Origin of the sequence: Exiguobacterium sp. s70, from assembly GCF_018618315.1 — a bacterium.
In the GTDB taxonomy this organism is placed as follows: Bacteria; Bacillota; Bacilli; order Exiguobacteriales; family Exiguobacteriaceae; genus Exiguobacterium; species Exiguobacterium chiriqhucha.
Window position 1 is genome coordinate 1 of record NZ_JACSLV010000005.1, and the last position, 57,671, is coordinate 57,671.

The following is a 57,671-nucleotide window of genomic DNA, read 5'->3' on the forward strand; positions in this document are numbered from 1 at the left end:
GCGGCCACACCCGTTCCCATGCCGAACACGGAAGTTAAGCGCTTCAGCGCCGAAAGTAGTTGGGGGTCTCCCCCTGTGAGGATAGGACGTCGCCAGGCAAACGGTGGTTCTGGAGCATTCGCTCAAGGGCCGCCGCTTTTTTATTTATATCGTGATTCAAATGAAAGAGAGGAAGAACAGATGGCCAAAAAAATCAAAGTATACGTCGAGCCAAACGAGACAATCGATGACTGTTTAAATCGAATTGCTCAAATGGGGTATCGCCCGGTACGTAGGATTGAAAAGCCTGTCTTTGAACAAACGGGAACCAAAGACGAACCTGTACATTCCCATCAATCGATTTTGTTTGAGTGCGTTGCTCTCGAATCATAATGCCAAACCGTCACGAATGCGTGGCGGTTTTTTTGTATTTCAACAACCTAAAGACGAACGATAAATATTCAGACAATTAAATTGTTCGCAGTTTGTTGACATGTTTTGAATGAACAAGGTACGATAGGCGTGTGAGTTAATAACAAATTAAATAGTGCTCCATATAATCGCGAGGAAATGGCTCGCAAGTTTCTACCTGATCGCCGATTCTGATCAGACTATGGGGTATAGTCGACATTTTTTTGTCGTGGCCTATACCCTAAACTGGTTATTCGGTTTAGGGATTTCTTTATTTAAGGGGGACATTTGAATGAAGGCAACGGTAGGTGTGATCATGGGTAGCTCGTCTGATTGGGAAACGATGCGTCATGCTTGTGACATCCTGGAAGAGTTGAGTATTCCATATGAAAAACAAGTTGTCTCGGCACATCGTACGCCGGACTTAATGTTTGAATATGCTGAAGAGGCCCGTGCGAGAGGCATACAAGTCATCATTGCAGGCGCAGGAGGAGCAGCCCATTTACCGGGAATGGTCGCAGCGAAAACAACGCTTCCTGTCATCGGAGTGCCTGTTCAATCTAAAGCGTTAAATGGACTTGATTCCTTGCTCTCGATTGTTCAAATGCCTGCAGGAGTACCAGTAGCAACGGTCGCTATCGGACGTGCCGGTGCGACAAACGCGGCCCTACTCGCCGTTCAAATCCTCAGCCTGCAATTCCCCGCACTAGTTGAACGCCTAGATACGTATCGCCAAGCGAAGCGCGATATGGCACTTCAAGCGACGGAGGAACTGATCTAATGAGAATCGGCATTTTAGGTGGAGGTCAGTTAGGTCGAATGATGTCTCTCAGTGCGAGTGCTATGGGGTACGAAACGCTAAGCCTCGATCCAAACTCAAACGCGCCCGCCGCTCAGGTCGCACCAAGCATCGTCGCTGCATTCGACGACGTAACGGCAGCACGTGAACTTGCACATCGTTCAGACGTCATCACCTATGAATTTGAGAACATCGATACGGCGATGATTGAGGCCATTGCTGACAAATGTCCTCAAGGGATGGATGTCTTGAAGGCGACACAGCATCGAATCTTTGAAAAACAAATGATTGAAGGGGCAGGTCTTCAAGTCGCACCGTACGTTCCAGTCCGTTCCGTCCGTGATGTCATTCGAGCAAGAGACGTGTTAGGTTTTCCGTTCGTGATTAAGACGTGCCGTTTTGGTTATGACGGTAAAGGTCAAATCGTAATACGTTCAGAACAAGACGTACGCTCGTTCACAGATCAGTTCGAAGAGACGGAATATGTGGCCGAAGCTTGGCTTCCTTTTAAAAAAGAAATCTCTGTCATCGTGACGAGAGGGACGCACGAGACGACGACGTTCCCCATCAGCGAGAACATTCATCGAAACAATATTTTACATCTTTCGATTGTACCGGCACGAGTGGAGCCTGATATTTTAGAAGAGGCGCGTCATTTGGCCCTCCAACTCGCTGACCACATCGGATTGATCGGTACGCTTGCGGTTGAGTTGTTCATTATGGAAGACGGTTCATTGTACGTGAATGAACTTGCGCCACGCCCTCACAACTCAGGGCATTACACGATTGATGCCTGTGAGACATCACAGTTCGAGCAACACATTCGGGCAATCACCGGGATGAAGCTTGGACGAACGACGCTTTACACACCAATCGTCATGGTCAACCTGTTAGGCGAACATATGGACGAGCTGAACCCGCAAACGTTACCGTCGAATGTTAAACTACATTTGTATGGGAAAGAAGAAGCGAAGCAGGGGCGGAAAATGGGACATTTGAACGTGATTGCTGCTTCCGTCGAAGAAGCGCTTCAGACCATCGAACAATTGGCAATTTGGAAGGAGACCGTTTTATGATTTCACGTTATACCCGTCCTGAGATGGCGGCGATTTGGACAGACCAGAATAAATTTGAAGCATGGCTCCAAGTAGAGCTGTACGCCTGCGAGGCGTGGAGCGAACTTGGTATCATCCCGAAGGAAGATGTCGCCGTCTTATGGGACAAGGCATCGTTTGATGTCGAACGCATCCTTGAAATCGAGCAAGAGACACGTCATGACGTCATCGCATTCACCCGTGCCGTCTCAGAGACACTCGGTGAAGAGAAGAAGTGGGTGCATTACGGACTGACTTCGACAGACGTCGTCGATACGGCCTTATCGTACTTGATTAAGCAAGCGAACGATATTTTAGAAGCTGACATCGACCGTTTCATCGACATCCTCGCTGAAAAAGCTAGGGCACATAAGTATGACATCATGATGGGCCGTACACACGGTGTCCACGCAGAACCGACGACGTTCGGATTGAAGCTCGCCCTTTGGTACGAAGAGATGAAGCGCAACAAGAAACGGTTCATGGCAGCCCGTGAGACGATTGAATTCGGTAAGATGAGTGGTGCGGTCGGTACGTTCGCAAACATCGATCCGTTCATCGAATCGTATGTGTGTGACAAATTAGGGATTCAAGCAGCACCGATTTCGACGCAGACGTTACAACGTGACCGACACGCCGAATACATGTCCACGCTCGCATTGATTGCCACATCGATTGAGAAGATGGCGACAGAGATTCGCGGCCTTCAAAAGACAGAGACACGTGAGGTCGAAGAATTCTTCGCCAAAGGACAAAAAGGATCGTCAGCAATGCCGCATAAACGTAACCCGATCGGTTCAGAGAACATGACCGGCCTGGCCCGTGTCATTCGCGGTCATATGGTGACGGCATATGAGAACGTCCCACTCTGGCATGAACGTGACATCTCACACTCATCAGCAGAACGGATCATTCTTCCGGATGCGACGAGTCTCCTCAACTACATGTTGAACCGCTTTGGCAATATCGTGAAGAACTTGACGGTCTTCCCGGACAATATGCGCCGGAACATGGACCGGACGTTTGGCATTATCTTCTCCCAACGCATCTTGCTCGCGTTGATTGAAAAAGGATGGTCGCGCGAAGCCGCTTATGATGCCGTTCAACCGAAGGCGATGCAAGCGTGGGAAGAAGAGACGATGTTCCGCACCTTGATTGAACAAGACGCCGAGATGGGCGCACTCTTCACGAGTGACGAGCTCGACGACCTATTCGACCCGAGCCATCACGTGCGCCGTGTCGATGTCATTTTTGAACGCTGTGGTTTGTGATCGTTGAGGGGCTTCATGCCCCTCTCACTTTTAAGGGGGACGATACAGATGGAAGCAATCTACGAAGGTAAAGCGAAAGCGTTATTCGAGACTGAAGAACAGGGTGTGCTCCGCGTCTATTATAAAGACGACGCGACAGCATTTAACGGGGGGAAGAAAGAATCAATCGCCGGCAAAGGCGTGTTGAACAATGCCATCACGACGCGCTTGTTCGAACTCATGCACGATAACAAGATTCCGACGCATTTCATTAAGCGACTATCGGATCGCGAGCAGCTCGTGCGCCGTGTCGACATCATTCCGCTCGAGGTCGTCGTTCGCAACGTCGCCGCCGGAAGCCTTGCCAAACGACTAGGTTGGGAAGAAGGGACACCGCTCCTGTCACCAATCGTCGAGTTTTACTATAAAGATGACGCACTCGGAGATCCACTCTTAACGGAGGATCATATCCGTTTACTGCAAGTTGCCACACATAAAGAAGTCGAAACATTGCGACAACTTGGTCTGTGGGTCAACGATGTGTTGCTCGATTTCTTCAATGAACATGGCATCGATTTAATCGATTTCAAACTTGAGTTCGGTAAAGTCGATGGCACGATCATCCTTGCCGATGAAATCTCACCAGACACGTGCCGGCTTTGGGACGAAGAGACGAAACAAAAGCTCGATAAAGACGTTTTCCGCAGAGACCTTGGATCTCTGACAGACACATACAGCCAACTGTTAACACGCATAGGGGGAATGGACCGATGAAAAAAGTAAACGTGTACGTGACATTACGTGAAAGTGTACTGGATCCACAAGGCGTCGCCGTAAAAGGTGGGCTCGAACATCTCGGTTTTACAGGGGTAGAGTCGGTACGCATCGGGAAAGTCATCGAGCTTCAAGTGGCAGATGAGACGACCGAAGCGATGGTGCGTGACATGTGTGAGAAGTTGCTCGTCAACACGGTTATCGAGAACTATCGAATCGAGATGGGGGTACTCGCATGAAATTCGCTGTCATCGTCTTCCCCGGATCGAACTGTGACCTCGACATGTATCATGCCGTAAAAGATGTCCTCGGCGAAGAAGCGGACTATGTGTTCCATACGGAAACGTCGCTTGATGGGTACGACGGTGTGCTCCTACCAGGCGGTTTCTCATACGGGGACTACTTGCGCTGTGGTGCCATCGCCCAGTTCTCACCGATTATGAACGAAGTGAAACGATTCGCCGAAGAAGGGCGTCCAGTGCTCGGCGTCTGTAACGGATTCCAAGTGCTCGTCGAAGCGGGACTCCTACCGGGCGTATTGATGCGCAACCGTGATTTGAAGTTCATGTGCAAGACAGTCGAATTGAAAGTCGAAACGAACGAGACGATGTTCACGAACGATTATGAGCTCGGGGAGACGATTCAAGTCCCAATCGCGCACGGGGAAGGCAACTACTACTGTGACGAGGCGACACTCGAGACGCTCCGAGCGAACGGGCAAATCGCCTTCACGTATACCGACAATCCGAATGGATCGGTCGCGAATATCGCAGGAATCACGAACGTACAAGGTAACGTACTCGGAATGATGCCACACCCGGAACGAGCGGTCGAAGCACTCTTAGGCGGGGAAGATGGCAAACGATTATTCACTTCGATGGTGAAATGGGGGACTCGACATGCTACTTACAACTGAACCGACAGCAACACACATCCGTGAAGAGCGACTTTACGCCACGATGGGCTTGACCGATGAGGAATACGCGCTCGTCGTCTCACTACTCGGTCGTGAGCCGAATTATACAGAGATCGGGTTATTCTCGGTCATGTGGTCTGAACACTGTTCGTACAAAAACTCGAAGCCTGTCCTCCGGAAATTCCCGACTACTGGGAAACACGTCCTTCAAGGACCTGGGGAAGGTGCCGGCATCGTCGACATTGGCGATGGCCAGGCCGTCGCATTCAAAATCGAGAGCCATAACCATCCATCGGCGATTGAGCCGTACCAAGGTGCGGCGACAGGTGTCGGCGGGATTATCCGCGACATCTTCTCGATGGGCGCGCGACCGGTCGCACTCCTTAACTCGCTCCGCTTCGGAGATTTGAACGAATCACGTGTGAAACATCTTTTCGGCCACGTCGTCTCCGGCATCGCCGGTTACGGCAACTGTGTCGGCATCCCGACGGTCGGTGGGGAAGTCGCGTTCGACCCGGCCTATGCCGGCAACCCGCTCGTCAACGCGATGTGCGTCGGACTCATTCGCCATGAAGACATTCAAAAAGGGATTGCCGAAGGTGTCGGCAACTCGGTCATGTACGTCGGCGCAACGACAGGACGCGACGGCATTCACGGGGCGACGTTCGCCTCGGAAGAACTCGGTGAGGATGCGGACGAGAAACGCCCGGCCGTCCAAGTCGGGGACCCATTCATGGAGAAACTGTTGATTGAGGCGTGTTTGGAAGTCATTAAGCACCCAGCCCTCGTCGGGATCCAAGACATGGGAGCGGCTGGTCTCACGTCGTCTTCGGCCGAGATGGCATCGAAGGCAGGCATGGGTATCGAGATGAACCTCGACCTCGTCCCACAACGCGAGGCTGACATGACGCCTTACGAGATGATGTTGTCCGAGTCACAAGAGCGGATGCTTCTCGTCGTCAAGGCAGGGCATGAAGATGAAATCGAAGCAATCGTCACGAAGTGGGGACTTCATGCGATCAAAGTCGGTGTCGTCATCGAAGAAAAAGTGCTCCGTCTTCTCCATCAAGGGGAAGTCGCAGCCGAAGTACCGGTCGACGCGCTCGCAGAAGACGCACCGGTCTACCATAAGCCGTCGAAAGTACCGGCATATTATGAGACGTTCCAAGCGATGGCACCGGTCCAACCGGTCGTCACGGACGTACTCACGACATGGAAAGACGTGCTTGCCATGCCGACGATTGCCTCGAAACGTTGGGTGTATGAGCAATACGACCATATGGTCCAAACATCAACCGTCGTTGCACCAGGAAGTGATGCGGCCGTTATCCGGATTCGCGACACAGACAAAGCGCTCGCGATGACGACGGACTGCAACGCCAAATACGTGTACCTCGACCCGCGTGTCGGTGGTGCCATCGCGGTCGCAGAGGCAGCGCGCAACATCGTCGCCAGCGGCGCCACACCGCTCGCCCTCACGGACTGCTTGAACTTCGGTAGCCCGGACAAGCCAGAAGGGTTCTGGCAGCTCGACCAAGCCGTCGAAGGGATGGCCGAAGCGTGCCGTGCCCTCGACACACCGGTCATCGGCGGGAACGTTTCGCTTTACAATGAGTCGAACGGGACGGCGATTTATCCGACGCCGGTCGTCGGCATGGTCGGCTTGATCGACAAGCCAGAACATATCACGACGTCGTTCGCGAAAGAATCAGGCGACATCATCTTCCTGCTCGGAGAGACGAAACCTGAGTTCGGCGGTAGTGCGCTCCAAATGCTTCAAGACGGAGAAGTGAGCGGACAGGCGCCGACGCTTGACCTGGAGACGGAGAGCCGTCAGCAACAAGCGCTCCTCGCAGCAATCCGGGAAGGACTTGTCACGGCGGCCCACGACGTATCGGAAGGTGGACTCGCCGCAGCACTCCCTGAACTCGTGTTCGGCACGGGCTTCGGCGCAGACGTCACAGTCGACACAGATCTCGTGACGACACTTTTCAGCGAATCACAGTCACGGTTCCTCGTCACAGTCGCGCCACATCAGGCCGATGCGTTCGCGAAGTTGACGAAGGCGACACGCATCGGACAGGTGACAGACACGCCACAATTGACGGTGCGTGCGAGCGACCGCCTAATCGAAATGGACGTCACGGAACTTGAACGGGTATGGGAAGGAGCTATTCCATGTTATATGACATCCGAGGCATGAACGAGGAGTGCGGGGTATTCGGGGTATTTAATCACCACGAAGCGTCACACCTCGCCTACTACGGCCTCCACAGCCTGCAACACCGGGGACAAGAAGGGACAGGCATCGTCACGGCTGACGGCGAGCGCTTGCACGCCAAACGCGGGCTCGGCCTCGTCGCTGAAGTGTTCGACGAACCGTCGCTCGATGCATTGACCGGGCATCACGCTATCGGTCATGTCCGTTATTCGACGGCAGGCGGCAACACGCTCGAGAACGTCCAACCGCTCCACTTCAAGTCGCTCACGGGCGATTTGGCGATGGCGCACAACGGGAATCTCGTCAACGCCAACGAGTTGAAACATATGCTCGAAGCGGAAGGTGCGATTTTTCAGACGACATCTGACACGGAAGTCGTCGCCCACTTGATTAAGCGGAGCCGAGGCAACTCGATGAAAGAACGAATCGCGGATAGCTTGGCTCGTCTCGTCGGCGCGTTCGCCTTCCTCTTCTTGACGGAAGACGCGCTCTACGTCGGCGTCGATGTTCACGGATTACGTCCGCTCTCGCTCGGCCAGACCGAGGACGGAGCCTACGTGTTCGCTTCAGAGACATGTGCGTTCGACGTCGTGGGGGCGACGTACGTACGCGATGTCGAGCCAGGGGAACTCCTTATGATCACGCAAGACGGGATCGTGTCGGAGCGGTACAGCGAGGCCTCGGTCCGCGCGATGTGTTCAATGGAATACATCTACTTCTCGCGGCCGGACTCGATCATCGATGGCGTCAACGTGCATACGGCCCGTAAGGCGATGGGGAAAAAGATGTTCGACGAGGCACCGGTCGAAGCGGACGTCGTCACCGGCGTCCCTGATTCGAGTATCTCAGCGGCCATCGGTTACGCCGAGGCGAGCGGGATTCCGTACGAGATGGGACTCATCAAAAACCGATACGTCGGCCGGACGTTCATTCAACCGTCGCAAGAGTTACGGGAGCGCGGCGTCAAGATGAAACTGTCGGCGTTGCGAGGTGTCGTGAGCGGTAAGCGGGTCATCATGGTCGACGACTCAATCGTTCGCGGGACGACGAGCCGACGCATCGTCAAACTGCTCCGTGAAGCCGGGGCGACCGAAGTGCATGTGCGCATCACGTCACCACCGATCAAGCATCCGTGCTATTACGGCATCGATACATCATCAAAGGAAGAGTTGATTGCGGCCACCAAATCCATCGAAGAGATTAAAGAAGAGATTGGAGCCGATTCACTGGCGTTCCTCACATTGGATGGGACGGTCGAAGCAATCGACCGGCCGTTCGAAGGGAACTTGCGCGGGCAGTGCGCCGCTTGCTTCACCGGACTTTATCCAACTGAACTGGCGGAACTTGTAACAGAGACAAAAGCTTGAGGGGGACTGACGATGAGTTTAAGATATGAACAAGCGGGTGTGAATTTAGAGGCAGGCTATGAGGCAGTATCACGCATGAAGCGTCACGTTGCACGGACGATGCGTCCAGAAGTGATGACCGGGCTCGGTAGTTTTGGGGCGATGATTGACCTTGGCTCGATGCAGTTGAAACATCCGATTCTCGTCAGCGGAACGGATGGGGTCGGCACGAAACTCAAACTCGCGTTCGCGCTCGACCAACATGATACGATTGGAATTGACTGTGTGGCGATGTGTGTCAATGACTGTCTCGTCCACGGGGCCGAACCGCTTTATTTCTTAGACTATATCGCGACCGGAAAAGCGGAACCGGCCAAACTTGAGCGCATCGTCGCAGGAGTCGCCGAAGGCTGTGTCCAAGCGGGCTGTGCCCTCGTTGGAGGCGAGACAGCCGAGATGCCGGGGATGTATCCGGACGGCGAATATGACATCGCCGGATTCGCCGTCGGTGTCGTCGAGAAGGAAGCACTGATCGATGGACGGACGATTGAAGCGGGGGACATCGTCCTCGGACTCGCATCATCGGGTGTCCATTCAAACGGATTCTCGCTCGTCCGCCATATCGTCGAATCGCAAGGGCTCGCCTACACTGATGAGATCGCCATGCTCGACACGACGCTCGGGAACGCCCTTTTGTTGCCGACGCGCATCTATTCCGAGGCGGCGAAAGCGGCCATCGCGACGGGGCGTGTCCAAGGCATGGCCCATATCACGGGCGGCGGTTTTTACGAGAACGTGCCACGCATGCTGCCGGAAGGCCTCGGTGTCACATTCGACGCATCGAATTGGCCGAGCCTGCCCGTGTTCGACTGGCTCGAACAAGTCGGGCACGTCTCGAAACAAGAGATGTTCAACGTGTTCAATATGGGTATCGGCTTCATGATCGCAGTCCGTCCTGAAGATGTCGAAGCTGTCGAAGCTGCGCTCGAGCGCGCCGGAGAGACGTCGCATCGCATCGGGAAAGTCGATGCCAAACCGGGTGTCCGCATCATGGGGGTCGACCAGTGAAAAAGTTTGCCATCTTCGCCTCCGGGTCCGGTAGCAACGCCGAAGCGATTTGGCAAGCCATTGACCGAGGCGACTTGTCAGGGGAATGCGTCCTGCTCGTCACGGACAAACCAGAAGCGAAAGTACTCGAGCGGGCCGATCGGTTCAACATCCCGACCTTCTCGTTCGAACCGAAGACGTACGCCTCAAAAGCGGAATTCGAACAAGAAATACTCGTCCTACTACAGGCACTCGGCGCCGACTATATTGTCTTGGCCGGGTATATGCGGTTGATTGGGGACGTGCTGCTTACCGCGTATCCAAAGCAAATCATCAACATCCATCCGTCGCTCTTACCGGCGTTCCCTGGAAAAGACGCCATCGGTCAGGCGCTCGCGGCGAATGTGCCGACGAGCGGGGTCACGGTTCATTACGTAGATGCCGGGATGGACACGGGACCAATCATCGCCCAACAAGACGTCGCCATCGCAGGCTGTGATGCGGCCGAAGCGGCAAGACGCATCCAAGCGGTCGAGCATCAGCTCTATCCGCGCGTACTACAACAAGTGTTTATCCAACAGGAGGTTTTCAAGTGAGAGCATTACTGAGTGTGTCAGATAAAACAGGAATCGTCGAGCTCGCACAGGCGTTGCATGAAGCGGGCATCGAACTCATTTCGACAGGCGGGACGGAAGCAGCGCTCATCGCGGCCGGCCTTCCGGTAAAAAACATCTCAGCAGTGACGTCGTTCCCAGAGATGCTCGACGGACGCGTGAAGACGCTCCATCCGCTCGTTCACGGTGGCCTGCTCGGACGCCGCGATTTGGACTCGCACGTCGAACAGATGAGAGACCATGACATCGAGCCAATCGACTATGTCGTCGTCAACTTATACCCGTTCAAACAGACGATTGCGAAAGAGAATGCGACGTATGAAGAAGCGATTGAAAATATCGATATCGGTGGACCGAGCATGCTCCGTTCAGCCGCGAAAAACCATGCCAGCGTGACGGTCGTCGTTGATCCGGCCGACTACGGTCATGTGGCCGAAGCGGTTCGTGCCGGCGGGACGACGTTCGAAACACGTCAACGTCTTGCGACAAAAGCGTTCCGTCACACGGCGGCGTATGACGCCTTGATTGCCGACTATTTAGGGCAGCAGATCGGCGAGACGTTCCCGGAACAGCTCACGGTCACGTATGAGAAAGTACAAGACCTCCGTTACGGGGAAAACCCGCACCAGCAGGCAGCGTTTTATAAGACGCCGCTCTATCACGGGATGACGCTCGCGAACGCGAAGCAACTGCACGGCAAAGAACTCTCATATAACAATATCCAAGATACGAATGCGGCGCTCGAGGCGCTCAGCGAATTGACGGAGCCGGCAGCGGTCGTCGTCAAACATATGAACCCGTGCGGTGTCGCTGTCGGAGAAACAATCAGCCAGGCGTTCTCAAGAGCCCATGCGGCCGATCCGGTCTCGATTTTTGGGGGCATCGTCGCCTTGAACCGTGAAGTCGATGTGGAAACGGCAGAGGCGCTCCGCAACATCTTCCTAGAAATCATCATCGCGCCATCCTTTAGTGAGGCAGCACTTGACCGATTGAAAGAGAAAAAGAATCTTCGGTTATTGACGCTCGATATGGGCCAGATGACAGGGATGCGCTTGACAGCCGTCGCGGGCGGTCTCCTCGTACAAGATGGGGACGACGTCACACTCGATGATGCGTCATGCCAAATCGTGACGGACCGTCGTCCGACGGCGTCTGAATGGGAAGACTTGAAACTTGCGTGGCGTGTCGTTAAACACGTGAAATCAAACGCCATCGTCGTCGCCAAAGACGAGACGACAATCGGCATCGGTGCGGGACAGATGAACCGCGTCGGCGCGGCGAAAATCGCTTTCGAACAAGCAGGGGAACGTGCTCAAGGGGCCGCTCTCGGTAGCGATGCGTTCTTCCCGATGGGCGATACGGTCGAGGCTGCGGCTGCGGCCGGGATCACGGCCATCATTCAACCGGGCGGATCGATTCGTGACGAAGAGTCGATCGAAGCGGCGAACCGTCACGGCATCACGATGGTGTTCACGTCAGTTCGACACTTCAAACATTGAGAGGAGCGATAAGATGAACGTACTCGTCATTGGACGTGGCGGCCGTGAACACGCGCTCGCCTGGAAACTGGGACAAGACGGACATGAGGTGTTCGTCGCCCCGGGCAATCTCAATATGGATGGTGTGACGTGCGTGCCGATTGAAGAGACGGATGTCTCGGCCCTTGTTGGGTTTGCGAAGCGCGAAGGAATCGACTGGACGATTGTCGGCCCCGAATCGGCCCTGATGGCCGGTGTCGTCGATACGTTCCAAGCAGAAGGTCAACACATCTTCGGACCGACGAAAGCGGCAGCGCTCCTCGAGGGTAGTAAAGCCTTCGCCAAAGAAGTGATGCGCGAAGCAAATATCCCGACCGCAGGGTACGACACGTTCACCGACGCCGAGTCAGCGCTACGTCATATCGATCAGTCGGAAGCGCCGCTCGTTGTCAAAGCGGACGGGCTCGCTGCCGGGAAAGGCGTGACCGTCGCGTTCACACTCGAAGAGGCGCGAGAGGCGATTCACGACATCTTCGGCACCGATAAGTTCGGGAATCAGTCCCGTGTCGTCATCGAAGAGTTTTTAGACGGGGAAGAGTTCTCGCTCATGGCGTTCGTCTCAGGCGAGCACGTCATCCCGATGATCACGTCACAAGATCACAAGCGTGCGTTTGACGGCGACAAAGGGCCGAATACGGGTGGCATGGGCGCGTACAGTCCGATGCCTCATCTCGACGATGCCGTGTACGCGGAAGCGGTCAAGCGCGTGCTCTTCCCGCTCGCGCGGACGATGGTCGAACGTGGTACTCCGTTCGAAGGGTTCTTGTATGCAGGCTTGATCTTGACGGCGGATGGTCCGAAAGTAATCGAGTTCAACGCTCGGTTCGGCGATCCAGAGACTGAGGTCATTCTCCCGAACTTGGCATCGCCTCTCCTCGACGTCATCGAGGCGGTCGTGGACCAGAAACCGTATCCGATTGAATGGGTGGAAGGCTATACGATTGGAGTCGTCGTCGCGGCAGAAGGCTATCCTGATCGAGCGACGACCGGACAGGTACTATCAGGCTTCGGTGACTTACGAGACGATGTGCTCGTGTTCCATGCGGGCACGACCCGTGACGGGGCGGACATCGTCGGCAACGGGGGACGCTTGTTCGTGCTCACGTCGACAAAACCGACCTTGCTCGAAGCGAAATATGCCGTCTATACGGCACTCGAACAACTTGATTTGCCACAGACGTTCTACCGTCGAGACATCGGGGGACGGGCGTTGGCACGTATTTTTTAAAGGATGGGTCAACCCGTCCTTTTTTTCATGCGAAAAGAAGGGAATTCACACTTCCTGCTCTACAATAATGGAGTAGATTGAAGGAAGAAGGTGGTCGACGTGCGCATTCGGACGAAGCTCATGATTGCGGTGGCCGTGAATATAGTCGTGTTTGTCGGAGTCATCTTTTTTGGGATCCGCCCTTATTTTATCGAGAAGAGCATGGAACAAGATCGGCAGACGGTCGAGAGTCAAGTCGCGAGTGTGTCAGAGACGCTCGCCAATCGGAAGCATACGCTCGAGCGCACACTCGTCGATTGGGCCGTCTGGAATGACACGTACACGTTCGTTCAACGACGGAACGCCTCCTATGTCCAAAGTAACATTAGCGAGGAATCGCTTGAAAACTTGAGCGTCAACGCCATCGTCTATTTGGACCGGGACGGAGAAGCGTTCTACTCGTCGTTCCGTTCAGCGAGCACGACGTTGTCAAAAACCGATCAACAAACGCTCATCAAGGCGGTCACTTCTCGATTAAGCGATCAGGAAGATACGCAAAACGGCATCTATGCGAGTGATTTCGGTCCGACGCTGTACGTCAGTCACCCGATTTTACGAAGTGATAGTAGTGGTCCAAGTCAAGGTACGCTCGTCATGCTCGAGTTCGTCGACCCGGCATTTCTGGCGGACATGAGCACCCAGACGAAAATTCCATTGACGATTCAACCCGCGCGTCAAAATCAGACGGTCATCACGGATGGCGATGCGGGGACCGACGTCGTGATTCCGCTTGGCACCGTGTTTCAACAGTCCGATTTCGAAGTCAAATTCACCGTCGAACAAACACATTATGAAAATACGGTGGCGATGTTGCGACTCGGGATGATCGCCCTCGTCGTCCTTGGGCTCGGTCTCTTCGTTTCGTTGCTGTGGACGATTCACCGGGTCGTGATTCGACGTCTCATGGAAATCGTCAGTGAGTTGAAAGTGATCACGCTCGAACGGGATAGTCGGCTCCGGCTCAGTCGTGATGCGAACAGCCACGATGAGATTGAACAGATGGCGACGAGCATGAATGAAGTGCTCGCGGCACTCGAAGACACACGTGCCGAAGTGATTGACCGGGCGTTTCGTGACGCGTTGACATTGCTCCCGAACCGGCTCGCGCTTGAGGACTACTTCTCGAACGTACGCGGCAAACAAGACCAAATCGGGGTGCTCGGTTTGGACTTGGACGATTTCCGGCGCATCAACGACCAGTACGGACACCGGACAGGCGACGCCGTCCTGATTTATATCGCTTCCCGACTCAACTTTTATAAAGAAGACGGATTTGTCGCCCGAATCGGTGCCGATGAATTCATGTTCGTCCACCCAAGCTGGACGCTCGAACAATTGCAGCCGGTCGCCCGGCGTTTGATCAAAGACTTGAAAGATTGGGCCGAAGTCAACGGGGTGAAGGGGATGGCGGCGACAATCGGTATCGATGTGTTCACTTGTGCCGAATCGCACCATACGTACGAGATGATGATGGGACGGCTCGATGTCGTCATTCATGAGGCAAAACTGTCAGGAAAGAATCGAGTGCTCACGTTCCAAGAAATCGAGGATGGAAGCCACTACTTACAGACGCTCGAGATGGAGCGTGACTTGCGCCATGCGCTCGAACATGATGAATTCGAACTGTATTATCAACCGATCGTGTCGCCGCGACCGTTTGCCGTACGTGGCGTGGAGGCGCTCATTCGTTGGAACCATCCGACGAAAGGTCAAATCTCACCTGGACTCTTCATCCCTGTCGCCGAACAGCTCGGTCTCATCTCTGATTTGGGTCGTTGGGTGCTCGAACAAGCGGTCACAGAGATGAAAGACCACGTGGAACGACATCACTTGTTCCTTTCGATTAACGTGTCGAAGCGCCAAATCGCCGACGGATCGTTTTTAGCTTCATTAGAACGAGTGTTGATGAGTTCGAGGTTTGACCCTCACCGTCTCCATGTGGAAATCACCGAGAGCGAGGTCGGCGGCAATTTATATGAACTTCAGCAGTTCATTCAATCGCTCAAGGCCATCGGCGTCAAAATCTCGCTCGATGACTTCGGGGTCGGCACGTCGTCGCTGTCGTTTTTACAGTCGCTCCAACTCGACTTGATTAAAATCGACCAGAATTTCGTCAAAGGGATTCCGGAGAACACGTTCGACCGGGCGTTGCTCGAAGGGTTATATCAGACGTTCCACACGCTCGGGATCGATATCGTCACCGAAGGAGTCGAACGTCCGGAACAGCTTGCCTTCGTGCTCGAACATAGCAGCTCCCTCATTCAAGGCTATCATTACAGCAAGCCCGTTCCGCTCGCTCAACTCGAGCATTATTTGAAAAAGACGGTCACGATGTACGATTGGTGAAGGCGTCTCCCGCGGGAGACGTCTTTATTTGTGTGAATTTCATGTGAATTCCGTTACAATGGGCAACATAGCTTGCGAGCCTTTCAGAGAAAAGGTAAACTTGAATCAGATGAAAGAAAACGCTTACAAAATTATTTTCTAATAATAATGGCGAGGCGATTAAGGGAGGATTGGGTTCGATGCCACCAAAACGATCGGCGCGGGCACCGTGGTCTAAAGCGATGATTCGGTCACAATTAGAAGTCGTGAGCCAAGTCAGACCACCTTCGCTCGTATTGACGAATGCCACATACTTAAATATGTACGTGAAGCAGTGGAAACAAGCAAACATATGGATTGAGCATGACCGAATCGTCTATGTCGGGCCAGATGTACCGAAAGCCGCCGTCGAGACGGTGGATATGTCAGGGAAATACATCGTGCCGGGCTATATCGAGCCGCACGCGCATCCATTCCAACTATATAATCCGGCGACGCTGTCGAAGTATGCAGGTGAGCGGGGGACGACAACGCTCGTGAATGACAACATGCTTCTTTTTTTACAAAATAAGGAGCAAGCGTTTGCGCAACTGGAAGCGATGCAACAGCTTCCGACGAGCACGTACTGGTGGGCGCGTCTCGATACGCAGACCGAACTTGACCGTGATAGCGTTCTCGTCGACTCCGAGCGGATTCACGCTTGGTTCAATCACCCGGACGTCATCATGGCCGGAGAATTGACGGCCTGGCCACGGACGTTAAAAGGTGATGACGAGATGCTTCAGTGGATGCTCGATGCGGAGACGTGCGGTCTCCCGGTCGAAGGACACTTCCCAGGGGCTTCGGCGAAGACGTTGACGAAGATGGCGTTGATGGGTGTTCACAGCGACCATGAAGCGATGACGGCCGAAGAAGCGCTCTGCCGGCTCGAACACGGCTATACGACAACACTCCGTCACTCTTCCATTCGTCCTGACCTTCCGGGACTCATCCGTGGTCTGCTCGACGCCGGACTCGAGGCGTTCGATCATGTGATGGTCACGACAGACGGGTCGACGCCAGGATTTTATCAAGACGGGTTACAAGACGCGCTCGTGAAAATCATGATTGAGGCGGGTTTGCCTCCAATTGAAGCATACCGCATCGTCTCGTTGAACGTGGCGCGACACTTCGGGCTCGACCACGTCCTCGGTTCGATTGCGCCGGGACGCATCGCCCATCTCAATATTTTGGATGCGGTTGATGAGCCACGCCCGAGCGCTGTCATTGCCAAAGGGCAATGGATTTATCGGGACGGGACGTCCGAATTTCCGAACGAGCTCGTCGATGCGGCGCTTGCCTTGATGCCGTCGACGAACGTCGACATCGAACTGACGCCGAACGACTTATCGTTCAGCATGCCGGTCGGGCTCGACATGGTCAACTCGGTCATCATGAAGCTGTTCAAAATCACGCACGATACCGGACAAGATGAGCTGCCACGTGACGGGGACGAGTCGTTCCTCATGCTGCTCGATAAAGAAGGGAAATGGCGCCTCAATACGGTGCTGAAAGGATTCGCCAACGACTTCGGAGGCCTCGTCAGTTCGTATTCGATTAGCGGTGACTATTTGATTCTTGGGAAATGCAAACAAGACATGTTGACGGCTTTCGAGCGGATGAAGGAACTTGGCGGCGGCATCGTCCTTGTCGACCGCGGTGAGGTGATCGCGGAAATCCCGCTCCCGCTCTGTGGCATGACGTCGAAGGAGCCGGTCGAACGGTTGATTGTCCAAGAAGAAGGGTTGCGGGCCGAGCTACTCACCCGTGGGTACAAGTTCGAAGACCCGATTTATACGCTCTTGTTCTTGGCGTCGACGCACTTGCCATATGTGCGGGCCACACCGCTCGGGATTTACGAAGTGATGAAGAAACAAATACTATTTCCGGCGATTTTACGATGAACAGTTGAGTCCGAGCCGGTCGTGCTTTAGAATGATAAAGAAGTACGATGAGAGAGGATGCTTGCGGATGCAACTCGATAAATTACGAGGACGAGGGCTCGATCAGCTGTTTGAGGCGATTTTGAAGCTCGATACACTCGAAGATTGTTATCAACTATTTGAAGATTTAGCGACCGTGAACGAAGTACAGGCACTCGCCCAACGGCTTGAAGTAGCCCGTCAAATTCGTGAAGGTAGCACATATCATAAAATTGAAGAAGCGACAGGTGCTTCGACAGCCACCATCTCCCGCGTCAAGCGTTGCTTGAACTACGGGTCTGGCGGTTATGATCTTGCCCTTGAACGTCTAAAACAATCAGAAGGTGACTCGTAAGAGTCATCTTGTTTTTGATGGGAGAGGAGGGGCGAGATGCAAGACAAGTTTATGAAACGAAATTTACAGCTGTTCTTCCGGAATCTGACACCGGTCCAGACACTCGTGTTGATTTACAGCGCGGCGGTTGTGTTAGCTGTCATTCTGCTCGCCTTACCGATTGCGCGACAGCCGGGTGTCACGATCACATTCACCGATCTCGTCTTTTTTGCGGTCAGCTGTGTCAGCGTCACCGGCTTGACGCCAATCGTCGTGACGGATACGTTTTCGACGTTCGGGCTGTTCATCATCCTGTTCATCGTTCAAGTGAGCGGGGTCGGTCTGATCAGTTTGCATGTCATCATGTGGATTTTGCTCGGAAAGCGGATTGGCTTTCGTGAGCGTCAGCTGATTTTACGGGACCAGAACCAGACGTCGATGTCTGGAATCGTGAAGTATATTGCGGAAATTGTCATCACCGTTATCACGATTGAAGCGATTGGGGCAATCATGCTCGGAATCCATTACTTAAATTACTTTGATACGGCCAGAGAGGCGTTCCTGCAAGGGCTGTTCGGTTCGATCAGTGCGACGACGAACGCGGGGTTCGATATCACCGGCAGTTCGCTCGCGCCGTTCCGGGAAGACCCGTTCGTCATCTTTACGCAAATCGCGCTCATGACCGGTGGCGCCATCGGGTTCCCGGTCCTCGTCGAGATTCGCACCTATTTGACGAACCGGATTATACGGAAACGTGAGAATTTCCCGCGCCGCTTCTCGTTGTTCACGAAATTGACGGTATCCACGTTCTTCGGATTGATCGCGGTCGGGACCGTCGGCTTGTTTCTATTTGAATACAATAACGCGTTCAAAGGTTTACCGCTCTGGCTCGCGCTCTCGGATTCCTTGTTCCAGTCCGTGACGACGCGAAACGGGGGCTTGACGACGGTAGACGTCAACCTGTTCTCGGAAGGCAGTATGTTATTGTTATCGATTCTGATGTTCATCGGGGCGTCCCCGTCCTCGGTCGGCGGGGGGATTCGGACGACGACGTTCGCCGTCGCCGTACTCGGGGTCGTCGCGTTCATTCGCGGGGACTCGTCCATCAAAATTTTCGGGCGCGAGATTGTGCTCGAGGATATTTGGAAAGCGTTCGTCATCATCACGGTGTCACTCGCTGTCCTGCTCACGGGGGTCATGGTGCTCACCTTCTTTGAAGACGCATCGCTTACCCGCATCTTGTTCGAGGCGTGTTCGGCGTTCGGAACGACCGGCTTGTCGGTCGGTCTGTCGGCAGAGTTCAGTAACGTCGGAAAATGGGTACTCACGATTTTAATGTTCATCGGTCGAATCGGTGTCATCGCCTTCATCTTGATTTTGCAGCGGAGACAGCCGAAACGGATGTACAACTATCCGAAAGAATCAATCATCTTAGGCTAAGGAGCTCAGATCATGAAGGCTTTTTGGATCAACTTTGGTTACGTGTTCGCCGTCCCGGTCTTACCGTTCATCGCGGTCGTGAACGGAACAGCGCTCTGCTCGCCAGATTCACCGTTACTCGAGATTCCAGTGCTCGGCTTCTTTTTGGCCAATCCGCTCTGGTTCATCCCGGTTTACGGACTGTTCGCACTCGTCGTCGCCAAATGGATGACGGCCCGCGAACAAAAGACGCACGCCAGACGTGCTTGAGACTTGCCTCGGCAAGTCTTTTTTTGTTCAACAGATGCAAGCGACGGGAAAAATCGCTACACTAGAGAAGGTATCGAATGGGGGGGAAGCCGAATGGATTTTCAATCGTGGCGCCACGTCTTTAAACTTGATCCGAATAAACCGCTCGATGATTCGGCGCTCGCAGCGCTCATCCGTTCGGGCACGGACGCTTTCCTCATCGGTGGGACGGACGGGGTCGACGCGGAAAACACGTTCGCGCTCTATACTCGTCTCGAAGGATGCGGCATCCCGCTCGCGCTCGAGATGAGCCATCCCGAGCAAGTGATTCGAGGCTTCGACCACTATTTCATTCCGACCGTCTTGAACGCGGGCACCGTGGACTGGGTCATCGGTCATCAAACGAGAGCGTTCGAACGATACGGACACTTGTTTCATGCGGATGTGACCGGACAAGGGTATATCGTTTTGAATCCAGATGCGAAAGTGGCCCACGTGACCGAGGCGAAGACCGATTTGTCCATCGAGACAGCCATCGCCTATGCGGAAGCGGGACATCGCTTGTTCCACCTGCCTTCCTTGTATGTGGAGTATAGCGGCACGTTCGGATCGGTCGAGCTCGTCCAAGAAGTGCGGCTGGCCGTGCCGGATGCCCATCTGTTTTATGGGGGCGGTATCACCGGATACGAGTCGGCCCGGGTGATGGCTGAACACGTGAATACGATCGTCGTCGGCAATGTGATTTATGACAATTTCGAAGGAGCGCTTGCGACTGTCGCGGCACTCCGATAAAATAAGAACAAATGTTTGGATAGGGAAAGGAAACGATTATGTATAACTTGAGTGAAGAATTAGTCAAAGGCATGAACCCTCCGCAAGCGGAGGCGGTCAAATATACGGACGGCCCGTTGCTCATCATGGCCGGGGCAGGGTCTGGGAAAACACGTGTCTTGACGCATCGCGTCGCCTACTTGATGGCGTCGAAACAAATCGCGCCGTGGAACATTCTCGCCATTACGTTCACGAACAAAGCGGCTCGCGAGATGAAAGACCGGATCGCCCGCCTCGTCGGTGGCGTCGCGGACGATATTTGGATTTCGACGTTCCACTCGATGTGTGTTCGGATTTTACGGCGTGATATCGATCGCATCCGTTATGACCGGAACTTCTCGATTCTCGACTCGTCCGATCAGTTGACGGCCATCAAGCAAGTGCTTAAAGAGTTGAACCTTGACCCGAAAAAATATGAGCCGCGGACGCTCCTCGGTATGATCTCGAACCATAAGAACGAGCTACGCACGCCGCAAGACGCGGCCGCACTCGTCGGCAACAATCCGTACGAGAAAGTCATCTCGGACGTCTACACGGCGTATGAGAAGAAATTGAAGCAAAACAACGTGCTCGACTTTGACGACTTGATCATGAAGGCGATTCAGTTGTTCCAAGAAGCGCCGGACGTGCTCGCGTTTTATCAGAAGAAGTTCCAATACATCCACGTCGACGAGTATCAAGATACGAACCGGGCCCAATACACGCTCGTCAAGTTGCTCGCGCAGGCGCATGAGAACTTGTGTGTCGTCGGTGACTCGGATCAGTCGATTTATCGCTGGCGCGGTGCCGATATCGCCAACATCTTGACGTTCGAGAAGGATTATCCGAGCGCGCACGTCATCTTGCTCGAACAAAACTATCGGTCGACGAAGCGGATTTTGGAAGCGGCGAACGGTGTCATTCAAAACAACTCGGGTCGAAAAGACAAGCAGCTCTGGACCGAGAACGTCGAAGGCGAGAAACTCCTCTTGCATGTCGCCTCGGATGACCGGGATGAAGCGTTCTTCATCATCAATCAGATGAAGGAGCTCCGCCAAGAAGGCATCGATTACGGCGAGATGGCCGTCCTGTACCGGACGAACGCCCAATCGCGTGGACTCGAGGAAATGCTCCTCAAGTCGAACATCCCGTATAAGATGGTCGGCGGGACGAAGTTCTATGAACGAAAAGAAATCAAGGATATCTTGGCGTATTTGCGCTTAATCGCCAACCCAGACGAGGACATCTCATTCGTCCGTGTCGTCAACGAACCGAAGCGCGGCATCGGCGCCGCGACGGTCGATAAGCTCGGCGACTTCGCCGGGATGCAAGGCGTGTCGCTCATGGAAGCGATTCGTGACATCGAACTGTCGGGCATTGCGCCGCGCACAGCGACGAAGCTCGCCGAGTTCCGTCAATTGATGGTCGATTTGCGTCAAATGGCCGACTACTTGTCCATCTCGGAATTGATTGAAGAAGTGTTGAAGAAGTCAGGCTACGAAGAGATGCTCAAAATCGAGAAGACGCTCGAAGCCGAGAGCCGCCTTGAGAACTTGCAAGAGTTCCTCTCGGTCGCCCAAAACTTTGAGAAAGAGAGTGACGAGCAGACACTCGTCGCCTTCTTGACCGATTTGACGCTCGTCTCGGACCTCGACACGCTCGAAGAAGTCGACGAGTTGCATCAAGTCACACTCATGACGCTACACTCGGCCAAGGGACTTGAGTTCCCGGTCGTCTTCTTGATTGGGATGGAAGAAGGGTTGTTCCCGCACAGCCGTGCCTTGAACGACCCAGAAGAGATGGAAGAAGAACGCCGTCTCGCATACGTCGGCATCACGCGGGCCGAGAAGCGTCTCTATTTGACACGGGCCCAGTCCCGCATGTTGTACGGGCGTTTCCAAAACAACCCGGAGTCGCGCTTCTTGCACGAGTTGCCAGAGACACTCTTGGAGCGATCGGGCAAAGCGAAGAAGCCGATGCCATGGAATCCAGTCGAGTCGCCGGGGAAACTTCCCGTGAACGGCTTCAGCTCGAAACCGAAACCAAAACTTGCCCAGTCGTCCGGCGCCGAATCAATCGGTTGGAACGTTGGGGATAAGGCCAATCATAAGAAATGGGGACAAGGCACGGTCGTTCAGACGCGTGGCGAAGGCGATCAGCTCGAGCTCGATATCGCTTTCCCGGCCGTCGGCATCAAGCGCCTGCTCGCCAAGTTTGCCCCGATCGAAAAAGCGTGAGGTGATCATATGGAGATGGCAGAACGCGTTGAAGCGATTCGTCAAAAGTTAAATCAATACGGGTATGAATATTATGTACTCGACCGACCGAGTGTCCCGGATGCGGAATACGACCGTCTCATGAACGAATTGATTGAAATCGAGACGGACTATCCGGAACTCCGGAGTCCGGATTCACCGACGCAACGTGTCGGCGGCGTCCCGCTCGATGCGTTCGTCAAAGTGACACATGACACGCCGATGCTGTCGCTCGGGAACGTCTTCTCTAAAGAAGAACTCGTCGAATGGGTCGAACGGATTGAGAAAGATCTCGGCTACAGTCCGCTGTTCGTCGCCGAGCTCAAGTTTGATGGGCTCGCCGTGTCGCTGAAATACGAAGACGGTCGGCTCGTCCGTGGCGCGACGCGCGGGGACGGGACGACTGGGGAAGACATCACGCAAAACTTGAAGACGATCCGCTCGATTCCGCTCCGGTTGAACGAGGACGTCACGTTCGAGGTACGCGGTGAGGCGTACATGCCGAAACGGTCGTTCGAACATTTGAACGACGAGCGGGAACGCCTCGGCGAACCACTATTCGCCAACCCGCGCAATGCGGCGGCAGGTTCGCTCCGGCAGCTCGACTCGAAAATCGCGGCGTCGCGGAATTTGGCGTTCTTCGCCTACGGGCTCGTCTCGACGGACGACCTCGTCGCCTCGCATGACGAGTCGCTCGCGTATTTGCGCCGTCTCGGCATCGCCGTCAGCCAAGAATACACGACGTGTCATACGGCCGATGAGTTATGGGACTATATTGAAACGTATGTGACGAAGCGGTCGGAGTTGCCGTACGAGATTGACGGCATCGTCATCAAAGTCGCAGCTTACGAAGAGCAAGAACAGCTCGGCTTCACGGCGAAGAGTCCGCGTTGGGCCGTCGCGTATAAGTTCCCGGCCGAGGAAGTCGTGACGACGATTGAAGACGTCGACTTTAGTGTCGGGCGGACCGGGAAAGTCACGCCGCGTGCGCGGTTTGCACCGGTCTCGGTCGCAGGGTCGACCGTGACGTATGCGACGCTCCATAACGAGGACTTCATTGTAGAGAAGGACCTTCACATCGGAGACCGTGTCGTCATCAAGAAAGCGGGGGACGTGATCCCGGCCGTCGTCTCGGCGCTCGTCAGTGAGCGGACCGGGGAGGAGACGGAAATCGTCTTCCCGACGCATTGTCCAGCTTGTGAATCTGAACTCGTCCGGTTAGAGGGCGAGGCGGACCACCGCTGCGTCAATCCGGAATGCCCGGCCCAACTGCTCGAAGGGCTGATTCATTTCGTATCGCGCCCGGCGATGAATATCGATGGGCTCGGTGAGAAAGTGATTACGCAACTCCATGCGTCTGACCTTGTCCATAACGTGGCCGACCTATATCGTCTCGACCGGGATGCGCTGCTCGCGCTAGACCGGATGGGCGAAACGTCGGTGACGAACTTGCTCGCGGCGATTGAGCAGTCGAAACAGAACTCGCTCGAGCGTGTCTTGTTCGCGCTCGGTATCCGCCTCGTCGGACAAAAAGCGGCCGCGTTGATTGCGGAACGGTTCGAGACGATGGAGGCGGTCATGGAGGCATCGATCGACGAGTTGACGTCAATCGATGGTATCGGTACGAAGATGGCTGAATCGATCGTCTTATACTTTGAGAAGCCGGAAGCTCGTGACCTCGTCCGTGACCTCGGCGCGGCAGGTGTCAACCTGACGTTCAAAGGTACGAAACGACCGGTCGCTGACGCTGATGCGCCGCTCGCCGGGAAGACAGTCGTTTTGACCGGGAAACTGCATGAGATGACGCGTGGCGAGGCCGGTAAGCAACTTGAACTACTCGGTGCGAGCGTCACAGGCAGCGTCAGCAAGAACACCGACCTCCTCGTCGCCGGCGAGAAGGCAGGGTCGAAATTGACGAAAGCCGAATCACTTGGCATCGAAGTGTGGGATGAGGCAGCGTTGCTCGCCTTCTTAGCCGACCCATCTTGAACGAGGTCCTCCTGAAGGAGGGCCTTTTTTTCATTGACCTGATTTTCAAACGTTTCCGTTTTCGAGCAGATTCGTTCCCTCATGGGACGGGTAATGATTAGTATCTACAAATACTTTTCGACACCAAGACCTTACACCACGACTCGCGCACACTCATCCTCCATCCCTCTCCCGTGCCGGAGCGTGTCATCGCAGACGTTCGTCACACCTTAGAGGAGGGGACCATCATGCAACGCACCAACCGACGTTTCATCGCACTCATCACATTCGTCCTCGTATTGATCAGCATGTGGGCACCGAATGGAAGTTACGCGAACGCGACAATGACACCTACGCCAATTTATGCACAAATTGATTTGAGCCCTGAAGAAATCGAAGCGTACGATGACGCGAGTTTGATTTACGCGGACGTCACGTATTACGGGGCACGTGAGACGTCAACGATTTGGCGGTTCATGATTGACGCGACTGAGGTCGACGTGACGACAATCGATCAAGTCACCTTGTATGACAGTGCCGGTGTTCCTTATTCATTTCCGGGCGCCGTCTATGCGTTTCAGATGGAGGAGCTTGCAGGCGAGTCGATCGAACCGGGTGGTGACGGGACGGAGACGATTCCGGACGTCGACATACCGGTCGAGCCCCCGCTCGTTGAACCGGAGCCCTCACCAGAGGAACCTGTCACAGAAGAAGTGGCCGCACCTTCCGCTAGTCCAGCAGTTGCCATCGATCAATTGGTGCTTGGTGCCGATGGGCCGATTGAACGTGTGTTAGGCGGAGATTTGGTGACGTATCGGCTCGTTATCGATGTGACGGGCGCTCCGATTGAGAACTTATCTGTGACCGACATGGTGCCCGAAGCGTTGACCGTCGTCGCGGATTCGGTCGAAGTGCTCGGTCCGGAAGGCTCGGTCGCTCCAACGACCGTGAGCGGACCGCCTGCCTTTGATTGGACGTTCCCGACGATACCGGTCGGAACGACGACGATTCAGTTCGATACGTTCGCACCAGACGTGACGAGTGAGACCGTTGTGACGAATACGTTCTGTATCGGTGTTGAAGACGAGACCGTTCCGGCAACTTGTACGGAGGCGAATGTCACGGTCGTACCGAACGAGACGATTGGCCTTGAGGTCGGGAAAGAGGCAAACATCGACCAAGCCGTCGTCGGTGGGATGATTCCATATACGTTCGTTATCGAGAACACAGGCGAGACGGCGCTCACGATTACATCCATCGAAGATGAGTTCTTTAGCGGCGACATCGACGGCAAGACGGTCGACACGTTCAATGCAAACGTCCGCGAGCGCTTATTGGCACTCGTCGGCGATGATGGGCTTCTCGCTGGGGAACGAGTCGAGGCGACCGTCAACTTATTGATTCCAACCGATTACGATCGGACGAGCGCTCCTGAAATCGGGAACGTGTTCCGCGTCGCTGCGACCGATGCTTACGGTCGAGTCATCGATGCCGAGAGCCAACAAATCGTCTTATTGAATCAAGCTGACTTCACCGTCACGAAGACGGCGCGTCCCGAAACGGTGCATCCAGGTGAGGCGATTCGCTATACGTATACAATCACGAACACGTCGAACGTCACCTTGTACTTCGTCGACGTCATCGACGAATGGACGAGCGGGGCGTTGACGACCAAAGAACAGCGCGAGACGACCGAGACGCTCCGAGACGGCATGCGTGCTCTGGCCGAAGTCGAGAACGGATTAATCCCCGGCGAAGAGGTCGTACTCGAGGTGGAGAAAGTACTCTTGCCATCTTATGATGTGCGGGCCGGCGCAGTGCTCACGAACCGGACGACGTTCACGTTCGAAGTCAATCGTGAGGCGCGCGTGTCGCGGACGGTCGAGGCGACCGTGCACGTGAAGCAAAACCTTCCAAAACCGGGCAACGATAACCGTGATGACCAAGATGAATCGGTTTATGTGCCGGAACCAACGACTCCGGTGACGCCAGACCAAGCGACCCTTCCGATGACCGGCACGACAAAAACGTGGGGAACGGTACTCGGACTCGTCTTGATCGTGCTCGGTCTCTTGTTCTTGACGCATCGACGTCGCCCATCTCCGAAAGCATGACGTGGACACCCTTCAACTCGAGTTGAAGGGTGTTTTGCTGTGAATTGGCACTGATTCCGCTTCGACACTTTTTTCAACGGATGATTTTGTTATAATGGACGAAGTGTAACGAAACGAATCATTAAAGGAGTTCAGACATAGATGAAATGGAAACAGATGCTCATCCCAGCTCTCGCCGCGACGGTTTTTCTCGGCGGATGCTCTATGAAAATCCCGATGGGGGAAGAAGAAGTCACACCGACAGGCGAAGAGACGGCAGCCGAAGGGGTCACTCAAGCGATTCAAGCGCGTGATTCATATTACCAGATGGTCATTCCGTTTAAACCAGCTGCGGCCCGAGGACTGGCGCAACGTCAAGTCAGCTCATCGCTCGAGCTCGAAGAAGTGGAGCTCGGCCTCATGCGCCATTCGACCGGCGCGTTCGATCCGGAGAAGTACGCCTATCAAGAAGGACAGCTATTGACGAGTGAAGATGTATCGCGTCTGCTTGGCCGTAAAGACAAAACGTCAGAAGGTCTCGTTCCGCTCAACCCGGCGTATGCGAACGGCACGGCCGAAGTGGCCGAGGAGCAGTTCGTCGAAGAGAACAAAAAGTCGCCACTCTATTTGGCATCGCTCGTCGAACAAAACTATATGACGAAAACGGATAGTGGGTATCAACTCGGCGGTGTGTCGTTCGCCTTGATTTTGAATCAAGAGTACGTGTTCCAGGCGCCGAACTTCGGTCCGACCTATACGGAAAAGTTGGACGAGAAGAAAGTCATCGCTGAAGGAGAACGCATGGCGAATGAACTCGTCGCCCAGTTGCGGAAACGTGAGGACTTTAAAGACCTCGATATCAACGTCGCGTTGTATATGAAAGCCCCGCAAGGTTCACCGACACCAGGGAACTATATCAAATCGGCATTCGTCGGCTCAGCCAATGAAGTGGCGGCGAACGACTGGACCGCCATCGATGAGACCTATTATTACTTCCCGTCCGTCACGGCGACGACCGAAGTGCGCGACGATGCCCAAAAGTTCTCCCTCTTCAGTGACCGGATTGCCGATGTGTTCCCGGATTTCAGCGGAATGATTGGAAAAGGCTTCTATCAAAACGGAGAGTTGTCACGAATCGAAATCGACATCCCCATCCAGTTTTATAGCCGGGCCGAGCTCGTCGGGTTCACCCAGCACGTCGTCGGTCTGCTCGAGAACCGGTGGGAGTACAACCGGAACGTACCGGTCCGCATCAACGTCACCTCACTCGGTGGCCAACAAGAAGTGACCATCGTGTTCGAAGAAGGCATGGACAGTCCGAGAGTATATTTCTAATCGTAAGAAGGCATCGTGATGAAACGAATGCCTTCTTTTTTTCGTATGCTAAGTAACGAGGAAATTCTTTGACCTTCTTTGACCAAATCGGTAGAATAGACTTAACAGAATCGGGAAAGAAATAGGTGAGGTGAAACGAGATGGCAAAAAACTATTATGACGTCCTTGGCGTGCCGAAAGAGGCGTCCGACCAAGACATTAAGCGAGCATATCGAAAACTGGCAAAACAATACCATCCGGATGTGAACAAAGACTCGGGCGCGCAGGACAAGTTCAAAGCAATCCAAGAAGCGTTCGATGTGCTGAGCGATCCCGATAAGAAAGCGAACTATGACCGCTATGGCAGTCCAGAAGGACCGACGTTCGGCGGAGGGACTTACAGCGGCGACGGATATGGGGAAGGATCGGCCCAGTTCGAAGACTTGTTCCGCCAGTTTGGCGGCGGGTCACGGACGACGTCGCGGACGTTCGGGTTCGAGGACATGTTTGGTAGCTTCTTTAATCAAGCGGTCGAAGAAGACCTCGATGAGACGGTCCGTGTCAACGTCCCACTCAGTCAATTGACGTCTGATTCCAAAGTGAGTCTGCGTCTCCAGACGGGAACGGTCAACGTGAAAATCCCGCAAGGCGCCCACGAAGGGCAAAAGTTACGGCTCAAAGGCAAAAGCAGCAAGGTCGGACAAGCGGGTGACCGCGGCGACGTGTACGTTGAGCTGCATTTCACGGATGATGATACGTACCGTCGAGAAGGAGCGAACGTCATTACCGTCAAACGGTTGCGCCCGCTCGCTTTCCTCGACGGCACAGAAGTCGTCGTGGCGACATTAGATGGTGGCCGGGTCAAACTGAAAGTGAAACCGGGGTCACGCCCGGGTCAACGGATGCGCATCCCAGGGCGCGGGTTCATGACCGCCTCGAAAGTCCGGTCGGATCTCTTCGTCCAACTCGAAGTCGACTTGCCGCTAGACGCCGGCCACCGATCTGTTTACGAACAACTCGAACGTTGAGCCTAAGGAGGAAGCAGAATGGATTTCAATCGATTTACCGATAAAGCACATGAAGGCATCGTCAGTTCGCAGGCACTTGCGAAACAGTACCACCATAGCGAGATGAACGAATGGCACGTCTTGGCATCGATGATTTCACAAACGGACGGCATCGCGCCGCTCCTACTGCAAAAAATGGAGCTGAGCGTCGCCGAGATTGAGGCCGAGGTCGCGATGGCACTCAAGAACGCACCGAAGCTTCAAACGCCGACGACGCCGATGATTTCGGCCTCGCTGTTGAACGTGTTGACGACGGCGGAGCGGGAAGCGACCGGTATGAGTGACGAGTACGTCTCGGTCGAGCACGTCCTGCTCGGCATCATTATGAATAAGAGCCAAGCGCAAAGCATGCTCGAGCGCAAAGGTGTGACCGAAGAGAAACTACGCGAGGCGCTCGTCGCCGTCCGCGGAAATCGGCGCATCACGTCGAAGTCGCCGGAAGCGACGTATGACGTCTTGACGAAGTATGGCCGCGACTTGATTCAAGAAGTGAAGACCGGCAAAATCGATCCCGTCATCGGGCGTGATAGCGAGATTCGGCGCGTCATCCGCATCTTGAGCCGGAAGACGAAAAACAATCCGGTCTTAATCGGAGAACCGGGTGTCGGGAAGACGGCGATCGTCGAAGGGCTCGCCCAACGCATCGTTCGCGGTGACGTTCCGGAAAGCTTGAAAGATAAGACGATTTTCAGCCTCGATATGAGTTCGCTCGTCGCCGGGGCCAAATATCGCGGTGAGTTCGAAGAGCGGCTCCAAGCTGTCTTGAACGAAGTGAAAGAAGCGGAAGGGAAAATCATCCTCTTCATTGACGAACTGCATACGATTGTCGGGGCCGGCAAGTCCGAAGGGGCGATGGATGCCGGGAACATGCTCAAACCGATGCTCGCCCGCGGCGAACTCCACTGCATCGGCGCGACGACACTCGATGAGTATCGCCAATATATCGAGAAGGACCCGGCACTTGAGCGCCGTTTCCAACAAGTGCTCGTCGACGAACCGGACGTCGAAGACACGGTGTCGATTTTGCGCGGTTTGAAAGAACGCTTCGAGATTCACCACGGTGTCCGCATTCATGACAACGCGCTCGTCGCAGCGGCCGTCTTATCGAACCGCTACATCACCGACCGGTTCATGCCGGACAAGGCGATTGATCTCGTCGATGAGTCGTGTGCGATGATTCGGACGGAGATGGAATCGATGCCGGCCGAACTCGATGAACTCGTACGCCGCGTCATGCAACTCGAGATTGAGGAGGCGGCCTTGAAGAAAGAAAGTGATGACGCCTCGAAGAAACGACTCGATGCGCTGCAACAAGAACTCGCCTCGATTCGCGAACAGTCGGACGCGCTCCGACTCCGTTGGGAGAACGAGAAAGAGTCGACGCATCGCGTGCAACACATCCGTGGCGACCTGGAAAAAGTGAAGCTCGAACTGCAAGAAGCTGAGAGCCGCTACGATTTGAACCGGGCCTCCGAGCTCAAATATGGCCGTATCCCGGAACTCGAGCGTGAACTCGCGGAAGCGGAACGGCTCGCCGGTTCGGTGACACGTGAACTCGTCCGCGAAGAAGTGACCGAGGAAGAGATCGCCGAGGTCGTCTCGAAATGGACGGGGATCCCCGTGACGAAATTGACCGAAGGAGAGCGAGACAAGTTGCTCAACCTCGAGACGGTGCTCCATCAACGTGTCTTCGGACAAGACGATGCGATTCGCCTCGTCAGTGATGCCGTCATTCGGGCTCGAGCCGGCATTAAAGATCCGAACCGTCCGATCGGCTCGTTTTTGTTCCTCGGACCGACGGGTGTCGGGAAGACCGAACTCGGGAAAGCGCTCGCCGAGGCGATGTTCGACTCGGAAGACCATATCGTACGTCTCGACATGAGCGAGTATATGGAGAAACACGCCGTGTCGCGTCTCGTCGGGGCTCCTCCAGGTTATATCGGCTATGAAGAGGGCGGTCAGTTGACGGAAGCAGTCCGCCGCAACCCGTACTCGGTGCTCCTGCTCGATGAGGTCGAGAAAGCGCACGCCGATGTGTTCAACATCTTGCTGCAACTGCTCGATGATGGTCGCTTGACCGATTCGCACGGACGTGTCGTCGACTTCAAAAACACAATCGTCATCATGACATCGAACATCGGGGCCGACATCTTGCTCGAAGCGGCGAAAGATGGTGTCATCGATGAGGCGGAAGAACGCCAAGTCATCGAGCGGCTCCGCCGCCACTTCCGTCCCGAGTTTTTGAACCGGGTCGATGAGACGATTTTGTTCCATCCGCTCACGCGGGCTCAAATCGGCCAAATCGTCGAGAAAGCGGTCGCGCGCATGGGTAGTCGCTTGACGGCGCGCTCGATTCAAATCGAGATCACGGATGCTGCGAAAGTGTTCATCGCCGACGAGGCGTATGAGCCACAGTTCGGGGCCCGTCCGATCAACCGGTACGTACAACGGACGATTGAGACGAAACTTGCCCGTAGCATTCTCGCCGGAGATATCGAGGACGGCCAGACGGTCGTCATCGATGTCGAGAACGACGAGTTGACGCTTCGTCCCGCGACGGTGACGCATTAAACATTGAAAGAGCGCTGGCTGATGCCGGCGCTCTTTGTTTATGAGATAGGTGTAGGTTGATAGATGCAGTACGGTTCTTCGGCCTTATAGTCGCCGGTGACGGCATAAGCGCGAGCCCGCGAGCCGCCGCATACGTAACGATACTCGCAGTAGCCGCATTTTCCGTGGTGGGTATCGGGATCGCGTAGTGATTTAAAAACCGGGTGGTGCCGGTAAATCTCGGCGAGCGGTGTTTGTTTCACGTTGCCGCACGTAATCGGTAAGAAACCGGACGGCTGCACGTCGCCCGTATGCGAGATGAACACGAAACCGTTCCCGTCATTCGTGCCGCGGGGTGCCTTGGCGAGATCGTCATGCGGATGGCCGATTAGCGACAATCCAACTTGTTTTCGTTTCAAGTTCTCTTGCCGGGCGATGCGCCGATAAAACTGGGCTTCGGTCGTCGAGATGATGAATGGGACGTGTTCTTGCAAAGCGAACGCCCAGCGGAGTACTTTTTCATGCCGTTCTGGGGAGATGGGCTGCAGGAGCGACCCGCGGCCGGTCGGCACGAGGAAGAACAGCGTCCACACCGACACACCGAGTTCACCGACGAGTTTGGCGATGTCCGGGAGTTGATCGACGTTATATTCCGTGACCGTCGTATTGATTTGGAATGACATGCCTTCTTCCCGGAAATAAGAGATGCCGCGCAACGTCCGTTCGAAACTGCCGCGGGTACCCCGGAAATAGTCGTGTGACTTGGCGTCCGGACCGTCGAGCGAGAACGCCCAACGCGTCAATCCGGCATCTTTCGCCCGTTTGACGGCGTCATGGGTCACGCGTGGCGTTGCCGATGGGGTCATCGATACGCGCATTCCGAGCGAGGCGGCGTATTCCGTCAACTCGAACAAGTCTTCGCGCATGAGCGGGTCGCCACCTGTGAAGACAAGAATCGGGTTGTCCATCGCATGAATGTCGCGGATGAGCGCCTTACCTTGGGCGGTGTCGAGTTCACCCGGATAACGATGGAACTGAGCCTCGGCCCGGCAATGGACGCATGACAGTGCACAGGCGCGTGTCACTTCCCAAATGACGATGAACGGATTCTCGTTGTAGTCGATTCGTTTCATACGGACACCACCTGTCTTGCCATGATGCGGGTGACGGCTTGTTTGGCCGAGTCGACGCAGTCGGGGAGACCGACGCCGTGTAAAATCGCCCCACAAGCTTCGACGCCGTCGAGGGAGGACAATGTTTCCTCGAACGCGCGCACGTATTGTTTATGGCCGACCTCATACTGCGGCATCGTGTCGACGTGACGCTCGACTCTCGTGAAGATCGCGTTACCGACGTGTTGAATTTTCCGAAGCTCACGGAGCGCGAAGTCGGCAATCGTTTCGTCGGATTCCGTCAACAGGTCGGGAACGAACGCGGAGCCGATGTAGACGCGTAACAGCGCCTTGTTTTCGGGTGCCATATGCGGCCATTTCTTATGCATCCAGCTACAAGCGGTCAAGGCGTTGCCTTCGCCTTTGGCGATGACGTAACCCGTCCCGTCGAGTGCCTCGACGTCTGCTTTCTCGAACGCTGCGAGCACGGTGATGGAAGACGTGCGTTTCAATGACGACAACCGTTCCGCTTCCGGGAGACCGAGGAGCGGGCCGAGCGCGTTCGGCGAGGTGGCTAACACGATGCCGTCAAACGACTCGACCGTTCCGTCCTCGAGCACCACTTCATGGGGCCGGACTGCCGCGACCCGTGTCCCGAGACAGAGGCGATCAATCGATGGACGGAGCGCCTCGATCAAGACACCAAGCCCTTGACCGAGCGATAAAAATTTACCGGCCTCGCGCGGTTTGACACCGGCTTGGACAGGAGGTGTCAATGCTTTCATACCGAGAATCAGGCTGCGTGTTTTTTGTTCAATCGTGATAAACTGAGGGAAAGTAGACTCGATGCTCATATCGTCGAGCGTACCATTGTAAATCCCAGACAGGAGCGGTTCGATCATCGCCTCGACGACTTCCGACCCGAGCCGGGCCCGAAAGAACGTATCGAGCGAGATATCTGATCCCGCATAGACGCGGGGCAACACGAGGTCCATACCGGCCCGAAACTTGCCGCGCCACGTGAACAGATCCGTCTTGACCATCGGCCAGAACTTGGTCGGGATGCCCATAACCGAACCTGCGGGCATCTGTCGCAGTCGGTTCCGGACGTAAATGTACGAGGTCCCGGTCATCGACCGGACGAGATCGTCGTCAAGCCCAAGTTCGGTGATCAGCTCGGTCAATGTCGGCTTACGGGCCATATATCCGTCCGGCCCGCATTCTAAGACGAAGCCGTCTCGATAAACGGTCTTGATTTTTCCGCCAATCCGGTCACTTGCTTCATACAATGTGACATGCGCTCCCGCCTGTTTCGCATAATACGCGGCGGCCATGCCGGTAATCCCTCCACCGATGATTGCAATCTTGTTCAATCCATTCACCCATTTCTATGTAGTATTCCTACTAACGGTACCGAGAATGTTGACGTAGACATAGGATAAGTCTCACACGGTTCTAGACAAATTCGTCACGATTGGAAGGAGGACCACTTATGGTTTGGTTCGGGATAACGGCGGCGGTCGTCGTGGTCGGTATTATCGCGTTCATCGTCTCGATGAATCGGCATGGTGAGAAGCTCGAAGGTGACGAGGACAGCCCATCGGTCATATGGGCCGACGAGGAATGGTATAAGCCGGATAAGGAAGACGGTCCACTTGATGGTTAACCGTCTTCAAATATGTTAAGATGACCCGGGTAAAAACTATCGGACATGGGGTGATTGGATGAACGTATTGGAACAGCAGTTGGCGCATTTGGTCGACGAGTGTCGTCCGTACACAGCACAAGGAAAAGTCGCCGACTATATTCCGGAGCTCGCGCATGTACAAGATGATTTGCTCGGCGTGGCGATTTGCCTACCTGATGGTTCTTATATTCATGCGGGGGACGTCCATCATAAGTTCACGATTCAAAGCGTGTCAAAGGCGTTGACGCTCTGTTACGTCTTGATGGAGTTCGGGGAAGATTACGTGTTCTCGAAAGTCGGCATGGAACCGACGGGGGATGCGTTCAACTCGATTGCCAAACTTGAAGAGACGGTGCCATCGAAACCGCTCAATCCGATGATTAACGCCGGGGCGCTCGCGGTCACGAGCATGATTTTAGGGGACACGGCGGAGCTGAAAATCTATCAGTTCCGTCAATTTTTGGCGACGTTGCTCGATGTCCCGGTCGAGGAAGTCACGTATAACGAAAAAGTCGCTCGCTCGGAATACGAGACGACCGACTTGAACCGGGCCTTGCTCTATTTCATGCGCCATCACGGAATCGTCGAGGGCGATGTCGATGAGATTATCGATGTGTATACGAAACAGTGTGCCATCGAAATCGATTGTTTTGACTTGGCTCGCATCGGCCGGATTCTATCCGGTAACGGCGAAGACCCGGTCACAGGCGAGGAATTGATTCCGCGTCGCGTCGTCCGTATCGTCAAAGCCATCATGACGACGTGCGGCATGTACGACGCATCGGGTGAATTTGCCGTCCGTGTCGGCCTGCCTGGAAAGAGCGGGGTGTCGGGTGCGATTCTCGCGACCGGCAAACACGAGCTCGGATTGAGTGATGTCGGCTTTGGTATTTTTGGGCCTGCCCTTGATTCAAAAGGGAACTCGATTGCCGGGATGAAGTTGCTTGAACTGCTCGTCGAACGCTACACGTCGCGCTAAAGCTTGATGGCGTCGACCGATTCGTCGAGTCGGGTGTGCAGCTTCTGGACGACTTCTTTATAGTCGTCGGTCAAGGCGGCGGGCGGCGTGAAATCGGTCCAGCGCAACAACAGCTGATGCCGGTCATTCATATCACCAAGTTCGGTCTGGAGCCGCTTCAGTTTTTGAACTTGGTCTTTTGAGGCGCTCGGCTCATAGTTCAATAAGTACTCATTCAAATAGCGCTCCCGCTTCACGGCGAGCCGGACTTTGTGGAGGGTATCGAGCCGGTCGTTCCGTTTCGTCGCTGCGTGATGGGTCGCGATGCGCCGCTTGCGGTCGGCTTTGGCTTTATCGAGAAACACCGCCGCGTCTTGTTTGCGAAAGGCGCGGAACAGCTGCCCGCCAATGAAGCGACGGACTTGCTGGTCAAGCGAAGGCGTCATTTTTTCGGTCACACGCGCTTTCAACAGCGTGCGGTCCTTGGCCCGTTGTGTTTCGACATGCTCAACAAAAGCTTGATCGAGCTCGGTCTCGACGGCGAGCCCTTCAAGCAGGACGTCTCCGTCACGCACCGCACCGAGCGCCTCCATCAACTGTTTCAATTGACGATACGTCGAAGGCTTCGTGTCATACAGTTGCATGAACGTCAATAGCTTGCGTAGATGGACCCGGGCTTGGTGGATATCTTCACTGTTTTGAAACGTGAGCGCCTCGGTCATATAATGATTGAACGTGTTCCACGTCTCTAACAGCTCATATTTTAATTTTTCCGCATTCCGTTGATTCATTCTAATTTTTCCTTTCTGAAATGAGATGAGGTTGCCCATGTATCAAACACATTCACTAAATGAAAAAATCAAACTGTTCTTCACCATCTTCTTCCCGATTTTGGTGACACAAGTGTCCTTTTACTTAATCAGCTTTTTTGACACAGTCATGTCGGGCCGAGCCGGCGCCGTCGATTTGGCGGGTGTCGGGGTCGGGTCGAGTTTATGGATGCCGGTGTATACGGGATTGAGCGGGATTCTGCTCGCTGTCGCCCCAATCGTCGCCCAGGCGCTCGGGGCCCGCAATATCCAGCAGATTCAACGGACGCTGTACCAAGGCGTATACTTAGCGATCGGTCTGAGCATCGCGACGCTCGTGCTCGGCTTTTGGCTCGTCCCGACGGCTGTCGACGGCATGGGACTGAGTGAGGAAGGGAAACGGATTGCCAAAGGGTATTTGCTCGCACTCGGATTCGGGGTGTTGCCGATGTTCTTGTTCAACGTGCTACGCACGCTCATGGACTCGCTCGGCAAAACGCGAATCTCGATGCTACTTATACTATTAGGGTTACCCATTAACGTCGGATTAAATTACATCTTCATCTTTGGAAAACTCGGCGTCCCGGCCTATGGCGGTGTCGGGGCGGGAATCGCCTCGGCCATCACATATTGGTTGCTCTTCTTTATGGCGTTCGCGTTTGTCCGGAACGGCAAGCCTTTCCTTGAATATCGTTTCTTGCGCTCAGTGGAGCGTATCTTCTGGCCGAGACAGAAAGAACTGCTCAAGCTCGGGACACCGATCGGGCTCGCCATTTTTGCGGAAGTGAGCATCTTTGCGGCGGTGACGTTGCTCTTGAGTGAATATGGAGACAATATCGTCGCGGCCCACCAAGCGGCCATCAACTTCGCTTCATTTGTCTATATGTTGCCGTTGTCCGCGTCGAGCGCGCTGACGATTGTCGTCGGCTATGAGCTCGGGGCCCGGAGGCTGAAGGATGCCGTACGCTATGCCAAAATCGGTATCGTCCTTTGTCTCGGTGTGTCATCATTCTCGGGAGCGCTTCTGTTTTGGCAAAATGAACGGGTTGCGGCCATCTATACGAACGATGCGGCCGTCGTGGAACTCGCGGCCCACTTCATGATTTTTGCGGTCTTCTTCCAATTATCGGATGCGGTCGCCGCCCCGATTCAAGGGATTTTACGCGGGTTCAAGGACGTCAACGTGACGCTCATCTTGTCGCTCATCGCCTATTGGGTCATCGGCCTCCCGCTCGGCTATGCGCTTGCCGAACAGTTCGGTTTCGGACCGGACGGCTATTGGATTGGTTTGATTGCGGGTCTAGCGGCCGGAGCCGTGTTGCTGGTCATGCGTCTCATTCATATCGTCAAACGGTATGAGGCCCAACCGATTACGAACGAAACATCCTAACCGAGACAGGTTGACGCTACGGCGTCAGCCTTTTTGTTGTTTGAGGGGGAAACAGGATGGGCAAAGAACTGGGGAAATCGAGTTTGTTAGTTAGTAATATTGGTCTATACAACTATACTGGTTTTTGATATGATAACGATGAAGCTACTTGAAGAAAGGTGGATGACCGATTATGGTGATCATCAATGCACACATCGTTTCGGGGGACGAAACGTGGGAACGAGGCTATATCCAATTCGATGGCAAGACGATTGTGAGCGTCGGTGCGATGGAGGACTATCAGGCAGGAACAGATAAAGAGATTGACGTTCGTGGGGCACTCGTGACGTCAGGCATGATTGACGTCCACATCCATGGCGGTTACGACGTCGATACGATGGATGCGGACGTGGATCGACTACGTCATCTCAGCCGTTCGATGCTCGCTGAAGGTGTGACGTCTTATTTTGCGACGACGATTACACAGTCACCGACTGCCATTACGAAGGCGTTGCAAGCAGCCCGGACTGTCATCGAGGCGGGAGACACGTCACTCGTCGGCATCCATCTAGAGGGACCGTTCGTCAACGTCGACAATGCGGGGGCACAGCCGGCCGAATATATTATCGATCCCGATGCAAGTCAATTCCGCACATGGCAACAGGAAGCGGGCGGTCACATTCGCCTCGTCACGTATGCGCCGGAACGTCCGGGAGCACGTGAGCTTGAACAGGTGATGGGTGAAACCGGTGCAATCGGATCGACCGGACACACGAACGCCACGTTTGCCGAGAACAAGGAAGCGAACGTCAAGCATGGCACGCACTTATACAATCAGATGCGAGGGATTCATCATCGGGAGCCGGGAACGGTCGGCTATTGTCTGTTGGAGCGGGACGTCATGGTTGAAATCATTCCAGACGGGATTCACAGCCGTCACGAGATGGTCGACTTCGCCTATCGCATGAAAGGGGCAGACGGTCTCGTCGTCATTACGGATGCGATGCGCGCCAAAGGTCTTCCGGACGGCCGTTATGAACTCGGGGGTCAACCGGTCATCGTCGAAGGCGGGGCGGCTCGACTCGAAGCCGGGAACTTGGCCGGCAGCGTCTTGACGATGGACGCGGCGTTCCGCAACATGCTGTTATACACGGGATGCACGGTGCAAGAAGCGGTGAAGATGACGTCGGCGAACCAAGCGCGTGAGTTCGGTTTGACGAACAAAGGGGCCATCGCGCCTGGCTTCGACGCGGATCTCGTCATTTGGGATGACGCGATGACGGTCGTGACGACGATTCATCAAGGACAGGTCAGTTATTCGAAGGAGGACATGCAATGAACATATTAGTGGCGAACACACCGACGGACGCAGAAGAAATCGCATATACACTCATCAAGGAACGGGTCGCCGGGAAGCGCGATTTCGTGCTCGGACTCGCGACGGGCAGTACACCGGTCGGGATGTATCAGATGTTCAAACGAGATCGGCTCGACTGCAGTCATGTGACGAGCGTTAATCTTGATGAGTATATCGGGCTCGCGCCGAGTCATCCGCAAAGCTATCATCACTTCATGGAAGAGAAGCTGTTCAATGACATCCCATTCAAACAGAGCCATCTGCCTCACGGTGACGCGGCCGACCCGGAAGCGGAAGCGGCTCGCTATGAACAGCTCGTCCGCTCGATTGGTGTCGACCTGCAATTGCTAGGCATCGGAGAGAACGGACATATCGCCTTCAATGAGCCGGGTACCGCGCTCGATGCGAAGACGCATGTGACCGAACTGACCGAGTCGACGCGTGAAGCGAACCGCCGTTTCTTCGATTCAATCGAAGACGTGCCGACGCAGGCCATCACGATGGGACTCGATACGATTATGAACGCACGCGAGATCGTCCTCGTCGCGACCGGTACCCGTAAAGCCGAAGCGGTGCATCACATGATTGAGAGCGTGCCGACGATTGACTGGCCGGCTTCCATCTTACAGGCGCATCCAAGTGTGACCATCGTGCTCGATGCCGAGGCGGCCTCGGCTTGTAGCGATGTGTTACAGGCGCGTGGCAGTGAAGCGGCCGACCGATTCTTTTCGATCCGAGCTTGATGACCTGGAGACACTTGTCTCCAGGTTTTTTTCTCGTTAACTGTGGGAAATTGTATGGAAATGGATTTGTAATCAAAACGTTTTCGACAAAAGTCGAGGTTTCCTCTATAATAGGTGAAGCTCATATCATTCGATCGCGAAGGAGAAACTCATGAATTCAAGAACCCAAGCTCGTAGACGGCGCAAAGGCCCGTCTGCGTTTTATAAGCTGTTCAGCGCCCTTGTATTGATTGCCGTCATCGTTGGCTCAAGCATGTATGGAACGGCTTTTTATAAAGCGCATAACATGCTGTCAGGTACTCAAGTGACGCTTGAGGATGATCCGACTATCGAACCGACTCGATTTGATAAAGAGGATACCGAGAGCTTCCTCGTGCTCGGGACGGACTTGTCCCCGCAGAAGAAAGCGCGCGGCGAGTATGGTCGGTCTGACGTCATGATTGTCGTCATTCTGAACAAGAAAAACAAACAGACGACGATGCTCAGCATCCCGCGTGACTCGTACGTCAACATCGACTATACGGGCTTCAATATCCCGTACGGTAAGACGGGTCTCGATCAAGACAAAATCACGCACGCCTATTACTTCGGGTCGATGGATGAATCGAACCCGAACAACGGTATGCGGATGGCGACGAACACGATTGAAGACTTGGTCGGCATCGACATCGACCACGTCGTCTCCCTCAACTTCCAAGGGTTCGTCGACTTCATCGATGCCGTCGGCGGGGTCGAAATCGACGTCCCGTTCTCGTCTGAACAGAAGAGTTACGACGCCTCACGAGAAGTCGTCCAAGTCGAAGCAGGGCTTCAGCAGTTATCGGGCGAAGAGGCACTCGCTTACGTCCGTAACCGCTATGACGACCCGCGTGGAGACATCGGTCGCGGACAGCGTCAGATGGAAGTCATCAATGCCGTCCTTGACCAAGCGCTCGGCACGTCGCTCATCAACAACTACGACAAAGTGTTGAAAGCAGTCGGGGACAACATGCAGACGACGCTCGGTCCGAACGACTATATGCGTTTAATCGAGGATGTCGGCGCCCTCAACAACACGGTTCAATATCAGTTGACCGGTGAAGGGGCCCGCGGTGTCGACGGTCATTTCTATTACTTCTTGAACGAGCCGTTGCTCGAAGAAGTTCGTTATCGCGTCCAACAGGCCGATGCCGGGAATGAAGTCGAGCCGATGACCGATACCGAGCTTGAGACGTATATGTACGACCCGGCCGGAATCACGTATGAAGCACAATAAAAAAATGGTTTGCCGTCTGCGGCAAACCATTTTTTATGTGCGTTCCATCGCAACGGTGAACGAGTAGGCGTCGCCGCGGAACAAGGAACGGCTATATTCGAACATGTCCCCGTTCTCGAGATACGTCCGTTGGTCGATTAAGAGCACAGGGGCGTTCGGAGAAATCGTCAACAGCTTTGCTTCCTCCGGTCCCGCGCTCCTCGCCTCGAGGGTTTGGGTCGCATTCTTCAACCGGAGCCCTGACTGCTCGGCGAACTCGTAAATCGAACCGACGGCATCTGTCTCGGTCAAGTTCGGTAGTAAGGCGACCGGGATGTATGCCGTCTCGAGGGCGAGCACGTTCTCATCGGCGAGACGGAGACGTCGCATCTCATAGACGGGCGTGTCGAGCGCGACGCTCAATTTTTGGGCGATTTTGGCCGGGGCTGAAATCGTCTGGAACGACAACAGGCGGCTAAACGGACGCATGCCCCGATGTTTGATTTCTTCTGAGAAACTTGTCAATCCGGACAAGGCCATCGTGATTTTCTTGTTGGCGACGAACGTGCCTCGGCCTTTTTGACGGCTCAAATAACCGGCGTTGACCAAGTTTGTGATCGCTTGGCGGACCGTCATCCGGCTCACGTTATAGCGCTCGGAAAACTCCCGTTCGGATGGGATGGATTCTCCGGGTTGAAGCTCGCCGGCATCTATTTGTTGCTTTAAATAGGCTTCGATTTGATAATAAATAGGTAGCGGTGATTGTTTATCAATCTGTAACATGCATATCGCTCCTGACTGCTAAAGTAAGTGTTTCTTATTATAGACCAAATTAGACTAGTTGTCTGAACATATCCTACAGAAAAGGCGGCGATCAAGATGAAGCCATGGCAATTTGAAACGACGGTGACCGACGTCCGCACCGATGTGCGCGGGACGTGGGTCGCGCTTGAATCCACATTATTTTATGCGGAAGGCGGGGGCCAACCTCCGGACGTCGGAACACTCGACGGACAACCCGTTCTCGATGTGCAACGGGTCGAGGAGGTCGTCTGGCATTTAGTCGAACCGGGGCTCGAACGTGGGACGTTCGTGACCGGCATAGTCGATGAAGCGATCCGTCACGACCACTCGATTCAACACACGGCTCAGCACGTTTTGACAGCTTTATTGGAAGACGAATACGGCATTCAGACGCTCAGCTTCGGCATCGGACAAGAGGAGTCGTCGCTTGAAATCGAGACAGAGACGCTCGATTGGACTCAAATCGAGTCGTTGGAACGAGACGTGCAACGCATCATCTTTGAGAACCGTCCCGTCTCCACGTACGAACTCGCGTCCGCAGAGGTCGAGGTCGATCGGTTACGCAAACCGACCGATCGCACCGGGATGATCCGGATCGTCGACATTGAGGGACTCGATTACAACGCGTGCGGTGGGACACATGTCGAGACGACCGGCCAACTTGGAATCGTCCATGTGACCTCGATGAAGAAAGTTCGTGGGAACGTTCGTTTGACGTATGTTGCCGGTCACCGGGCCTTGTCCGCCATCCATTCGTCACGGACGGCGTTGCGGACGATTCACCAAACGTTATCGACGACGAACGAGACGGTCGCTGCCCGTGTCCTCGAGGAACGAAATCTTCGTCTCGAGCGGGACAAGGAAGTGAAGGCGCTCGAGGCGCGCGTCGCGAAAGCGAAAGTCGCTGCCTTTTTGCAGGAAGACAATTACGTCATCACCCATATCGGTAAGACGGAAGCGGAGACGTTGACGACGACCATCGTCGAACGCATCGCCGCGACGGGCCGAATCGCTGTTGGAGCCAATCATACGGGTCAAAAGCTATGGCTCATGCATGACGGGACACATGACATCGCCATCGGTAAATTCTTAAAACGGACGCTCGACGACCTCGGCATCGGTCGCGGTGGCGGCAGTCATAAACAAGCCCAGGCCCGATTCGAATCGGTCATCGAGTTGGAACGCGCGACGGCAGAAATCGTGAAACGGCTTCAGGAAGGGATGGTATCATGTTGAAGATTGAGCACGGCACGGAAGCAGAACTGATTGAACAGGCACGGGTTGTGCGGGCGACAGTGTTTATTCACGAGCAAGGCATCGCCCCTGAAATCGAATATGATGAGCTTGACCCAGCCTGCATCCATTTCGTCGGGACAGTGGACGGTGAGCCGGTGACGACGGCGCGTCTGCGTCCAATCGGTGACGCGGTCGGGAAAGTCGAGCGGGTCGCCACACTCGCTTCGGCGCGCGGCAACGGGTATGCGAAAGAGGTTATGCTCGCTATCGAGTCCGTCGCCCGGACGAGCGAGTTACATGAGCTCAAACTTGGCGCTCAACTGACGGCACTCCCTTTCTATGAGCGTCTCGGATATGAGGCGTACGGTGACGAATTTTTAGACGCGGACATCCCGCATCGGATGATGAAGAAGACATGGTGATTGTTTTTAGAAATTTTCCTTTTTTCTAAAAAAAGGTTGGCAAGCCGGGATGCATTTGTTATAACTAAAACTAACAACTGACAGATAGAGGTTGCGAATGACATGAGTACGCTTGATCGACACGGACGCATTCCGGATCGAGCCGAAAGGGGAATTTCGCCGAAGTCGACGTTCGCATGCGTACGAACGAAGGCTGGGGTAGTCGTGAATAACGCCTACACTGCCATGGATGAAATGCCATGGAGCGCTATCTACGGAACGATTCTTTAATCGTTTTTCAACTGCGCGTACAAGCGGCAGACCGTAGGGAGAGTGCTTCCTACCGGTCTGCCGCTTTTTCTGTTGGTGGACATCATGAAAGTGGGGAACCTGATGACAACCGTATTGAAATTTGGAGGCAGCTCCGTTGCCACGATTGAACAAATCCAGGCCATTTCCGAATATTTACAGACACGGGCCGCGGCCGGAGAAAAACTTGTCGTCGTCGTCTCCGCGATGGGGAAAACGACCGACTCACTGTTGTCACTCGCCAAACAAATCACGGAACGCCCGATGATTCGTGAACTGGACCGCTTGCTCGCGGTCGGTGAGGAGCAGACGATCAGCCTGCTCAGCATCGCTTTAAACTCTCGAGGCGTGGCTGCCATCTCGCTTACCGGACAACAAGCCGGGATCGACACGATGGGCATTCACACGAAAAGTAAAATCAAGGCGATTCGCAAAGAAGTGCTCGAAGAGAAGCTCCGGACATATGACGTCGTCATCGTCGCCGGTTTCCAAGGTGTCAACGAGTTCGGTGATGTGACGACGCTCGGACGAGGCGGATCGGATACGACCGCTGTCGCCTTGGCCGCCGTCCTCAGCAAACGCTGTGAGATTTACACAGACGTCGCCGGTGTTTATACGGCTGACCCGCGCATCCATCCGACGGCCCGCCGATTAGATACCGTCTCATATGACGAGATGATGGAGATGAGCGCGCTCGGGTCGAAAGTGATGGAGATGCGTAGCGTAGAGCTCGCGAAAAAATTTGATGTGAACATCTTTGTAGGAAAGACGCTTGCGAGCGAAGGAGGAACATGGATCATGGATATGACACAGGCGATGGAACAAAAAGCGGTGACGAGCGTGAGCGTCGTGAAGAACGTGCTCAGCGTCTCAATCAAACATATTCCACATTCGGTGGCAGGAGTTGCCGACATTTTCGAGAAATTGTCACAGCGTCATGTCAATATCGATATGATCAGTCAGACCGCGTTCGATGGTGAAGTATTCCTGTCGTTCACCTGTCCGCTCGATGAAGAATCGTTTCTCGAAGAGGCGCTCGCGGAACTGACTGAGACGTTCCCACAAATCAAAATCGACCGTCATACCGAGCATGCGAAAATCTCGGTCGTCGGCATCGGCATGCGTGACGCGACCGGTGTCGCAGCCGAACTGTTCGCCACGTTCCGCGAGAGCGGAATCCCATTCTATCAAGTCACGACATCCGAGATTAGCATCTCGTACACGATTAACGAACAAGACGTCGAAGCAGCCGTCGCGGCCATCGCGACCCGCTTCAAGTTATAAGGAGGACGCCACATGTATAACGTAGCCGTCGTCGGTGCGACCGGTGCCGTCGGCCAAAAGATGATTGAAGTATTGACCGAGTATGAATTCCCGATTAACGAATTGATGTTGTACGCATCATCTCGTTCGGCCGGGAAGACCGTGAACGTGAACGGCAAGGACGTCGTCATCCGGGAACTGTCGGACGCGATTTATGCGGACCCAATCGATATCGCGCTCTTCTCAGCCGGTGGGAGCATCAGTGAACAATATGCGCCTTGCCTGAGTGAACAAGGTGTCATCGTCATCGACAACTCGAGTGCATTCCGGATGCAGGCGGACATTCCGCTCATCGTACCGGAAGTGAACCGAGTCGAACTGAGCCCGGACAAGACGCTCATCGCCAACCCGAACTGCTCGACGATCCAATCGGTCGTCGCGCTCGCACCACTCGCGGAAGTATACGGATTGACGCGTGTCGCCTATACGTCGTATCAAGCCGTCTCTGGCTCGGGCCAAAAAGGGATTGAAGACTTGGAACGCGGAGCACGTGGGGAAGAGCCGAAGAACTATCCGTATCCGATTTACGATAACGTCTTGCCACACATTGATGTGTTCTTAGAGAACGGTTATACGAAAGAAGAACAGAAGATGATTGAAGAGACACGCAAGATTTTAAACGCGCCGAACCTCGGTGTCACCGCAACATGTGTCCGTGTCCCGGTCCGCAACAGCCACGCCGTCTCCATCACAGTCACGCTCGACCGCGACGCGACGCTCGCCGAAGTGAAAGCCGTGCTCGCGGACGCGCCAGGTATCGTCTTGATGGATAACCCAGCGGAGCTCGTCTATCCGACACCGCTCGATGCGAACGGGACAGACGACGTGTACGTCGGTCGTATCCGTGTCGACGAGTCACAGCCGAACACGTTCCATCTTTGGTGCGTCGCTGATAACGTTCGAAAAGGCGCGGCAGCGAACGCCGTCCAAATCGCCCAATGCATGATTGGGCAGACTGCTACGAAATAAGGGGGAGATTATATGTTCACAGGAGTCGCAACCGCACTCGCTACACCGTTTCAAGCAGACGGTCAGCTAAATCTCACAGCGTGGGAAGCGTTGATTGAAGATCAAATTAAAGAAGGTGTCAGCGGTCTCGTGATCGGGGGAACGACTGGTGAGGGCATGACCATCACGGACGAAGAGTTCGAGACGCTTCTCGTCAAAGCGATTGAAGTCGCTGCCGGCCGCGCCGTTATCATCGCCGGAACCGGGTCGAACAACACGGCGCTCAGCATTCAAAAGACGAAACGGGCCGCCGAACTCGGAGCCGAGATGGCGATGGTCGTCACGCCTTATTACAACAAGTCGACGCAAGCGGGTCTGATTGCCCACTTCACAGCGATTGCCGACGCGTCACCGATTCCGCTCATGCTCTACAACGTACCATCGCGGACGGGCGTCGCCCTTGATCCGGCAACGGTTGGGGAACTCGCTGATCACCCACGTATCGCTGCGCTCAAAGAAGCGAGCGGGGATATCTCAGTGATGGCTCAAATGATGGCGCACGTACCGGAAGGGTTCCCAGTCTATTGCGGGAACGATGATCAAATCCTTCCTTATATGGCTTGGGGGGCGCAAGGTGTTGTCTCGGTCCTTTCGAACGTCTATCCGGGTGCGACGGTCGCATTAGCTGAAGCGCTCCTCGCCGGAGATTTGGAAACGGCACGCACATGGCAGCTCCGACTGCTCCCGGTCATCGACGAATTGTTCGCGGAAGTGAATCCGATTCCGGTCAAAGCAGCATTGAATGCACGCGGCTTCGAGTTCGGTGCACCACGTCTCCCGCTCGTCCCGATGAGCGCGACGGCCGAGGCCCGCTTGTTATCGGCAATGGAGCAGTTCAATGAGGTGAGACAGTGAACTTACTCATTCATGGATACGGCGCGATGGGACAGATCGTCGAAGAAGTCGCCCGGACACAAAACTTGACCGTTGCAGCCATCGTCTCACCGGCTGGAGGGGAACATCCCGTCTCGATACAAGATGTCGAGGCCGACGTCGATGTCGTCATCGACTTCTCGAACCCGGCGTTGTTGGATGACGTACTCGCGTTCGGGAAAGCCAAGCAAATCCCGCTCGTCATCGCGACGACGGGCTTCTCGGAAGCAGAGCTCGCCAAAATTGAAGCGGCGTCTCAGGAGATCCCGATTTTCCAGTCGTATAATACGTCTTATGGGATCGCGCTCCTGAAACAGTTGCTCGACCAACTCGTCCCGCTCACGCTCGGTTATGACATCGAAGTGATTGAGGCGCACCACCGCAAAAAAGTCGATGCACCGAGCGGGACGGCGGAATTGCTCGCCCGTGCCATCGAGGCGAAACGCGACGTGACACCGGTATATGACCGGACACCGCGCCGCGAAGCGCGTGCAGCCGATGAACTCGGCATGCATTCGGTACGCGGGGGGACGATTTTTGGAGAACATACCGTCCTCTTTGCCGGAGACGACGAAATGCTTGAATTGAAACACACGGCCCTGTCCAAACGCGTCTTCGCGAACGGGGCACTCGCTGCGGCGGCAACGATTCTTGACCGCCCAGCCGGACTATACAATTTAACGAACCTATACGAGGAGGCCACTCATGTTACTCACAAACGCTTATGAAATCGCGCAATACATTAAAGATGCCAAGAAAGAAACGCCTGTCAAATTGTACGTTAACGGTCAATTGGCCGGTCTGACAATCGAAGATGCCAAAGCTTTTGGAACAGACGAGTCGAAACTGTTCCTTACAACGGCTGAACGTGCGGCTGCTTTCCTAGAAGCGAACGCTGCCGTCATCACGGACACGCACCTCGAGTACGATCGCCGGAACAGCGCCGTACCGATGCTCGATACGACGCAGTTGAATGCCCGCATCGAACCAGGTTCGTTCATTCGCGACCACGTTCAAATCGGGAACAACGTCGTCGTCATGATGGGTGCTGTCATCAATATCGGTGCCGTCATCGGTGACGGGTCGATGGTCGATATGAACGCGGTCATCGGTGCCCGCGGGACACTCGGGAAAAACGTCCACCTTGGCGCTGGCGCTGTCGTGGCGGGTGTTCTTGAGCCACCTTCAAAAGATCCGGTCATCATCGAAGACGGTGTCATGGTCGGTGCGAACGCCGTCATTTTGGAAGGCGTCCGCATCGGTGAAAATGCCGTTGTCGCAGCAGGTAGTGTCGTCACGCAAGACGTACCGCCAGGCGTCGTCGTTGCCGGTACACCAGCCCGCGTCATTAAGCAAAAAGATGAAAAAACCGCAGAAAAAACACAACTTGTTGATGACTTACGCTCCCTGTAACGTATAATAGACAGAAAATATCAAAAATGAATGGGAGAGTTGAACAATGGAACAGTATGGACAATGGATGTGGCAAGACGGGGCTTGGATCGAGCCGAGTGATGCGAACACGAGTATCATGACGCACGCAATTCACTACGGTAGTGGGTTCTTTGAAGGGATTCGGGCATACCACACAGAGGAAGGCCCGGCCATCTTCCGACTCCGTGAACACTTGGAGCGACTCGTTCGTTCGTGTGCATACTATCACGTCGACTTGCCGTACACGGTCGATGAGCTCGAACAAGCAACAATCGAATTGATTGAACGCAACGGATTTGAAGCTTGTTACATCCGCCCATTCGTTTTCCTCGGCACACCTTGGCAGGCACTCATGCCGACGCAGGAAACAAAAGTACACGTCGCGATCTCGTGCTGGCCGCTCGGCGAATATTTCAGCAAGACGGTCGGAATCCGTGCGAAAGTCGCCTCGTATCGCCGCGTCTCTTCGACGATGATGCCGATGCAAGCGAAAGCGGCAGCGAACTATATGAACTCGCAACTCCTTAAAGGAGAAGCGGTCCGTGATGGATATGACGAAGCGATTGCCCTCGACATGAACGGAAACGTCAGCGAGGCGAGCGTCGCCAACATCTTCCTCGTAAAAGGAAACAAAATTTTCACACCGTCACTCGATTGCTCGGTGCTCGACGGCATCACGCGTCAAACGGTGATCGAACTTGCCCGTGAGGAAGGGTTCGAGGTCATCGAACGCCACATCGGACGTGACGAACTATATGTCGCAGATGAGATTTTCTTGACAGGAACGGCGGCTGAAGTGACGAGCGTCATCGAAATCGACAATATTTCGATTGGTGGCGGCGTTCAAACGGTCGCGACGAATATGCTCTCGCGTTACCGTGAGGCTGTGACAGGACAAATCGCAGGCCACCGTGATTGGGTCACGTTCGTCAAAGCTGGAGTCAAAGAGTAAAGGAGTTTTTTGTATGGGAGTCACAATTGACTTGAATGCGGTTCGCGAAAACAAACGTCGGATTGAAGCGCTTGGCCGACCGGTGTTCGCCGTCGTAAAAAACAACGCCTATAACTTAGGGATGGAGCCAGTTGTGACGACACTGTACGAAGAAGGGGTGCGTCACTTCATGGTGACGACGCTTGACGAGGCGAGCGAGGTCCGGGCATCAGCTCCGGAAGCACGCGTTCTTGTCATGAACCCGGTATACGAGTGGACAAGCGTCCATCGTGACCAACTTGACGTCGCCATCGGTTCCTATGACTGGCTCGTCTCGCAACGGGACCAGCTCGACGGGGTCCGGCTTCATTTGAAGCTCGACGTCGGCATGAACCGCTTCGGTGCGAAGACGTTCCAGGAAGCGTTGGCCATCGTCGCCTTTTGCCAAGACGAGGGGCTCGATCTTGTCGGGTTATGTACACACTTCCCACTCGCTGACGCGGATAACGCCGAAATCGAGCACAGTGTGCACGTGGAACGGTTCGCCGACTGGTCGAATCGTCTCATGGAGCGGCATACGTTCGACATCGTGCACGCAGCCAACAGTGCAGCGACGCTTCAAGCGGATCCGCGTCTCGGGCATTGCACGCACGTCCGTGTCGGCATCTTTCTCTACGGCTACTCTTCGGTCGAACCGGTCGATTGGCTCATCCCGGCGTTTCGCTGGGAAACAGAAGTCGTCGCCGTGCATGACATCGAGGCCGGTGCCCACGTCGGTTACGGTACGGGCTACACGGCCGAGACGAAAGAACGCATCGCCGTGCTCTCGGTCGGCTATGGTGACGGACTCATGCGAGCCCGGCGCTTCTTACCAGCCCATATCGACGGACGAGCCTATCCGTTCATCAGCAACATTTTCATGAGCCACAGTTTTTTACGCGTCGATGACACCGTACAAGTCGGAGATCGTGTGGAGCTGTATGGCCATCTTACGAAAATCGATGACGTGACCCGTACCGGTCACGCCAATAACTCAGAACAATTATGCGCACGCTCATGGCGTGTCCCGCATCGCTTTGAAGGAGGCAATGTATGTACACCACCAACCAATCAGTTTGTATGATCGAAGGCGTGTCCGTCCGTGAACTTCAAGCGACGTACGGGACACCGCTCTATATCATGAGCGAGCCTGAACTCGAACGTCGTCTCGACCTTGTCCGGAACGCGTTCCTCGACAAGTATCCGAACACGTACGCGCTGTACGCATCGAAAGCGATGTCGATTGCGGCCGTATACGATAAAGTGATGGCAGCGGGTCTGAGCATCGACGTCGTCTCGCGGGGCGAGATGTTCGTCGCGCTCCACGCCGGTGTCCCGGCTGACCGGATTCACGTCCACGGCTCGAACAAGACGGTGCAGGACATCACGTTCGCGCTCGAGAACGGAATTACCCACTTCACCATCGACAACATGCGTGAGATTGGGCTGTTGTCGGGTCTGGCCGCTAAGCAAGGGGTAGACGTCGATGTCTTGCTCCGCATCGTCCCACAAGTCGTCGGAGGCGCCCATGAGGCGATTCAGACGGGCGGGGTCGATACGAAGTTCGGCTTCCCGACCCATGATGATACGTATCTCGAAGCGATCAAAGCGACGCTACAAGCGGAACGACTGCAACTGCGAGGCATTCACTGTCACGTCGGCTCGCAGATTCAAGAACCGACGCTGTTCATCAATACGGTCAAAACGATGGTCAACTTCATCGAGACGATCCGTCAAGAGACGGGGTATACGGCCGACGTCTTGAATATCGGTGGCGGCTTCGGTGTCGCCTATCTCGAGTCGGACGACCCGCTCGACTTCGCCGACACGATGACGCAAGTGATGGACACGCTCGTCGCGGAAGTGGAACGCTTCGGCTTGCCGCTTCCGAAAATCGGCATTGAACCGGGCCGTTGGCTCGTCGCCAACGCCGGCGCGACGCTCTATGAAGTCGGGACGGTGAAAGAAGTGAGCGGTGTCCGCACGTACGTCTCGGTCGATGGAGGGATGACGGATAACATTCGTCCCGCTCTCTATGACGCTGAATATGACGTCATTGCGGCGACACGGATGGATGAAGCGAAGACGCTCGAGGCGAAAATCGTCGGGGCGTGCTGCGAGTCGGGAGACATCATCTCGAACCGTTCGCTTATCCCGCCGGTCGAAGCTGGTGATCTCTTGCTCGTCAAAGCGACGGGAGCGTATAACTTCTCGATGGCAAGCAACTATAACCAGATGCTCCGCCCGGCCGTCGTCTTCGTGAAAGACGGGACACATCGTCTCGTCGTCCGGAGACAGACGCTCGAAGACTTGGTCGCCTGTGAGATTGTCGGACAATCGACGTGACGCCATAAACGCATTCCTGATTCAGGGATGCGTTTTTTAATGGAAGTCGTTCTTCTTCAAATGAGAAATGCTTTTAATTATGATGGGGGAGAGAGAACAGAGGGGGAAGTGACTTCAATGGAAAAGACAGCAGGACAACAGTTGATTGAATCGCGGCGGACGATTCGCATGTTCACGGAAGAACCAATCGCGACGAAAGTACTCTATGAGTTGTTGGCGTCAGCTCACCAAGCGCCGTTTCATAACAAAGTCGAACCGTGGAATCTCTATTTGTTCAACGGGGATGGAAAAGACGTCTTGCTTCAGGCGCTCGAGCCGGCGTTTCAAGATGGACCGGAATCGAAACGTGAAAAGATCGCCGGGCGGATTCGTAACGCGGCCGCATGTGTCTATGTAACGACGAAAGCGTTCGAGACGGACAAAGGGAAGAAAGATGCGCTGCTCGCGACGGCGACGATGATTCAAAACTTTCATTTATTGTGTAGTGAGCAACAAATCGGCCTCGTCTGGCGGACGGGCGGTATTTTTGAGGATGCCAGGCTTCAAGAGATGATTGGAGCTGAAGGGGAGACGTTTGTTGGGTTACTCCAGCTCGGTCGTTACGAAGACGTGCCACCGACGAAGCAACGTCAATCGATTGACGCTAGTTTGACAATTTTTGAGTGAACGAAAAGGCCCGAGCGTAGGTGACTACGACCGGGCCAATCTTTATAGGTCAATGAGACTGAGCCGTTCATGTGAGCGCTCAGTTTATTTTTTTAACTTGGCTGCAAGCCAGTCTTGAATGACATTCGTTGGAATCATTGTGTTCACGTTCCCTCAGTTTTAATTTCTTTCTCTGTATTATTATCCAATTGCAGTCGTTCCCAAACCTCTCGATGTGTACCTTGTAGCGTATCATCGAACGAATCCTCGATATGCAGGCAATAGCTTGGGTTAACGGACGAAGCGTACAAGTCTAACATCAGTTCGGCATGATTTGGATACATACAAATTGGCCCCTTTCGACACGTCGGCTTGACTACATCCTCAGTATACAAAGGAAACATAAAGAAAAATCGGGGAAATCGTTAACATTTTATGAATCTTGTAAACGCTTTCACAAACTTTATGTGGATGTCAGTGGTTCACACGTCTGTCTGTACTGCTCGGCTCGCTTCGCATATTTGTTGACGGTCCGTTCCATGATGAAGCGATCTTCGTCGTTAAGCGGACGGACGACTTTGGCAGGGACGCCCATGACCATGACGCCTTCCGGAATTTGCATGTTCGGTGTGACGAGAGCACCAGCGGCGATGAACGAGCCCTTCCCAATTTTTGCCCCGTCGAGAACGGTGGCATGCATCCCGATGAGACAACCTTCTTCAATCTCACAGCCGTGAATCATCGCCATATGTCCGATGGAGACGCGGTCATGAATGACTGTCGGGGAACCTTCATATTGGTGGACCATCGATCCGTCTTGGATATTCACGTAAGAACCGATGCGAATCGGTCCCTCATCGCCTCGAATGACCGTGTTGAACCAGACGCCGGAATGGGCGCCGATGGTGACATCACCGATCACGTGGGACCCAGGTGCGAGAAAAACCGTCTCGTCAACTTGCGGCATCAATTTGCCTAATTTGTACTGCATAAGTGTAACCCCTTTCAAACAGATATGCTTTCATTGTCGCATAAGTTGAAAAAGAAATTGCGCCTGAAAGATTATTCTTGTTAAGATAGTAAAAATACGTAGGAAAAAGGAGACACACAGATGGAGAAACAACATTTGATCGACATCGCGGCGAAGAAAAAGAAAGCAGCGGTCGTCTTTAAAGATGTGGCGGTCATCGACGTCTACAGTCGTGAGACGATTCGCACGGATGTCGCTATCGATGCGGGATACATCGTGGCCATCGGGGACGGCTACGAAGGGGAGACGGAATACCACGACCCGTCCTGGACACTCGCACCGTCGTTCATCGATTCACACGTCCATATTGAATCATCGATGGTACCGCCTCACGAGTTCGCCAAGGCGGTCCTGCCGCTCGGAGTCACGACAGTCATCGCCGATCCGCATGAGATTGCGAACGTCAACGGGGCGCTCGGAATCGAGTATATGTTGGCGGATGCCAAAGGCTTGCCGCTCGATGTGCGCATGATGCTCCCAAGCTGTGTGCCGGCGACACCGTTCGAGCACGCAGGTGCGAAGCTATACGCCGAGGACTTGGCACCATTTTTAGGAGATCCGGGCGTACACGGTCTCGGCGAAGTGATGGACTATCCGTCCGTCGAGTCGGGGAGTGCGGATATGCTTCAAAAGATCGCCCAGACAGAACTTGCCGGAAAAGTCGTCGACGGTCATGCCTCAGGTCTTGGCCCGGATCAGTTGAACGTGTATCGCACGGCCGGCATCATGACCGATCATGAGTGTACGACGGCTGAGGAGGCGCTCGAACGGGTGCGTCGCGGCTTTTACGTTCAAATTCGTGAAGGGTCGGTTGCCCGGAACGTGGAAAAAGTCAGCCGGGCCATCACGGAGAGCAACGCCCACCGGTTCTTATTCTGTACGGACGATAAGCATTTGGACGATCTCGTCGTTGAGGGTGGGATCGACTACAACATTCGCATGGCCATCAAACAAGGCGTCAAGCCAGAGACGGCCTATGCCGTTGCCAGTCTGCACGCGGCCGAGGCGTATGGACTAACCGACGTGGGTGCTATCGCCCCGGGCAAGCGCGCGAACTTTGTCATCTTGTCAGACGTCGAATCGGTAACGATTGACACCGTCTATGTGAACGGGAAAGTCGTCGCTAAAGATGGTAAGGCGACGTTCGAGGCTGACGGGATTGAAGTGCCGAAACCGATGAAAGGTGAGCTGAAGCTGCCGGACTTGACGGCTGATTCGTTCCGTTTAGCCGTGAAGGAAGAAGCGGTCGATGTGATTCAAGTATTGCCGAATAGTCTCTTGACGAAGCGACAGCGTCTTGTCTTCACACCTGACGCGTCCGGAGCCGACCTCAAGCAAGATATCGCCACGCTCGCCGTCATCGAACGCCACCACGGGACGGGTCATATGGCCCTCGCACCGGTAACCGGTTTCGGCTTGAAACGAGGGGCGCTCGCGGCCACGGTCGCGCACGACAGCCATAACCTCGTCATCGCCGGGGTGAGCCCGGACGATATGTTGCTCGCTGCCGAGACGCTTGAAAAAGTGGGCGGTGGGGTCGTTGCGGTGTCAGAAGGCAAGGTGCTGGCCGTCTTACCGCTTGAAATTGGTGGACTCATGACGAAACGTCCGTATGCGGAAGTGGCGGACGTGCTCGAACAGTTGAACGATGCGCTCGACGTCGTCGGGGCTTATCGTCACTTCAACCCGTATTTGACGATGTCGTTCCTGGCGCTTCCGGTCATCCCGGATTTGAAATTGACCGATATGGGACTATTCGACGTGACGACGTTCTCATTCATCGAGTCGTAAGTCAGTCTAACGTATGATTTTTGTTAAGAACGACCCGAAACGATTGAACGGCTCGGCTTAAGTTGGTATAGTTACGACAAGTTTCATCGGTAAACATGGAAAGGGGGGATATCACAGATGGAACAAGTTGCTTACAACCGGTCGTATGATGAACATGGGGATTTGATCAATTCTGTATATCGTGCCTTCCAAGACCGATGTCAAGAATTGCCCGACGAGACGCGGACGAAACGGCGATTGCGTCACCTTATTTTCTTAACGATTAAAGAACATACGACGTCACACGCTGAGCGTTTTGTCTTATATCATTTCTTTAGTGATTTCTTTAAAGCGGTCGAGTCAGACGACCAGGCTGCACTCGCGGTGTTGAAACAAATCATCCGAGATGAAAAAAACTATTGATTAGTCACTATGACCTATGATAATTTAGACGTAACTTTAAATGAATATTCGTGCTATCGATGAGGTAGAGGTGCGATGCTGATGAGTAAGTAGTCCGAGGATGACAACGGTGAAGACTACAGAAAGGCAAGATCGCCGAAGTGTAAAGTCATGTCTCTGACTTTGTGCTGGGCTGACGGGAAATACCCGTCAGACTGCCATACATATTTACGTATGGAGCGCTCCAAGTCGGCTAAGAAAGACGGAACATCCAGCGAGGGTGTCGGCTTTGTTGCCGATGCCCTCGCTTTGCGTTTTTTTAAGCATAGGGGGGCCTCATCTCTAACAAAAGAGGAGGAAATCACATGGTAGATTATTCAACTTCGGTACTCTCACTCGTACCGGCTTTATTGGCCATTATTATGGCCATCACAACACGGAAAGTCATTCCGTCACTCGGTGTCGGGATTATTGCAGGGGTCCTATTGCTTCACAATTTTAACCCGCTCGAATCGATTCAATATTTGTGGTCGAACGTCATCGCCTTATTCTGGGCCGACGGAGCCATTAATGAATGGAACGTGCTCTTGATTGCGTTCTTGCTCTTGCTTGGGATTTTGTCATCGATCATCCAAACGTCGGGCGGCGCCCGCGCGTTCGGAGAGTGGGCCGCTTCAAACGTCAAGACAGCCCGTGGTGCTCGTCTCGTCTCGTTCGGACTTGGGATTTTAATTTTCATCGACGATTACTTTAACAGTTTAGCCGTCGGGAACATCAGCCGGCCACTCACAGACCGTAAAAAAGTATCACGTGCGAAACTCGCCTACATGATTGACTCGACTGCCGCACCGGTCTGCGTCATCAGCCCGCTCTCGAGTTGGGGAGCTTATATCATCGCCATCATCGCAGGTATCCTGGCGAAGTATTCGATTGATAGCTACTCATCGTTCTCAGCGTTCATCCAAATCATCCCGATGAACTTCTACGCGGTATTCGCGCTTCTCTTGACGGCTTACGTCGCCTACACGGGACTTGCCATCGGACCGATGCGCACACATGAACTCCGTGCCCTCCAAGGGGAGCTCTACGATACATCGAAAGGTGCACCGATGGGGATGAGTGAAGACTTGAACGAACATGAAGGTGGAAAAGTACGTGACTTGATCGTTCCGATTATCGCCTTGATTATCGCGACGGTGTCGGCCATGCTCTACACGGGCGGACAGGCGCTTGCCGCTGACGGTCAGAGCTTCTCGTTGATCGGAGCGTTCGAATCAACAGACGTGACACGTTCCCTCGTAACGGGTGCTGTCATCAGCTTGATTGTCGCCCTCTTATTGTTGATTGGCCGCAAGATTCCGGCGAAAGACTATGGACAAGCGACATGGGGCGGAATTCGCGCCATGTGGCCAGCCGTGCTCATCTTGTTGTTTGCTTGGACGATTATCGCCGTCATCGGTGACATGAAGACAGGTGACTACTTGGCAAGTTTCGTTACGGATTCGATTTCACCATCTTACTTGCCGTTCCTCTTGTTCATGATCGCCGGTCTCATGGCGTTCTCGACAGGAACGAGCTGGGGGACGTTCGGTCTCATGCTTCCAATCGGAGCCGATTTGATTATGGCAGTCGAGCCGGAGCTCTTGCTTCCGACACTTGCCGCTGTTCTCGCCGGAGCGGTGTTCGGAGACCACTGTTCACCAATCTCGGATACGACGATTCTTAGTTCGACGGGTGCTGGATCGCACCATATCGACCACGTGTTGACGCAACTTCCATACGCGTTGATTTCAGCGGGCGTGGCAGCTGTCGGATATTTGGTACTCGGTGTTTCGGGATCGATGTGGATTGGATTCTTTGCAGCCCTCGCGACGTTCATCGTGGCTCTCATCATTGCACAAATCATTTCAAAACGCGGACGCGTACCAGCCGATATGCGGGCTGAGCGCGAAGCGTAATCATCTAGATAGGGGACGTACCACAACTTCGTGGTACGCCCCCTTTTTTTGCGTCACAACGGCATAGCCCCAACAAACAAACCCTGCCGCAAGCAAGCGGCAGGGTTTGTGGGTTAGTTGACGTCCAACCATTTGAAGCTAGCGTCAGCTCCGAACGGGTGGCGGTACATGTTTTCGATGTTTGAACGCTCAAGGTAAGCTTCACCTTTTTGGTAAATCGGTGCGATCGCGAAATCATCTTCGAGCAAGATGCGTTCGGCTTCTTGCATCGCTTCCCAACGTTTCATTTGAT

51 protein-coding genes, 1 rRNA gene and 3 riboswitches (1 of these 55 running past the window's edge) are annotated in these 57,671 nt (G+C 54.4%); of the genes, 46 read left to right on the forward strand and 6 right to left on the reverse strand.

The genetic code is table 11. The features are described 5' to 3' along the window. From rrf to clpB, 26 genes are all read left to right on the forward strand, one after another. A 5S ribosomal RNA gene (gene rrf, locus KNP84_RS11480) occupies positions 1-98 on the forward strand; the annotation flags it as partial. 82 nt (positions 99-180) lie between these two features. Next, complete coding sequence (locus KNP84_RS11485) at positions 181-372, forward strand: NETI motif-containing protein (protein WP_021065189.1); 192 nt, start codon at positions 181-183, stop codon at positions 370-372. A 139-nt stretch (positions 373-511) separates the two neighbouring features. Next, positions 512-613, forward strand: a riboswitch (purine riboswitch). 69 nt (positions 614-682) lie between these two features. Continuing rightward, positions 683-1,171, forward strand: a complete 489-nt coding sequence (gene purE, locus KNP84_RS11490; protein ID WP_021065190.1) for a 5-(carboxyamino)imidazole ribonucleotide mutase — start codon at positions 683-685, stop codon at positions 1,169-1,171. Continuing rightward, positions 1,171-2,265, forward strand: coding sequence for a 5-(carboxyamino)imidazole ribonucleotide synthase (purK, locus tag KNP84_RS11495; RefSeq protein ID WP_214837136.1), 1,095 nt, complete (start codon positions 1,171-1,173; stop codon positions 2,263-2,265). The genes purE and purK overlap by 1 nt, the downstream gene beginning before the upstream one ends. Further along, complete coding sequence (gene purB / locus KNP84_RS11500) at positions 2,262-3,554, forward strand: adenylosuccinate lyase (RefSeq protein WP_021065192.1); 1,293 nt, start codon at positions 2,262-2,264, stop codon at positions 3,552-3,554. The genes purK and purB overlap by 4 nt, the downstream gene beginning before the upstream one ends. Before the next feature lie 48 nt (positions 3,555-3,602). Beyond that, positions 3,603-4,307: a phosphoribosylaminoimidazolesuccinocarboxamide synthase gene (purC, locus tag KNP84_RS11505; protein ID WP_215114833.1), complete on the forward strand. Its 705-nt coding sequence runs from the start codon at positions 3,603-3,605 to the stop codon at positions 4,305-4,307. Then, a complete protein-coding gene (purS, locus tag KNP84_RS11510) occupies positions 4,304-4,546 on the forward strand; it encodes a phosphoribosylformylglycinamidine synthase subunit PurS (RefSeq protein ID WP_021065194.1) in 243 nt (80 codons plus the stop codon). Before purC ends, purS begins: the two co-directional genes overlap by 4 nt. Further along, entirely contained in the window at positions 4,543-5,223 is a 681-nt protein-coding gene (purQ, locus tag KNP84_RS11515; protein ID WP_029596116.1) for a phosphoribosylformylglycinamidine synthase subunit PurQ, read from the forward strand. Before purS ends, purQ begins: the two co-directional genes overlap by 4 nt. Continuing rightward, entirely contained in the window at positions 5,207-7,426 is a 2,220-nt protein-coding gene (purL, locus tag KNP84_RS11520; RefSeq protein WP_021065196.1) for a phosphoribosylformylglycinamidine synthase subunit PurL, read from the forward strand. Before purQ ends, purL begins: the two co-directional genes overlap by 17 nt. Then, the gene (gene purF, locus KNP84_RS11525) at positions 7,402-8,811 is read left to right on the forward strand and encodes an amidophosphoribosyltransferase (RefSeq protein ID WP_021065197.1); all 1,410 of its coding nucleotides are present in this window, start codon (positions 7,402-7,404) and stop codon (positions 8,809-8,811) included. Before purL ends, purF begins: the two co-directional genes overlap by 25 nt. Positions 8,812-8,823: 12 nt before the next feature. Beyond that, complete coding sequence (gene purM, locus KNP84_RS11530; protein ID WP_021065198.1) at positions 8,824-9,858, forward strand: phosphoribosylformylglycinamidine cyclo-ligase; 1,035 nt, start codon at positions 8,824-8,826, stop codon at positions 9,856-9,858. Further along, complete coding sequence (gene purN, locus KNP84_RS11535; protein WP_021065199.1) at positions 9,855-10,433, forward strand: phosphoribosylglycinamide formyltransferase; 579 nt, start codon at positions 9,855-9,857, stop codon at positions 10,431-10,433. Before purM ends, purN begins: the two co-directional genes overlap by 4 nt. Beyond that, complete coding sequence (gene purH, locus KNP84_RS11540; protein ID WP_215114834.1) at positions 10,430-11,950, forward strand: bifunctional phosphoribosylaminoimidazolecarboxamide formyltransferase/IMP cyclohydrolase; 1,521 nt, start codon at positions 10,430-10,432, stop codon at positions 11,948-11,950. The genes purN and purH overlap by 4 nt, the downstream gene beginning before the upstream one ends. 13 nt (positions 11,951-11,963) lie before the next feature. After that, positions 11,964-13,217, forward strand: coding sequence for a phosphoribosylamine--glycine ligase (purD, locus tag KNP84_RS11545; protein ID WP_215114835.1), 1,254 nt, complete (start codon positions 11,964-11,966; stop codon positions 13,215-13,217). A 99-nt stretch (positions 13,218-13,316) separates the two neighbouring features. Next, positions 13,317-15,602 carry a bifunctional diguanylate cyclase/phosphodiesterase gene (locus KNP84_RS11550; protein ID WP_353049109.1) on the forward strand — a complete coding sequence of 762 codons (2,286 nt, stop codon included), beginning with the start codon at positions 13,317-13,319 and terminating at the stop codon, positions 15,600-15,602. A 179-nt stretch (positions 15,603-15,781) separates the two neighbouring features. Then, positions 15,782-17,524, forward strand: a complete 1,743-nt coding sequence (locus tag KNP84_RS11555; protein ID WP_021065203.1) for an adenine deaminase C-terminal domain-containing protein — start codon at positions 15,782-15,784, stop codon at positions 17,522-17,524. A gap of 67 nt (positions 17,525-17,591) precedes the next feature. Then, positions 17,592-17,897 (forward strand): YerC/YecD family TrpR-related protein, encoded by a 306-nt coding sequence (locus KNP84_RS11560; protein ID WP_215114837.1) that lies wholly within the window; start codon positions 17,592-17,594, stop codon positions 17,895-17,897. A gap of 36 nt (positions 17,898-17,933) precedes the next feature. Further along, a complete protein-coding gene (locus tag KNP84_RS11565; RefSeq protein WP_215114838.1) occupies positions 17,934-19,316 on the forward strand; it encodes a TrkH family potassium uptake protein in 1,383 nt (460 codons plus the stop codon). A gap of 12 nt (positions 19,317-19,328) precedes the next feature. Further along, positions 19,329-19,565, forward strand: coding sequence for a hypothetical protein (locus tag KNP84_RS11570; RefSeq protein WP_021065206.1), 237 nt, complete (start codon positions 19,329-19,331; stop codon positions 19,563-19,565). Positions 19,566-19,658: 93 nt separating this feature from the next. After that, entirely contained in the window at positions 19,659-20,336 is a 678-nt protein-coding gene (pcrB, locus tag KNP84_RS11575) for a heptaprenylglyceryl phosphate synthase (protein ID WP_131472920.1), read from the forward strand. A 38-nt stretch (positions 20,337-20,374) separates the two neighbouring features. Next, the gene (gene pcrA, locus KNP84_RS11580; protein WP_021065208.1) at positions 20,375-22,591 is read left to right on the forward strand and encodes a DNA helicase PcrA; all 2,217 of its coding nucleotides are present in this window, start codon (positions 20,375-20,377) and stop codon (positions 22,589-22,591) included. 9 nt (positions 22,592-22,600) lie between these two features. Next, positions 22,601-24,598, forward strand: a complete 1,998-nt coding sequence (ligA, locus tag KNP84_RS11585; protein ID WP_029596106.1) for an NAD-dependent DNA ligase LigA — start codon at positions 22,601-22,603, stop codon at positions 24,596-24,598. Positions 24,599-24,825: 227 nt separating this feature from the next. Further along, entirely contained in the window at positions 24,826-26,691 is a 1,866-nt protein-coding gene (locus tag KNP84_RS11590) for a DUF7507 domain-containing protein (RefSeq protein WP_215114839.1), read from the forward strand. Positions 26,692-26,832: 141 nt separating this feature from the next. Further along, positions 26,833-28,005, forward strand: a complete 1,173-nt coding sequence (locus KNP84_RS11595) for a CamS family sex pheromone protein (protein WP_058765686.1) — start codon at positions 26,833-26,835, stop codon at positions 28,003-28,005. 140 nt (positions 28,006-28,145) lie between these two features. After that, complete coding sequence (locus KNP84_RS11600; RefSeq protein WP_021065212.1) at positions 28,146-29,012, forward strand: DnaJ C-terminal domain-containing protein; 867 nt, start codon at positions 28,146-28,148, stop codon at positions 29,010-29,012. Positions 29,013-29,030: 18 nt separating this feature from the next. After that, positions 29,031-31,622, forward strand: a complete 2,592-nt coding sequence (gene clpB, locus KNP84_RS11605) for an ATP-dependent chaperone ClpB (protein WP_058765687.1) — start codon at positions 29,031-29,033, stop codon at positions 31,620-31,622. A gap of 38 nt (positions 31,623-31,660) precedes the next feature. Here the strand turns inward: clpB and KNP84_RS11610 are convergent, their stop codons facing one another. Together KNP84_RS11610 and hemG are read right to left on the reverse strand one after the other, a co-directional pair. Further along, positions 31,661-32,734, reverse strand: coding sequence for a TIGR04053 family radical SAM/SPASM domain-containing protein (locus KNP84_RS11610; RefSeq protein ID WP_215114840.1), 1,074 nt, complete (start codon positions 32,732-32,734; stop codon positions 31,661-31,663). Further along, on the reverse strand, positions 32,731-34,095 hold the full coding sequence (gene hemG, locus KNP84_RS11615; RefSeq protein WP_215114841.1) for a protoporphyrinogen oxidase: 1,365 nt from the start codon (positions 34,093-34,095) through the stop codon (positions 32,731-32,733). Before hemG ends, KNP84_RS11610 begins: the two co-directional genes overlap by 4 nt. 110 nt (positions 34,096-34,205) lie before the next feature. Here hemG and KNP84_RS11620 point away from each other — a divergent pair, with 110 nt between their 5' ends. Together KNP84_RS11620 and glsA are read left to right on the forward strand one after the other, a co-directional pair. Continuing rightward, entirely contained in the window at positions 34,206-34,379 is a 174-nt protein-coding gene (locus KNP84_RS11620; protein ID WP_021065216.1) for a hypothetical protein, read from the forward strand. Between the two features lie 58 nt (positions 34,380-34,437). Continuing rightward, positions 34,438-35,379, forward strand: coding sequence for a glutaminase A (gene glsA / locus KNP84_RS11625; protein WP_021065217.1), 942 nt, complete (start codon positions 34,438-34,440; stop codon positions 35,377-35,379). Here glsA and KNP84_RS11630 read toward each other — a convergent pair. Next, positions 35,376-36,149 carry a CHAD domain-containing protein gene (locus tag KNP84_RS11630; protein WP_021065218.1) on the reverse strand — a complete coding sequence of 258 codons (774 nt, stop codon included), beginning with the start codon at positions 36,147-36,149 and terminating at the stop codon, positions 35,376-35,378. The two genes, glsA and KNP84_RS11630, sit on opposite strands and share 4 nt — an antisense overlap. A 37-nt stretch (positions 36,150-36,186) precedes the next feature. Here KNP84_RS11630 and KNP84_RS11635 point away from each other — a divergent pair, with 37 nt between their 5' ends. From KNP84_RS11635 to KNP84_RS11650, 4 genes are all read left to right on the forward strand, one after another. After that, complete coding sequence (locus tag KNP84_RS11635; RefSeq protein WP_029596101.1) at positions 36,187-37,557, forward strand: MATE family efflux transporter; 1,371 nt, start codon at positions 36,187-36,189, stop codon at positions 37,555-37,557. Positions 37,558-37,729: 172 nt separating this feature from the next. After that, on the forward strand, positions 37,730-38,875 hold the full coding sequence (gene nagA, locus KNP84_RS11640; protein WP_215114842.1) for an N-acetylglucosamine-6-phosphate deacetylase: 1,146 nt from the start codon (positions 37,730-37,732) through the stop codon (positions 38,873-38,875). Then, entirely contained in the window at positions 38,872-39,636 is a 765-nt protein-coding gene (gene nagB / locus KNP84_RS11645; protein WP_058765690.1) for a glucosamine-6-phosphate deaminase, read from the forward strand. The genes nagA and nagB overlap by 4 nt, the downstream gene beginning before the upstream one ends. Before the next feature lie 151 nt (positions 39,637-39,787). Then, positions 39,788-40,891, forward strand: a complete 1,104-nt coding sequence (locus KNP84_RS11650) for an LCP family protein (protein WP_021065222.1) — start codon at positions 39,788-39,790, stop codon at positions 40,889-40,891. A 33-nt stretch (positions 40,892-40,924) separates the two neighbouring features. Here the strand turns inward: KNP84_RS11650 and KNP84_RS11655 are convergent, their stop codons facing one another. Beyond that, positions 40,925-41,653: a GntR family transcriptional regulator gene (locus tag KNP84_RS11655; protein WP_029596096.1), complete on the reverse strand. Its 729-nt coding sequence runs from the start codon at positions 41,651-41,653 to the stop codon at positions 40,925-40,927. Positions 41,654-41,749: 96 nt separating this feature from the next. On the opposite strand from KNP84_RS11655, the gene KNP84_RS11660 reads away from it, so the two are divergent. The 11 genes from KNP84_RS11660 (at position 41,750) to KNP84_RS11710 (ending at position 52,240) form a co-directional block, all read left to right on the forward strand. Next, on the forward strand, positions 41,750-42,910 hold the full coding sequence (locus KNP84_RS11660; RefSeq protein ID WP_215114843.1) for an alanyl-tRNA editing protein: 1,161 nt from the start codon (positions 41,750-41,752) through the stop codon (positions 42,908-42,910). Then, positions 42,904-43,332 (forward strand): GNAT family N-acetyltransferase, encoded by a 429-nt coding sequence (locus tag KNP84_RS11665; protein WP_021065225.1) that lies wholly within the window; start codon positions 42,904-42,906, stop codon positions 43,330-43,332. Before KNP84_RS11660 ends, KNP84_RS11665 begins: the two co-directional genes overlap by 7 nt. A 77-nt stretch (positions 43,333-43,409) precedes the next feature. Next, positions 43,410-43,590, forward strand: a riboswitch (Lysine riboswitch). A 114-nt stretch (positions 43,591-43,704) separates the two neighbouring features. Then, positions 43,705-44,904, forward strand: a complete 1,200-nt coding sequence (locus KNP84_RS11670; RefSeq protein WP_251131233.1) for an aspartate kinase — start codon at positions 43,705-43,707, stop codon at positions 44,902-44,904. A 12-nt stretch (positions 44,905-44,916) separates the two neighbouring features. Continuing rightward, the gene (locus KNP84_RS11675) at positions 44,917-45,912 is read left to right on the forward strand and encodes an aspartate-semialdehyde dehydrogenase (RefSeq protein WP_215114844.1); all 996 of its coding nucleotides are present in this window, start codon (positions 44,917-44,919) and stop codon (positions 45,910-45,912) included. A gap of 12 nt (positions 45,913-45,924) precedes the next feature. Beyond that, positions 45,925-46,806 carry a 4-hydroxy-tetrahydrodipicolinate synthase gene (gene dapA, locus KNP84_RS11680; protein ID WP_021065228.1) on the forward strand — a complete coding sequence of 294 codons (882 nt, stop codon included), beginning with the start codon at positions 45,925-45,927 and terminating at the stop codon, positions 46,804-46,806. After that, positions 46,803-47,552: a 4-hydroxy-tetrahydrodipicolinate reductase gene (gene dapB / locus KNP84_RS11685; RefSeq protein WP_029596093.1), complete on the forward strand. Its 750-nt coding sequence runs from the start codon at positions 46,803-46,805 to the stop codon at positions 47,550-47,552. The genes dapA and dapB overlap by 4 nt, the downstream gene beginning before the upstream one ends. Further along, positions 47,530-48,237, forward strand: coding sequence for a 2,3,4,5-tetrahydropyridine-2,6-dicarboxylate N-acetyltransferase (gene dapD, locus KNP84_RS11690; RefSeq protein WP_021065230.1), 708 nt, complete (start codon positions 47,530-47,532; stop codon positions 48,235-48,237). The genes dapB and dapD overlap by 23 nt, the downstream gene beginning before the upstream one ends. 46 nt (positions 48,238-48,283) lie before the next feature. Next, positions 48,284-49,210, forward strand: a complete 927-nt coding sequence (locus KNP84_RS11695; protein WP_021065231.1) for a branched-chain amino acid transaminase — start codon at positions 48,284-48,286, stop codon at positions 49,208-49,210. Between the two features lie 13 nt (positions 49,211-49,223). Beyond that, positions 49,224-50,312, forward strand: a complete 1,089-nt coding sequence (alr, locus tag KNP84_RS11700) for an alanine racemase (RefSeq protein WP_215114845.1) — start codon at positions 49,224-49,226, stop codon at positions 50,310-50,312. Continuing rightward, entirely contained in the window at positions 50,282-51,574 is a 1,293-nt protein-coding gene (gene lysA, locus KNP84_RS11705; RefSeq protein WP_251131234.1) for a diaminopimelate decarboxylase, read from the forward strand. The genes alr and lysA overlap by 31 nt, the downstream gene beginning before the upstream one ends. 117 nt (positions 51,575-51,691) lie before the next feature. Next, on the forward strand, positions 51,692-52,240 hold the full coding sequence (locus KNP84_RS11710; RefSeq protein WP_021065234.1) for a nitroreductase family protein: 549 nt from the start codon (positions 51,692-51,694) through the stop codon (positions 52,238-52,240). 442 nt (positions 52,241-52,682) lie between these two features. Here KNP84_RS11710 and KNP84_RS11715 read toward each other — a convergent pair whose 3' ends face one another. Beyond that, positions 52,683-53,210 carry a gamma carbonic anhydrase family protein gene (locus KNP84_RS11715; protein WP_029596089.1) on the reverse strand — a complete coding sequence of 176 codons (528 nt, stop codon included), beginning with the start codon at positions 53,208-53,210 and terminating at the stop codon, positions 52,683-52,685. Positions 53,211-53,330: 120 nt separating this feature from the next. Here KNP84_RS11715 and ade point away from each other — a divergent pair, with 120 nt between their 5' ends. The 3 genes from ade to KNP84_RS11730 all read left to right on the forward strand — a co-directional run bounded on the left by ade (position 53,331) and on the right by KNP84_RS11730 (position 57,379). Beyond that, positions 53,331-55,040, forward strand: coding sequence for an adenine deaminase (gene ade / locus KNP84_RS11720; protein WP_215114846.1), 1,710 nt, complete (start codon positions 53,331-53,333; stop codon positions 55,038-55,040). A 117-nt stretch (positions 55,041-55,157) separates the two neighbouring features. Continuing rightward, positions 55,158-55,442 carry a hypothetical protein gene (locus KNP84_RS11725; RefSeq protein WP_021065238.1) on the forward strand — a complete coding sequence of 95 codons (285 nt, stop codon included), beginning with the start codon at positions 55,158-55,160 and terminating at the stop codon, positions 55,440-55,442. Positions 55,443-55,499: 57 nt separating this feature from the next. Continuing rightward, positions 55,500-55,674: riboswitch (Lysine riboswitch) on the forward strand. A 112-nt stretch (positions 55,675-55,786) separates the two neighbouring features. Continuing rightward, positions 55,787-57,379, forward strand: a complete 1,593-nt coding sequence (locus tag KNP84_RS11730; protein WP_021065239.1) for a Na+/H+ antiporter NhaC family protein — start codon at positions 55,787-55,789, stop codon at positions 57,377-57,379. 113 nt (positions 57,380-57,492) lie between these two features. Here the strand turns inward: KNP84_RS11730 and KNP84_RS11735 are convergent, their stop codons facing one another. Continuing rightward, positions 57,493-57,671, reverse strand: partial view of a peptide ABC transporter substrate-binding protein gene (locus KNP84_RS11735; RefSeq protein ID WP_021065240.1) — the end only. The gene runs 1,450 nt beyond the window's last position; 179 of the gene's 1,629 nt are visible here — the last part of the coding sequence; the start codon falls outside the window, past its right edge — the gene reads right to left on this strand; its stop codon occupies positions 57,493-57,495.

Excerpts from the sequence above, each read along its gene's own strand:
- KNP84_RS11485 (WP_021065189.1), top strand. The coding sequence starts at position 181 with ATGGCCAAAAAAATCAAAGTATACGTCGAGCCAAACGAGACAATCGAT.
- purE (WP_021065190.1), top strand. The coding sequence starts at position 683 with ATGAAGGCAACGGTAGGTGTGATCATGGGTAGCTCGTCTGATTGGGAA.
- purK (WP_214837136.1), top strand. The coding sequence starts at position 1,171 with ATGAGAATCGGCATTTTAGGTGGAGGTCAGTTAGGTCGAATGATGTCT.
- purB (WP_021065192.1), top strand. The coding sequence starts at position 2,262 with ATGATTTCACGTTATACCCGTCCTGAGATGGCGGCGATTTGGACAGAC.
- purC (WP_215114833.1), top strand. The coding sequence starts at position 3,603 with ATGGAAGCAATCTACGAAGGTAAAGCGAAAGCGTTATTCGAGACTGAA.
- purS (WP_021065194.1), top strand. The coding sequence starts at position 4,304 with ATGAAAAAAGTAAACGTGTACGTGACATTACGTGAAAGTGTACTGGAT.
- purQ (WP_029596116.1), top strand. The coding sequence starts at position 4,543 with ATGAAATTCGCTGTCATCGTCTTCCCCGGATCGAACTGTGACCTCGAC.
- purL (WP_021065196.1), top strand. The coding sequence starts at position 5,207 with ATGCTACTTACAACTGAACCGACAGCAACACACATCCGTGAAGAGCGA.
- purF (WP_021065197.1), top strand. The coding sequence starts at position 7,402 with ATGTTATATGACATCCGAGGCATGAACGAGGAGTGCGGGGTATTCGGG.
- purM (WP_021065198.1), top strand. The coding sequence starts at position 8,824 with ATGAGTTTAAGATATGAACAAGCGGGTGTGAATTTAGAGGCAGGCTAT.
- purD (WP_215114835.1), top strand. The coding sequence starts at position 11,964 with ATGAACGTACTCGTCATTGGACGTGGCGGCCGTGAACACGCGCTCGCC.
- KNP84_RS11555 (WP_021065203.1), top strand. The coding sequence starts at position 15,782 with ATGCCACCAAAACGATCGGCGCGGGCACCGTGGTCTAAAGCGATGATT.
- KNP84_RS11560 (WP_215114837.1), top strand. The coding sequence starts at position 17,592 with ATGCAACTCGATAAATTACGAGGACGAGGGCTCGATCAGCTGTTTGAG.
- KNP84_RS11565 (WP_215114838.1), top strand. The coding sequence starts at position 17,934 with ATGCAAGACAAGTTTATGAAACGAAATTTACAGCTGTTCTTCCGGAAT.
- KNP84_RS11570 (WP_021065206.1), top strand. The coding sequence starts at position 19,329 with ATGAAGGCTTTTTGGATCAACTTTGGTTACGTGTTCGCCGTCCCGGTC.
- pcrB (WP_131472920.1), top strand. The coding sequence starts at position 19,659 with ATGGATTTTCAATCGTGGCGCCACGTCTTTAAACTTGATCCGAATAAA.
- pcrA (WP_021065208.1), top strand. The coding sequence starts at position 20,375 with ATGTATAACTTGAGTGAAGAATTAGTCAAAGGCATGAACCCTCCGCAA.
- ligA (WP_029596106.1), top strand. The coding sequence starts at position 22,601 with ATGGAGATGGCAGAACGCGTTGAAGCGATTCGTCAAAAGTTAAATCAA.
- KNP84_RS11590 (WP_215114839.1), top strand. The coding sequence starts at position 24,826 with ATGCAACGCACCAACCGACGTTTCATCGCACTCATCACATTCGTCCTC.
- KNP84_RS11595 (WP_058765686.1), top strand. The coding sequence starts at position 26,833 with ATGAAATGGAAACAGATGCTCATCCCAGCTCTCGCCGCGACGGTTTTT.
- KNP84_RS11600 (WP_021065212.1), top strand. The coding sequence starts at position 28,146 with ATGGCAAAAAACTATTATGACGTCCTTGGCGTGCCGAAAGAGGCGTCC.
- clpB (WP_058765687.1), top strand. The coding sequence starts at position 29,031 with ATGGATTTCAATCGATTTACCGATAAAGCACATGAAGGCATCGTCAGT.
- KNP84_RS11610 (WP_215114840.1), bottom strand. The coding sequence starts at position 32,734 with ATGAAACGAATCGACTACAACGAGAATCCGTTCATCGTCATTTGGGAA.
- KNP84_RS11620 (WP_021065216.1), top strand. The coding sequence starts at position 34,206 with ATGGTTTGGTTCGGGATAACGGCGGCGGTCGTCGTGGTCGGTATTATC.
- glsA (WP_021065217.1), top strand. The coding sequence starts at position 34,438 with ATGAACGTATTGGAACAGCAGTTGGCGCATTTGGTCGACGAGTGTCGT.
- KNP84_RS11630 (WP_021065218.1), bottom strand. The coding sequence starts at position 36,149 with ATGAATCAACGGAATGCGGAAAAATTAAAATATGAGCTGTTAGAGACG.
- KNP84_RS11635 (WP_029596101.1), top strand. The coding sequence starts at position 36,187 with ATGTATCAAACACATTCACTAAATGAAAAAATCAAACTGTTCTTCACC.
- nagA (WP_215114842.1), top strand. The coding sequence starts at position 37,730 with ATGGTGATCATCAATGCACACATCGTTTCGGGGGACGAAACGTGGGAA.
- nagB (WP_058765690.1), top strand. The coding sequence starts at position 38,872 with ATGAACATATTAGTGGCGAACACACCGACGGACGCAGAAGAAATCGCA.
- KNP84_RS11650 (WP_021065222.1), top strand. The coding sequence starts at position 39,788 with ATGAATTCAAGAACCCAAGCTCGTAGACGGCGCAAAGGCCCGTCTGCG.
- KNP84_RS11655 (WP_029596096.1), bottom strand. The coding sequence starts at position 41,653 with ATGTTACAGATTGATAAACAATCACCGCTACCTATTTATTATCAAATC.
- KNP84_RS11660 (WP_215114843.1), top strand. The coding sequence starts at position 41,750 with ATGAAGCCATGGCAATTTGAAACGACGGTGACCGACGTCCGCACCGAT.
- KNP84_RS11665 (WP_021065225.1), top strand. The coding sequence starts at position 42,904 with ATGTTGAAGATTGAGCACGGCACGGAAGCAGAACTGATTGAACAGGCA.
- KNP84_RS11670 (WP_251131233.1), top strand. The coding sequence starts at position 43,705 with ATGACAACCGTATTGAAATTTGGAGGCAGCTCCGTTGCCACGATTGAA.
- KNP84_RS11675 (WP_215114844.1), top strand. The coding sequence starts at position 44,917 with ATGTATAACGTAGCCGTCGTCGGTGCGACCGGTGCCGTCGGCCAAAAG.
- dapA (WP_021065228.1), top strand. The coding sequence starts at position 45,925 with ATGTTCACAGGAGTCGCAACCGCACTCGCTACACCGTTTCAAGCAGAC.
- dapD (WP_021065230.1), top strand. The coding sequence starts at position 47,530 with ATGTTACTCACAAACGCTTATGAAATCGCGCAATACATTAAAGATGCC.
- KNP84_RS11695 (WP_021065231.1), top strand. The coding sequence starts at position 48,284 with ATGGAACAGTATGGACAATGGATGTGGCAAGACGGGGCTTGGATCGAG.
- alr (WP_215114845.1), top strand. The coding sequence starts at position 49,224 with ATGGGAGTCACAATTGACTTGAATGCGGTTCGCGAAAACAAACGTCGG.
- lysA (WP_251131234.1), top strand. The coding sequence starts at position 50,282 with ATGTACACCACCAACCAATCAGTTTGTATGATCGAAGGCGTGTCCGTC.
- KNP84_RS11710 (WP_021065234.1), top strand. The coding sequence starts at position 51,692 with ATGGAAAAGACAGCAGGACAACAGTTGATTGAATCGCGGCGGACGATT.
- KNP84_RS11715 (WP_029596089.1), bottom strand. The coding sequence starts at position 53,210 with ATGCAGTACAAATTAGGCAAATTGATGCCGCAAGTTGACGAGACGGTT.
- ade (WP_215114846.1), top strand. The coding sequence starts at position 53,331 with ATGGAGAAACAACATTTGATCGACATCGCGGCGAAGAAAAAGAAAGCA.
- KNP84_RS11725 (WP_021065238.1), top strand. The coding sequence starts at position 55,158 with ATGGAACAAGTTGCTTACAACCGGTCGTATGATGAACATGGGGATTTG.
- KNP84_RS11730 (WP_021065239.1), top strand. The coding sequence starts at position 55,787 with ATGGTAGATTATTCAACTTCGGTACTCTCACTCGTACCGGCTTTATTG.